The sequence below is a fragment of the Stutzerimonas sp. Brlt_14 genome (assembly GCF_051948915.1).
GTDB lineage: Bacteria > Pseudomonadota > Gammaproteobacteria > Pseudomonadales > Pseudomonadaceae > Stutzerimonas > Stutzerimonas stutzeri.
This window is the reverse complement of record NZ_JAYJLM010000001.1, coordinates 730333-786060: the sequence shown is the minus strand read 5'-3', so window position 1 is coordinate 786060 and position 55728 is coordinate 730333. Positions and strand designations below refer to the sequence as shown.

The following is a 55728-nucleotide window of genomic DNA, read 5'->3' as shown; positions in this document are numbered from 1 at the left end:
GTAGTCGGTCATGCCCTGCTGGTAGTGGGCGAACAGCACGTGACCACCGGTGGACAGATTGGACTCTTCCATCAGCTTCTGCAGGTGTTCCACGGCCTGGCGGCTGAAGGCGGTGAAGTCCTGAATGCCTTCCATGTATTGCGCCAGCCAGCCGCTGAACGGATAGGCGCCGGATTCGCCGTGGAAGAAGCCCCAGGCCTTGCCCTGCTTGGCGTTGTAGCTTTCGTTGAGGTCCGCCAGCAGGTTCTCCATGGCCTGCGATTCGCCCAGCTCCGAATCGCGGGCGTGGAGAACGGCAGGTGTGCCGTCCGGTTTTTTCTCGATCAGGTGGACGATGCAGTGACGGATGGGCATGGCGAACTCGCGGGCTGAATGCAACAGGAGCGGCAGTTTACCCGAGAGCACGGGCATGAGCGCTTGTCGGTTCTGCTCAGGGTAGCGGACACGGATCAATGTCGGGGATCGCATGCAGCGCTAGCCTGCTGACTGCATCGAGCTTTGCGGGGTATGGCATGTGAACAGTGAATTCCGGGCCTGGTTGGGCGTCGCGCGTGGGCGTTTCCTCCTTCTGACGCTGAGCTGCGTGGCGCTCGGCATCGCCCTGGCGGCAAGTGCGTCCGGCGGGGAGCTGGTGATCGGCGAAGCCGTGCTGGTGCTGCTCGGCGCCCTAGCGGCGCATGTGGCGGTCAACGCGCTCAACGAGTGGGGCGACTACCGCAGCGGGCTGGATCTGCAAACCCGTCGCACCGCGTTCAGCGGCGGCAGCGGCACGCTCGTGGTCCTGCCGCACCTGCTGCGTCGCACACTGCTGCTCGGGCTCGGCTGTCTGCTGTTCTGCGTGCTGATCGGGCTGTTCTTCCTCTTGCGCAAGCCACAGCTGCTGAGCAGCCTGGCGCCGCTCGGAGTGGTCGGCCTCCTGCTGGTGGTTGGCTACACGCCCTGGCTGACACGGCACCCCTGGCTCTGTCTGTTCGCCCCTGGGCTGGGCTTCGCCCTGATGGTCCTGGGGACGCGCATCGCCCTGGCCGGCCCGCCGAGCGCAGGCGATCTGTGGCTGACCCTGACGCCGCTGCTGTTGTGCAACAACCTGCTGCTGCTCGCCCAGTTTCCGGACGTCGAGGCGGATCGGGCGGTGGGCCGGCGTACCCTGCCGATGCGGCTTGGCTGCGACGGAGCGCTGTGGGTGGTCATCGGCCAATGGCTGCTGGCCTACGGCGCGTTGCTGCTGGCGCTCTATCAGGCCGAGATTTCCGGCGCCGGTCTGGGGCTGCTCTGTCTGCCGCTGGCTTTGCGCGCGACCTGGCTGCTGTGGCGCCGGCCGCAGCGACTGTTGCCTGCCCTGGGGCTGAACGCGGCCATCAGCGTCGCGACACCGCTGCTGATGGCGCTGGGACTGACGATCCTCTAACGCCAAACCAGGCGGCATGCGGCGGCCCGAGGCAAATCGGGCTTGCCGGAAGGGTAGCCGCCGCGAGTAGACTGGCTGCCCTCTCAACAGGGTACGTTTCTATGACTGCTGCATGGCGCAATGCTGCCTGGATACTCGCCGGTGGTTCGCTGATCCTCGCCATTTCCCTCGGGGTGCGGCACGGCTTCGGCCTGTTCCTGCCGCCGATGAGTGCTGAGTTCGGCTGGGGGCGGGAAGTGTTCGCCTTCGCCATTGCCGTGCAGAACCTGATCTGGGGGCTGGTGCAGCCGGTGACCGGTGCGCTGGCCGATCGCTTCGGCGTCGCACGTGCCGTGCTCATCGGCGGCATTCTCTATGCGGTGGGGCTGGCGCTGATGGCGGTGTCCGATTCGCCAGCGACGCTGACCCTCAGCGCCGGACTGCTGATCGGCCTGGGCCTGTCGGGTACCTCGTTTTCCGTGATTCTCGGCGCTGTCGGCCGCGCGGTGCCGCCAGAGAAGCGCAGCATGGCGATGGGTATCGCCAGTGCGGCCGGCTCCTTCGGCCAGTTCATCATGCTGCCGGGTAGCCTGGGGCTGATCGAATGGCTGGGCTGGTCCTCGGCATTGCTGGCGCTGGCCTTGCTGGTCGCCTTGATCGTGCCGCTCGCCGGCATGATGCGCAGCCCCGCTCAGGCGCCGGCGGCGGCCGGAACGCAGCAGTCGCTGGGTGAGGCGTTGCGCGAAGCGGTGGGTCATTCGGGGTTCCGCCTGCTGGCGCTGGGTTTCTTCGTCTGCGGGTTTCAGGTGGTGTTCATCGGTTTGCACCTGCCGGCCTATCTGGTCGACCAGCACCTGCCGGCGCAGGTCGGCACCACCGTGCTGGCGCTGGTCGGGCTGTTCAACGTGGTAGGCACCTACACCGCCGGCTGGCTCGGCAGCTGCTACTCCAAGCCGAAGCTGCTTGCCGGGCTGTACCTGATCCGCGGGGTGGTGATCAGCATCTTCCTGCTGATGCCGCTGAGCGTGTGGAGCGCCTATGCGTTCGGCATCGTCATGGGGCTGCTCTGGCTGTCCACGGTGCCGCTCACCAACGGCACGGTGGCTACCATGTTCGGCGTGCGCAACCTGTCCATGCTCGGTGGCATCGCCTTCCTGTTCCATCAGCTGGGCTCGTTCTTCGGCGGTTGGCTGGGCGGTTGGCTGTACGACCGTACCGGCAGCTATGACCTGGTCTGGCAGATCGCGATCGCCCTCAGCCTGATCGCCGCGGTGCTCAACTGGCCGATTCGCGAGCAGCCGGTGGATAGGTTGCGCGCGGCGCAGGCCAACTGATGCGTCGGCTGTGGCTCGGCGCGGCGGGTGCCCTGCTACTGGGCGCGCTGGCGCTGCTCGCCTGGTGGGGCTGGCAGCGTGGTGGCCTGGCGCTGCTGCAGCTGGGCCTGGGCACCTGCTGAGCCTGGCGGCCGTGCCGCCGGTTTCCTTCGTTCGATCCGTTTTCTTCTTCCGCTCCCGCAGTCTGGCGACCGCAACGGCCGCCAAACGGTACGGCAAGCAGGGAATCAATTGGCCGTTCACTGCTCAAAGACGAAGCGGCGTAGAAGAAGTTAAGAACAAATCGCCGGTTCTTAGCAGCAAGCTATCGGCATTTGTGCGTGCACGCCCACTAACACGTGACTGTCCGGGTCCCCTGATTTCAGGCACGGCTGTCGCATAACCGTCATCAACAGTTGGTAAATACCTGCCGCACGCAGTCAATGGAGCAATAACCGATGTCCACTCTCACCGAACTCGCCCAGCAAATCGCCAAGCTCTATCCGCTGAAGGACAAGCGCGTCGGCAAGCGATACCGCGTGGTGGGCGAGCTGGCCGGGATGACCGAACTGGAAGAGATCAACGGCGAGCCGCGCTACATCCGTACGCTGGCGCTCAAAGACCGCCAGGTCTGGGACATTGCCGTTTGATGCATCTACGGCGTTGAGCGTCGCCGCGGTCAGGACCGGGGCCAGCGCTCGGTGCGCCAGGCAGCCTGCTCGGCTGCATCGAGAAAAGTCCAGGTGACGAAGCGACTTTTCTTCTGCCCCTGGGCCATATCCAGCGCCTGAACCTGCAGCGCACCCAGGCGTTGCAAGCGCGCCATCAGCGGTGCCACGTTGCCACCCTTCGATACCAGCGTGCTGAACCGGTAGACCTGCTTGGCGTACGCCACGCTCTCGTCCGCCATGCGCGCGACGAATGCCGCCTCGCCACCCTCGCACCAGAGCTCTGCCGCCTGGCCGCCGAAGTTCAGCTTCGGCAGCTTGCGGCTCGGGTCCAGCTTGCCAAGATTGCGCCACTTGCGCTGACTGCCGCTGGCAGCCTCGGCCTGCGAGGCGTGGAATGGCGGATTGCACAGGGTCAACTCGAAGCGCTCGTCCGCCGCCAGGATGCCCTTGAAGAGCTGCGTCGAGGTGTCCTGCCGGCGCAACTCGATGGCCTTGTCTAGTCCGTTGGCCGCGACGATGGTGCGCGCCGAGGCCAGCGCCGTGGCGTCGATGTCGCTGCCAGTGAAGCGCCAGCCATATTCGCGATGGCCGATCAGCGGGTAGATGCAGTTGGCGCCGGTGCCGATATCGAGCACCCGGACCGCGGCGCCACGCGGGATGACGCCGGCATTATCGGCGGCCAGCAGGTCGGCCAGGCCGTGCAGGTAATCCGCCCGTCCTGGCACCGGCGGGCAGAGGTAGCCGGCAGGAATGTCCCAGTGCTGGATGCCGTAGAACTGCCGCAGCAGTGCGCGGTTGAACACCCTTACCGCATCTGGATTGGCGAAGTCGATGCTCTGCTTGCCGTAGGGATTGAGGATGACGTACTCGCCCAGCTCCGGGCAGGCGGCGATCAGCTTGGGAAAGTCGTAGCGGCCGCTGTGGCGGTTGCGTGGATGCAGCACGGCCTTCGGCTCGGCAGGGCGCGGCTGGGACGAGGTTTTGCGTGGCATCGGATCGACTGGAGGTTGGCGGCTGGGCGCGCATTGTCCCACAACCGCCTCGGCTGGCTAGTGCCGGCGCGGCACCATCAGCATCCACAGTAGCCCCCAGAGCAGCGCGCCGGCGCCAAGCCAGAAGGCGCTGTGCAGGCTGCCGCCCATGCCCATCCAGATGCTGGTCAGCCAGGGCGCGGCGAGCTGGGTCAGGCCGTACAGCGCGATCAGTGCGGCTGACAGACGTGGGCCCTGATGCGGCTGCAGCGCGCGGGCCAGGCGCTGGGTCAGCAGCACGGTGCCGAGGAAGGTGCCGCCGACCAGCACCGCACACAGCAGGATGCCGACGGCCCCCGGCAACAGCAGAGCGGCCAGCACGCCGAGCAGCTGGGTCAGATAGCTCAGGCGCAGGGCGATGTCGTCGCCCAGGCGCACACCCAGACGGTTCCACAGCCAGGGCGAGGGCAGGGTTGCCAGCGCCACCACCAGCCAGCTGCCGCCGATGAGAAAGTCGCCGGGCTCCACTTGCAGGCGCGCCACCATGGGCAGAAAGGTCATCGGCAGGATGTAGCCCATTCCGGCGCCGGCGTAGGAGAGAAACAGTGGCGTGCTGGCGCGGTCGAGCAGCTTGCCACTCGGTGTCGTCGCGGACGGGGCGGGGGCCTGCTCGGTTGGCAGGTCCAGCCGCGACAGCTGGCGCCAGCCCCACCAGGCCAGCGGCATCGACAGCAGCGCCGCCGGCCACCAGCGATCGGCGCCCAGCAGGTAACCGTCGCTCAGGCTGACCAGCAGGCTGGACAGGATCAGGCCGACGCAAACCCCGAGGTAGACCAGCCCGCTGGCCGACACGCGTTGCTGTCGTGCCAGCCACTCGAGGATCAGCGAGGGCGCCTGGACGAACACCAGGCCATTGCTGATGCCGTTGGCCAGGCGCAGCGCGGCGAGGGCATCGGCGGATTCGGCCTGGGTCTGCAGCAGGCTGCTGAGCACGTGCAGCGCCAGTGCCCAGGGCAGGCTGCGGCGGATCTGCGCGACGCGGTGCCAGCGCACCGCGAGCAGTGCGCCGATCAGGTAACCGAGGTAGTTCCAGCTGGCGATGCTGGCGCCTTCCTGCACGGTCAGCAGGCCGTCTTCCACCAGCCAGGGCAGCAGCGGGGTGTATACGAAGCGGCCAAGGCCGTGGACGACCAGCAAAAGAATGGCACCGGCCAGCAGGACCGGAAACAGCGCGACGCGTTGAGGCATGGAGTTGTTCTTTTTCGAATGAGGCCTCGAGCTTAACGGCTGTGCCGCTTGCCCGCCATGCCACATTGAGCGTCACGGCGCCCTGCGTGATGCCGTCTCAGAGCGGAAACACCAGCGGTACCAGCAGCACCGCGACGATCATCACCAGCACGGTGAAGGGCACGCCGATGCGCACGAAGTCGCCGAAACGGTACTGCCCCGGGCCGAGCACCAGGGTGTTCACCGGCGAGGAGATCGGCGTCATGAAGGCGGCCGAGGCGGCGAGCGCGACGATCATGGCGAACGGGTACGGCGAGGCACCCAGCTGTTCGGCGGTGGCCAGCGCCACCGGCGCCATCAGCACGGCGGTGGCGGTGTTGGAGATGAACAGGCCGATCAGTGCGGTGAGCAGGAACAGGCAGGCGAGCAGCGCGTGCGGCCCGGCATCGCCGAGCAGGCCGACCAGTCCCGAGGTGGCGAGGGCAATGCCGCCGGTCTTCTGCAGCGCGAGGGCGAACGGCAGCATGCCGACGATCAGCACCAGGCTCTGCCAGTGGATCGCCTTGTAGGCGCTGTCCATGTCGATGCAGCGGAACAGGCCCATGACCAGACAGCCGATCAGCGCCGCCAGCACGTTGGGCACCAGGCCGCTGACCATCAGTGCGACCATCAGCGCCAGGCCGAGCAGGGCGAATGGCGCCTGGTTGGCCGCGGGCGCCACGTCGTCCACCTCCGCCGGCAGGCTTAGCACCAGGAAGTCGCGGCTCAGACCCTGCAGGCGGTGGATGTGCTTCCAGCTGCCGGCAACCAGCAGGGTGTCGGCCGGCTTTAGCTTCTCGTCCACCAGCAGACCCTGCAGCGCCTCTCGATTGCGCCGCAGCCCGACGACGTTGAGCTTGTGCCGGCTGCGAAAACCCAGCTGCTGGATGGTCTTGCCCGGCAGGCGCGAATCCGGTGGCAGCGCCACTTCCGCCAGGCCCAGCTCGCGGGCGTGGTCGGCATAGTAGGAGGTGCTCAGCTGCAGCGGCTCGAGACCGAGTTCGCGGTAGGCACCGAGCAGGCCGATGGCCGGGCTGGCCAGGTCCACCAGCAAGACATCGCCGACGAACAGTTCGGTATTGCCGGTGGCGATCAGCAGCAGGTTGCGCAAGCGTTCGTGGCGCTCTACCGCGATCACGTTGATGCCGTACTCGCTGCGCAGCCGCAGGGCGTCCAGTGCCTGATTGGCCAGGATCGAGCCGGGCAGCACGCGCAGGCGTCGCTCGCGCTCGTCGAGCCGGTAATCTCGCGCGAGATCGGCCAGGGTGTGTCGCGGTTCCACGGCCGGGCCGTGCTTGTCGGAGCCGAGCCAGCGACGTGCCAGCAGCATGTAGCCAATCCCGAGCAGCAGGATCGCCAGGCCGATGGGCGTGAAGTCGAAGAAGGCGAAACCCTCGAGCCCGGCGCGGCGCAGTTCGCTGTTGATCACCAGGTTCGGCGGCGTCGCCACCAGGGTCAGCATGCCGCTGATGAGGCCGGCAAAGGCCAGCGGCATCAGCAGGCGCCGCGGCGAGACCTTCATGCGGTTGGCGATACCCAGCACCACGGGAATGAAGATGGCCACCACACCGGTGGAACTCATCACCGAGCCGAGCCCGGCGACCGCCAGCATCAGCAGCACCAGCAGGCGCGTTTCGCTGCTGCCCGCGGCGCGCATCAGCCAGTCGCCCAGGCGGTAGGCGACGCCGGTGCGTACCAGGCCGTCGCCGATGACGAACAGTGCGGCGATCAGCACCACGCTCGGATCGCTGAAGCCGGCCAATGCCTCCTGCACGCTGAGCACGCCGGTCAGGGGCAGGGCGACCATGGCCAGCAGCGCGACCACGTCCATGCGCGGCCTGTTCAGCACGAACAGGCCGACGCAGCCGGCCAGCAGGGCGAGGACCAGAAGCAGATCGCCGTTCATGGCAATCAGGGGTAATCGAGGATGGCTTTGATCTGCGGCAGCTGGCGTTCGATCCAGCTCCTGTCTATGGCGCCCCAGTCGCGGATCAGGTAGCGCCCGGCGTTATGCCGTTCGCCGTCGTCCTGGACGAAGACGCAGTCGATATCCAGGTCGGCGAGGGCGGCCAGGGTGTCCTGGGCGGTACGGCGCGGCATACCGGTGGCTTCCATCAACGCCGGGACGCTGCAGGCGGTGCCGCTGTCGATCAGCCAGGCGACGTAGAGTCGGCGGTAGAAGCTGGTTTTGGTCTTGCTGACGGTCATGGAAGGTCCCTGGCCAGGTCGTCTGTGGGGACAGCGACCTGGCCGGGCTCGCTACGTTCAGCGCAGGGCGAGCATGCCGATGTAGGTCGCGGCGCCCGCAGTGTAACCGAGGAAGGCCAGCAGGCTGACGCGCTTGATGTACCAGGTGAAGCTGATCTTCTCCATGCCCATCGCGGCGACACCTGCGGCCGAGCCGATGATCAGCGTGCTGCCGCCGGTGCCGGCGCAGTAGGCCAGCATTTCCCAGAAGTTGCCGTCGACGACGAACTGCGACATCCAGCCGAGTTCTTCTGCAGCGGTAGCCGCCAACATCTTCTCGCTCACCAGCGGGTACATCTTCATCGCACCGGCCACCAGCGGCACGTTATCGACCACGGCCGAGAGCAGGCCGATGGCGTAGTTGATCGCATAGATATGGCCCAGCGACTCGCGCAGCGCGGTGGCAACCTGGGTCAGATGGCCCGCGGTGGCCAGGCTGGAAACCGCCAGCAGGATGCCGAGGAAGAACAGCACGCTGGGGGTGTCGACCTTGCGCAGCACGCCGACCACCGAGAGCGGGTGCTTGTCCTCGGCATTCTTGTTGCGGTGAATGAATTCGGTGGTCACCCAGAGCACGCCGAGGCCGAAGAGAATGCCCATGTACGGCGGCAGGTGGGTCACGGTCTTGAAGATCGGCACGAACAGCAGGGCGGCGAGGCCGAGACCCAGCACCAGGTTGCGCTCGAAAACGGTGGTGGTCGGCGGGTGCTTCTCGGCCAGGTGGGCACGCGGCCGCGGCCGTGGAGCTTCGCCGCGCAGGGTGAAGCTGAGGATGATCAGCGGCACCAGCAGGCAGACCAGGCTCGGCAGGAACAGGTTGACGATCACGCCCGAGGCGGTGATCTGGTTGCCGATCCAGAGCATGGTGGTGGTCACGTCACCGATGGGCGACCAGGCACCGCCAGAGTTTGCGGCGATCACCACGACGCCGACGAAAAGCCAGCGCTCCGGGCGACCGCGGATCAGCTTGCGCAGCAGCGAGACCATGACGATGGTGGTGGTCAGGTTGTCCAGTGCCGCGGAGAGGAAGAAGGTGAGGAAGCCGACGATCCACAGCAGGTGCACGCGCTTGCGGGTCTGGATGCGGTCGGTGATGGCCTTGAAGCCCTCGTGGGAGTCGATCAGCTCGACGATGGTCATCGCCCCGAGCAGGAAGAACAGGATCTCCGACACTTCACCGAGGTGGTGGCGCAGCGCCTCGACCACCACGGCCGACGAATCCGCCGGATCGTGGCTGCCGTGTTGCAGCAGCGGGAGGATATGGTCGGCACCCAGTACCAGAATGGTCCAGGTGAGCACCGCGGTGAGAATCGCCGCAGCGGCCTTGTCGATCTTCAGGGGATGCTCGAAGGCTATGCATAGATAGCCTATGACGAACACGACAGCCATGAGTGCATACATCGGAGGGACTCCATCTTGAGGAACCTTGCCGGGCATGCGGACGTGGCGACGCAGCCTCGGCGGCTGGCAGGGGCACGATTGGCTGTCGAAGGTGAAACAAGTCGAGGCGGTGGTCTGCCCAGGGGAACGGTGCGCGTTCGGCGCCGTGCAGCGGCGCTTCGCAGCGGGTGCTCATTTCACATCGTCGAGCGGTTCGTTTTGGCTATAACGGCCTGCCAGTATGTAAAGGGGTGTTTCATGTGCGACATAGTGTATCAGCGATGCCGGTAATAACTTGTCATCAATCAAGATGACCGCCATAAGCAAAAAGGCCAGCACCTTTCGGGCTGGCCTTTCTGTTTTGCCGGGCTCGCGTCAGAGCGTGGCGATGCGGTCGCGCTGTTCCTGCAACTTGGCCTTGGCCTGTTCGGCCTCGGCCAGTTTGGCGCGCTCCTTGTCGATCACCTCGGCCGGCGCCTTGTCGACGAAGCCGGCGTTGGACAGCTTGCCGCCGACGCGCTTGACCTCGCCATCCAGGCGCGCGATTTCCTTGTCCAGGCGTGCCAGTTCGGCGTCCTTGTCGATCAGGCCGGCCATCGGCACCAGCACCTGCATGTCGCCCACCAGGGCGATCGCCGAGAGCGGCGCTTCTTCGCCGTCGCCGAGCAGGCGTACGCTTTCCAGCTTGGCCAGTTTCTTCAGCAACGGCTCGTTGTCGGCCAGACGGCGCTGGTCCTCGGCCGAGGCGTTGCCCAGCACGACGTCGATACGCTTGGCCATGGAGATGTTCATCTCGCCGCGGATCTGGCGAATGCCGAGCATGAAGGCCTTGACCCACTCGATATCGCCTTCGGCGGCTTCATCGATGCGCTCCGGGTTGAATTCCGGCCAGGGCTGCAGCATCAGCGTCGGCCCGGACTTGCCGGCCAGCGGCGCGACGCGCTGCCAGATTTCCTCGGTGATGAACGGCATGAACGGGTGGGCCAGGCGCAGTGCGGTTTCCAGCACGCGTACCAGGGTGCGCCGGGTGCCGCGCTGGCGTTCGACGCTGGCGGTCTCGTCCCACAGCAGCGGTTTGACCAGCTCCAGATACCAGGCGCAGTACTCGTCCCAGATGAACTCGTAGAGAGCCTGGGCGGCCAGGTCGAAACGGAAGGCCTCGAGCTGGCGGGTCACTTCGGCTTCGGTGCGCTGCAGCGCGGAGATGATCCAGCGATCTACCGAGGAAAGCTCGACCGGCTCACCATTGACGCCGGTGTCCTTGCCCTCGGTGTTTTCGAAGACGAAGTTGGCGGCGTTCCAGATCTTGTTGCAGAAGTTGCGGTAACCCTCGACACGGCCCATGTCGAACTTGATATCGCGGCCCGTCGACGCGAGGGAACAGAAGGTGAAGCGCAGGGCGTCGGTGCCGTAGCTGGCGATGCCTTCGGGGAATTCGGCGCGGGTCTGCTTGGCGATCTTCTCGGCCAGCTTGGGTTGCATCATCCCGCTGGTGCGCTTGGTCAGCAGTTCATCGAGGGTGATGCCATCGACGATGTCCAGCGGATCGAGCACGTTGCCCTTGGACTTGGACATTTTCTGCCCCTGGCCATCGCGGACCAGACCGTGCACGTAAACGGTCTTGAACGGAATCTGCCCGGTCAGGTGGGTGGACAGCATGATCATCCGGGCGACCCAGAAGAAGATGATGTCGAAGCCGGTGACCAGCACGTCGGTGGGGTGGAAGGTCTTGAGGAACTCGGTCTGCTGCGGCCAGCCGAGGGTGGAGAAGGTCCACAGGCCGGAGCTGAACCAGGTGTCCAGCACATCCTCATCCTGACGCAGCTCGACGTTGTTGCAGAGGTTGTACTTGCTGCGTACCTCCACTTCGTCGCGGCCAACATAGACGTTGCCGGCTTCGTCGTACCAGGCCGGGATGCGATGGCCCCACCAGAGCTGGCGGCTGATGCACCAGTCCTGGATGTCGCGCATCCAGCTGAAATACATGTTCTCGTACTGCTTGGGCACGAACTGGATCTCGCCGCTTTCCACGGCTGCGATGGCCTTCTCGGCCAGCGGCTTGGTGGAAACGTACCACTGGTCGGTCAGCCAGGGCTCGATGATGGTGCCCGAGCGATCGCCGCGCGGGACCTTCAGCGCGTGGTCGTCGATCTTTTCCAGCAGGCTCATGGCCTCGAACTCGGCGACGATGGCCTTGCGCGCATCGAAACGTTCCATGTGGGCATAGCCGTCCGGCAGGCTGCCGTCGATCTTGTCGTTCACCGTGCCGTCGATGTTGAACACCTGGGCGCGGGCCAGCACGCAGGCGTTCTGGTCGAAGATGTTGATCAGCGGCAGCTGGTGGCGCTTGCCGACTTCGTAGTCGTTGAAGTCGTGAGCGGGGGTGATTTTCACGCAGCCGGTACCGAACTCGAGATCGACGTAGTCATCGGCCACGATGGGGATCAGGCGGTTGACCAGCGGCAGCATGACGTGGCGGCCGATCAGGTTCTTGTAGCGCTCGTCCTCGGGATGCACTGCCACGGCGGCGTCGCCGAGCATGGTTTCCGGGCGGGTGGTGGCGACCACCAGGTAATCCAGGCCATCGGCGGTCTTGCAACCATCGGCCAGCGGATAACGCAGGTGCCAGAGGTGACCCTTCTCGTCGTGGTTTTCCACTTCCAGATCGGAAATGGCGGTGTGCAGCTTGGTATCCCAGTTGACCAGACGCTTGCCGCGATAGATCAGGCCGTCTTCATGCAGGCGTACGAAGGCTTCCTTGACCGCCTCGGAAAGGCCGTCGTCCATGGTGAAGCGCTCCCGCGACCAGTCCACCGAGCTGCCCAGGCGACGGATCTGCCGGGTGATGTTGCCGCCGGATTCTTCCTTCCATTGCCAGACCTTCTCGAGAAACTTCTCGCGCCCCAGGTCATGACGGCTGGTGCCCTGCGCGGCCAGCTGCCGCTCGACCACCATCTGCGTGGCGATACCGGCATGGTCGGTGCCTGGCTGCCACAGGGTGTTGCGGCCTTGCATGCGGCGCCAGCGGATCAGCGCATCCATGATTGCGTTGTTGAAGCCATGGCCCATGTGCAGGCTGCCGGTGACGTTCGGCGGCGGAATCATGATGGTGTAGGGCTCGCCGGAGCCTTGTGGGGCGAAGTAATTGTTCGATTCCCAGGTCTGGTACCAGGAAGTCTCGATGGCGTGCGGCTGGTAGGTCTTGTCCATGCGGCGGGACCCTTAAAACGGCTGGTCGGAAAAACGGGCAAGTATAAAGGCAAACGGCCGCGAGATTTCGCGGCCGTGCGGATTAACTACGCATTCACCGGTCAGCTGCGAGGCGGGGGTGTGCGCACCAGCCGGTCGATCCGGCTTTCCAGGCGGCGCTTGAGCTCGGCTTCGATCTGGGGCACGAAGTCGTCGATCACTTCCTGCAGGATCAGGTTGGCCGCGGTGCGCAACTCGTGATCGATATGCCGCTCGGCCAGCGAGCGGAAGGCGCTGCGCACGCTGGTTTCCCGTGGCTCGTCGTCGCTGGGGGTGGCCGCTGCGATGGCCGGCCCGGGTTCGACGATATCGGACAGCAGCGGAATGCTGTCCGGATCCACGGGGGCGCCTGTTGCGGCAGAGTCAGGGAAATCGTCGCCGAGCAGCGCGCGAATGGATTCGAGATCGCTCAGCAGTTCGGCGGGTTTGTTCGGGGCTTTCGGTGTCATCTGCGTGGTTCCGGGCTGGTGCATCCCGGCTGTTTGCCAGGGGGTATCCCTTGCTGTCTAAAGATTGGAGCGGTTAGAGCTCGACCCTTTGTGGATCATAGCCCTGGCGCCGATACAGGCGAAAATTCTCCCGGCAGGCGGTCAGCAGCTGCGGCTCCTGGTTGACGATCTCGATGACACGGCTGAAACGGTCGATGTGCGCCGAGAGTGTCGGTGCCAGGTTGATCAGCAGGCCCTGGGCGGTCGGTGGTTCCTGTTCGAGCCCGATGACCACTGGCGCCTGCACCTCCTCGGCGTACTGCTCGTGCGGGATGAAACGTTCCGCGCGAAAGCTCCAGAGCAGCTCGTCGAGCCGGGTCGACTGGTCCTCGTCGCTGCAGCGGACGAATACCTGCAGGCCATGTTGCCAGCCTTTGGCTGCCAACTGGCAGGCCGCGCGCAGCCGCCCGAGCGGGTTGTCGTCCGGCAGCACGTAGAACTCGATGCGTGTCATGGACGTGCGCCCGCCGGGCCGGCGAGCGCGGGGCCGTGCCGGCCGCTGTCACGCGCGGTGATCGGGCTCATCCGTTGATCCGGTCCAGCAGATACTGGGTCAGCAGGGGCACGGGACGGCCAGTCGCGCCTTTTTCCTTGCCGCCACTGGTCCAGGCGGTGCCGGCGATGTCCAGGTGGGCCCAGGGGTACTTCTTGGTGAAGCGCGAGAGGAAGCAGGCGGCAGTGATGGTGCCGGCCTTGGGTCCGCCGATATTGGCGATGTCGGCGAAGGGGCTGTCCAGCTGCTCCTGATACTCGTCGAACAGCGGCAATTGCCAGGCGCGGTCGGCGGCGCTCTCGCCGGCCTGCAGCAGCTGCTGGATGAGCTCGTCGTTGTTGCCGAGCAGGCCCGAGGTGTTGCTGCCCAGCGCGACGATGCAGGCGCCGGTCAGGGTGGCCACGTCGACCACGGCTCGCGGCTCGAAGCGCTCGGCGTAGGTCAGGGTGTCGCACAGCACCAGTCGGCCTTCGGCGTCGGTGTTGAGGATCTCAACGGTCTGGCCGCTCATGGTGGTGACGATGTCACCCGGGCGAGTCGCGCCGCCGCTGGGCATGTTCTCGGCGCAGGCCAGCAGGCAGACCAGGTTGATCGGCAACTGCAGTTCGAGCACGGCCTTGAGCGTACCGAGCACGCTGGCGGCGCCGCCCATGTCGTACTTCATTTCGTCCATGCCCAGGCCCGGCTTGAGGCTGATGCCGCCGGTGTCGAAGGTAATGCCCTTGCCGACCAGTGCGTAGGGCTTGTCGCCCTTCTTGCCGCCGTTGTACTGCAGAACGATGATGCAGCCCGGCTGGTCGCTGCCCTGGGATACCGCGAGGAACGCGCCGGCGCCGAGCTCGCGCAGTTTCTTTTCGTCCAGCACATCGAGCTTGACGCCCTTGTAGGCCTTGCTCAGCTGCCGGGCCTGATCGGCGAGGAAGGTCGGGTGGCAGACGTTCGGCGGCAGGTTGCCCAGGTCGCGGGTGAAGGCCATGCCGGTGGCGATCGCCGAGGCCTCGCGGGCGGCACGCTCGACGCCGGCCTGTTCGGCCTTGTCGCAGAGCAGGATGATCTTCTGCAGTGCACGCGGTTCGGCCTTCTTGCTCTTGAATTGGTCGAACACGTACTGGCCGTCGGCAACGATCTCCACCAGCAGGCGTGTGCGGGCATAGCTGTCGCGCCCCTTGACCTGCACGTCCTGCATGGCGAAAGCAGCATCGCCACCACCCAGATTCTTGATGACCGCCAGCGCTGCATTGACCACTTTGCGCCATTGGCGGCTGTCGAGTTCATCCGCTTTGCCGGTGCCGACTAGCAGTACCCGCTCGGCCTTGAGGCCCGGCAGGCCGTGCAGCAGCAGCGTCTGTCCCGGCTTGCCCTGGATGTCGCCCCGCTTGAGCGCAGTGCTGAGCGCGCCAGCGCTGGCGCTGTCCACGCTCTGTGCGACGCTGCCGAGCTGGCAGTTCTCGCCGAGCGGCAGGATCAGGGTGGCGGTCTTCTGGGTGGAGGCTTTGGCGCTTTTGACAACAAATTCCATGACGTGGTGTCCCCAAGACAAAGAGTCGGGTTTGCAGGATAATGCCGGGCTTATTTTCCGGTGGTTCGCCTGTTCGGTCGTTACTTGACGACTGCGCTAGGCTAGAAACGTTGCAATCGCCTGAGCTTGTCAGTGATCGCGACGACGCGACTTGCGCGCCATTACCAATTTCCAACGGTCTGCTGCGGCGGGCCGGCAACTGGCGGCTAGTTTGAGCGTTGCCGCCAGAGCCTGACAACCCTGGAGTGTCTGGTTTGATCGTCTTTCGTTACCTGTCCCGAGAGCTGCTGATCACCATGAGCGCGGTCAGTGCCGTGCTGCTGGTGATCATCATGAGCGGCCGCTTCATCAAGTATCTGGCCCAGGCTGCGCAGGGGGTGCTCGATCCGGGCGTGCTGCTGCTGATCATGGGCTTCCGCCTGCCGGGCTTCCTGCAACTGATTCTGCCGCTGGGGCTGTTCCTCGGCATCCTGCTGGCCTACGGGCGCCTCTATCTGGAAAGCGAAATGACCGTGCTCTCGGCCACGGGCATGAGTCAGCGACGCCTGCTGGCCTACAGCCTGGCACCGGCAGCCCTGGTCGCTGCGCTGGTCGGCTGGCTGAGCCTGGGCCTGGCGCCGCAAGGCATCGCCGAGGTGGATCGGATACTCAATCAGCAGGATTCGCTGACCGAGTTCGACACCCTGGTGCCAGGGCGTTTCCAGACCCTGCGCGGCGGTTCGCGTGTCACCTATACCCGTGAGCTCTCGGCCGACCGCAGTGAGCTGGGCGGCGTGTTCATTTCCGAGACCAACGTTTCGCGTCAGACCGGCAAGGAGAGCGGGCTGTCCGTACTCGTCGCCGAGAGCGGTCGGCAGGAGATTCAGCCGGACGGCAGCCGATACCTGATTCTGGAAAACGGTTATCGCTATGACGGCAACCCGGGGCAGGCGGATTACCGTGCGATTCAGTACGACACCTACGGTGTGCTGCTGCCCAAGCCGGAAGTGAGCATGGAGCTGAGCGAGCGCGAGGCGATGCCGACCCGCGAGCTGCTGGGTAGCGATAACCTTCGGCACCGCACCGAGCTGCACTGGCGGCTGTCGCTGCCGCTGCTGGTATTCGTCGTCACCGTGCTCGCCGTGCCGCTGGCCAAGGTCAATCCGCGGCAGGGGCGCTTCCTCAAGCTGCTGCCGGCCATCCTTCTGTACATGACCTATCTCGCGCTGCTGATCGCCGTGCGTGGTGCGCTGGACAAGGGGCGCCTGCCCATGGCGCTGGGTCTGTGGTGGGTGCACGGGCTGTTTCTGGCGATCGGCCTGCTGATGCTGTTCTGGGAGCCCATCAGGCTGCGAATGAAGAAGCGTCGCGCGCAGCTGGAGGTGGCTCGTGGTTAAGCTCGATCGCTACATCGGTATCCACGTCTTTCTCGCCATCCTCACGGTGCTCGGCATCATCGTCGGTCTGGCGCTGCTGTTCGCGTTCATCGACGAGCTGGGCGACGTCCAGGGCAACTACGGTCTGGGCGACGCCCTGCAATACGTCCTGCTGACCTCGCCGCGCCGGTTGTACGACATGCTGCCGATGGCGGCTCTGATCGGCTGCCTGATCGGTCTCGGCACGCTGGCCAGCAGCAGCGAGCTGACCATCATGCGCGCGGCCGGGGTTTCCCTGGGGCGCATCGTACTGTCAGTGATGAAGCCGATGCTCGTCCTGCTCGTCGCGGGAATTCTGATTGGCGAGTATGTTGCGCCGCTGACCGAAGACATCGCCCAGGCCAGGCGCTCCCTGGCGCAGGGGGCGGGTGAGGCGCAGAGCAGCAAGCGCGGCTTGTGGCATCGTCAGGAAAACGAGTTCGTGCACGTCAACGCGGTACAGCCCGGCGGTGTGCTGGTGGGAGTCACGCGTTACCGCTTCGACGAGGAACGTCGCCTGCTGTCCTCCAGCTTCGCGCGTCGCGCCAGCTATCAGGGCGATCACTGGCGGCTCGAGAACATTGCCACCACCCATTTTCGTGGCGATCACACCGAAGTCGCGCGCGCGCCCGAGGAGCGTTGGGACGTCCAGCTGACACCGCAGCTGCTCGGCACCGTGGTGATGGAGCCGGAGGCGCTGTCGATCACCGGCTTGTGGCGATACATTCACTATCTGGGCGAGCAGGGGCTGAACAACAGCCGCTACTGGCTGGCGTTCTGGACCAAGGTCCTGCAGCCGGCGGTCACCGTGGCGCTGGTGCTCCTGGCGATTTCCTTCATCTTCGGGCCGCTGCGTTCGGTGACGCTGGGGCAGCGGATCTTCACCGGCGTGGTCGTCGGCTTCGTGTTCCGGATCATTCAGGATCTGCTGGGGCCGGCGAGTCAGGTGTTCGGTTTCTCGCCGCTGCTGGCGGTGGTGTTGCCGGCCTGTGTCTGTGCGCTGATCGGCGCCTGGTTGCTGAGGCGCGCCGGCTGAGGTATCGCCGTCGCGCATGGCGACGGCGACCGGTAGAGAGGCGCGCGGCCGGCCAGGTCTGGTGGCTCGGGCGCTGCGATTACTTCTTGTGGATGTTTTTCGGCAGCTGCACCGCCTGGCTCTCGGAATAGATGTCGTGCCAGGTGCGCTTCTGCTTGTCGATCAGCATCCACCAATAGCCCATTCCCAGGCACAGCAGCGAAACGATCGCGATCAGAAAGCGCAGCAGCGCCTGCCACAGATCGATGGCGCGGCCGTCGCTGTTCTGGATGCGGATGCCCCAGACCTGCATGCCCAGCGTCTGACCGTTGTGGGTCCAGAACTTGGCGAAGAAGCCGAACAGGCTGAACAGCAGCAGCGTCGAGAGCAGTGGGTCGATATCCAGGCGGCCGGCGTCGGCGAGCACCTTCAGTTGTTCGCTGCCATATAGCAGGCGCAGCAGCACCTGTTGATAGAACAGCGTCACCACCATCATCAGGGCGATGCAGAGCAGACTGTCGTAGAACATTGCTGCCAGTCGGCGCATCAGACCGGCAGCGGGGAATTGGCCCTGCGGGCTCAGCAGATGTCGGCGCATTGCTTGTCTCGATCAAGGGGAAGGCGGGGCATTCTACGGAATTGCGCGCATAAAAAAGCCCCTGATGTTGCCATCAGGGGCTTTTCGGAGAGAAGGCTTAGCCCAGGATCTGAACCTGGTCGGCCTGCATGCCCTTTTGGCCTTGCACGGCGATGAAGCTGACTTTCTGGCCTTCTTTCAGGCTCTTGAAGCCGTTGCCTTCGATCGCGCGGAAGTGCACGAACAGATCCGGACCGCTCTCAGGAGTGATGAAACCAAAACCTTTCTCGTCGTTAAACCACTTGACGGTACCGTTCTGACGATTCGACATGTCTTTGTATCCTTGAAACTCAAAAGTAGAATTGCCCCCGCAAAGCAGGAAGCTGGAACTGGTTGCAAGGAGTAAGAGAGTCGAGCGGAGTAGCGGATCTGAAGATCTACTGCACCAGGTCACGATTCAACAGCGACCCATGCAAACACAGTGGGCACACTCTACGATAACTCGCCGGGGAATGCCAACCCCTCGGAGCCATAGAATTTGCCTGTCCAGGCGGCGCCATTTCAGCGCTTTTGAAGGGTGGTTCGACATGCTTCTCCGCTACGGCGGATCGTCAAAGCCACGGCTGACTGTGTTGTTTTTCAGTCAGCGAGAAGGCGGTAAAGCTGGCGCTTCTGCCTGTGTCGCATATCGATACGGAGCTCGCTGCGCACAGGCTTGGTACTGTGATGGTGCCCCGAGAGAGACTCGAACTCTCACGTTGTTACCAACGGCGGATTTTGAATCCGCTGCGTCTACCGATTCCGCCATCGAGGCACAGTGGCGGCGCAGTATAGGGATGCGGGGCTGAGTGGTCAATCGTTTGGCGTGGCCAGCTCGACGTCTTTCGGATAACATTTGCGCCCTTTCCGCGCCCCGAAACCGCCCATGCAAGTCGCCGATTTCTACTTCGAGCTCCCCGACGCCCTGATCGCCCGTCATCCACTTGCCGAGCGCAGAGCGAGCCGGCTGTTGGTGCTCGACGGTCAGTCCGGGCAGATGTCGCACCGCAACTTTGCCGATCTGCTGGACTACGTGCGACCCGGTGATCTGATGGTCTTCAACAATACGCGGGTCATCCCGGCGCGGCTGTTTGGCCAGAAGGCTACCGGCGGCAAGCTGGAGATTCTGGTCGAGCGCGTGACCGGCAATCGCAGCGTGCTGGCGCATGTGCGCTCGAGCAAGTCCCCCAAACCCGGCTCTCAGATCCTGCTCGACGGTGGTGGCGCAGCTGAAATGGTCGCGCGGCACGATGCCCTGTTCGAACTCGTCTTCGACGAGGACGTGTTGCCGCTGCTCGAGCGCATCGGTCACATGCCTTTGCCTCCTTATATAGACAGGCCGGACGATGCCGCCGATCGCGAGCGCTACCAGACCGTCTACGCGCAGCGAGCCGGCGCCGTGGCGGCTCCGACCGCCGGGCTGCATTTCGATGAGGCCCTGCTGGATGCACTCCGCAATGCCGGGGTCCAGACCGCCTATGTCACCCTGCATGTCGGTGCCGGCACCTTCCAGCCGGTGCGCGTGGAGCGCATAGAAGAACACCATATGCATCGTGAGTGGCTGGAAGTGACGCAGGAGGTGGTCGATGCGGTGGCGGCCTGCCGCGCGCGCGGAGGTCGGGTGATCGCAGTGGGTACCACCAGTGTCCGCTCGCTGGAAACGGCTGCACGCGACGGCGAGCTCAAGCCGTTCAGTGGCGACACCGATATCTTCATCTATCCGGGCAAGACCTTTCATGTGGTCGATGCGCTGGTGACCAATTTCCATCTGCCCGAGTCGACGCTGCTGATGCTGGTTTCTGCCTTTGCCGGCTACCCGGAAACCATGGCGGCGTATGCCGAGGCTGTGGCTCAGCGCTACCGCTTCTTCAGCTATGGCGACGCCATGTTCATTACCCGCAACCCCGCCGCGCGCGGTCCCGAGGAAACCCGATGAGCCGTACCTGCCACATGTCTTTCGAGCTACTCGCCACCGATGGCAAGGCACGTCGGGGGCGTCTGACCTTTCCTCGCGGAACCGTGGAAACGCCGGCCTTCATGCCGGTAGGCACCTACGGTACCGTCAAGGGCATGCTGCCGCGGGACATCGAAGCGATCGGTGCGCAGATCATCCTGGGCAACACCTTTCACCTCTGGCTGCGACCCGGCACCGAGGTGATCAAGCGCCACGGCGACCTGCACGACTTCATGCAGTGGCAGGGGCCGATCCTTACCGATTCCGGTGGTTTTCAGGTGTTCAGTCTGGGGGCGATGCGCAAGATTAAGGAGGAGGGCGTCTACTTCGCGTCGCCGGTCGATGGCGCCAAGGTGTTCATGGGGCCGGAAGAGTCCATGCAGGTCCAGCGTGACCTGGGCTCGGATATCGTGATGATCTTCGATGAGTGCACGCCCTATCCGGCTGACGAGGACGTCGCGCGCCGCTCGATGGAACTGTCGCTGCGCTGGGCCAAGCGCTCCAAGGTCGCTCATGGCGACAACCCGTCGGCACTGTTCGGCATCGTTCAGGGCGGCATGCACGAGTCGCTGCGCATGCGCTCGCTGGACGGGTTGTGCGAGATCGGCTTCGACGGCTTGGCGATTGGCGGGCTTTCCGTGGGCGAGCCGAAAGAGGAGATGATTCGCGTGCTGGACTTCCTGCCGCCGCAGATGCCAGCCGATAAGCCGCGCTATCTGATGGGCGTGGGCAAGCCGGAAGATCTGGTCGAGGGGGTGCGGCGCGGCGTGGACATGTTCGACTGCGTGATGCCGACGCGTAACGCGCGCAACGGCCATTTGTTCACCGACACCGGCGTCATCAAGATTCGCAACGCGGTGCACAAGCACGACGATTCGCCACTCGATCCGAGCTGCGATTGTTACACCTGCAAACACTTCTCCCGCGCCTATCTGCATCACCTGGATAAATGCGGCGAAATGCTGGGTAGCATGTTGAATACCATCCACAACCTGCGGCATTACCAGCGGGTGATGGCTGGTTTACGCGACGCCATTCAACAGGGTACATTGGCGGCCTTTGTCGACGCCTTTTATGCCAAGCGCGGTCTGCCAACGCCGCCGCTTGCGTGACGTGCCAGAGCAAAACAATCCTTTCTGCAACAGGAGTGCTACATGAGCTTTCTGATTCCCGCCGCCTATGCCCAGGAGGCTGCCGCTGGTCCTGCCGGCACTGGCTTCGAGTGGGTGTTTCTGGTCGGTTTTCTGGTCATCTTCTATCTGATGATCTGGCGCCCCCAGGCCAAGCGGGCCAAGGAACACAAGAACCTGATCGCCGGCCTGCAGAAGGGCGACGAAGTGGTCACCTCCGGCGGCATCGCCGGCAAGGTCACCAAGGTCGCTGACGATTTCGTGGTGATCGAGGTTTCCGACAACGTTGAGCTGAAGTTCCAGAAAGTGGCTATCGCCGCCACGCTGCCCAAGGGCACGCTGAAAGCGATCTGAGCTGACTTCATTCAACACCGACGGGGCGCGCAAGGCGCCCCGCGTTCATTAAACGGGCTGCGTCATGCTCAATAGATTCCCTCTCTGGAAATACCTGCTGATTCTGGCAGTGCTCGCGGTTGCTTTTGTTTATTCGGCGCCCAACCTCTATCCGGACGATCCGGCGATCCAGGTCACCGGTGCCAGCGCGGCACAGGAGATCGGTATGGCCGATCTCGAGCGCATAAGCCAGGCGCTCGAGGAAGGCGGCATTGCGGTGAAGTCCGCTTCGCTCGACGAACAGGGCCGTGGTGGTCTCGTGCGTCTGGAGCGTCAGGATGATCAACTGCCGGCCAAAGATATCGTTCGGCGCACGCTGGGTGATGCCTATGTCGTTGCGCTCAACCTTGCACCGACCACTCCAGACTGGCTGCGCAGTCTCGGTGCCAGCCCCATGAAGCTCGGTCTCGACCTCTCCGGCGGCGTGCACTTCCTGCTGGAAGTCGATATGGAGAAGGCCATCGAGACGCGGCTGAATGTCTCCGAAGGCGAGGTCAAAAGCCTGCTGCGCAAGGAGCGCGTGCGCTATCGCAGCCTGCCGAATCTGAAGGATGCCGTGCAGCTGGGCTTCGCCGATCAGGAAACCCTCAGCGCCGCTCAGTCGCTGATTCGCAAGAACTTCACCGATTTCGAGCTGACCACCAGCGAGCGCAACGGCCAATTCGTGCTGCGTCTGACGCTGACCGAGGCCAAGTTGGCTGAGATCCGCGAATATTCGATCAAGCAGAACCTGACCACCGTGCGCAACCGCGTCAACGAGCTGGGCGTCGCCGAGCCGCTGGTGCAGCGCCAGGGGGCCAACCGCATCGTGGTCGAACTGCCGGGCGTACAGGACACTGCCGAAGCCAAGCGCATTCTCGGCAAGACGGCCAATCTGGAGTTCCGCCTTGCGGCCGAGTCCGATGCGCCGCGCGCCTCGACCGAAACCTTCGAGTTCCGCGAGGAAGGTCGTCCGCCCGTGCAGCTCGAGCGTACCCTGATCATCACCGGTGATCAGGTGACCGATGCGCAAGCCAGTTACGACGAAAACGGCCGTCCGCAGGTGAACATTCGCCTCGACGGACATGGCGGCGATCTGATGAACCGCGCTACCCGCAGCAATGTCGGGCGCAGCATGGCGGTGATCTTCATCGAGCAGCGGCCGCTGACTCGCTACGTGCGGCAGATGGTCGATGGCGTCGAGCAGGAAGTGCGGGTCGAAACCTTCCAGGAAGAAAAGAAGATCATCAGTCTGGCGACCATCCAGTCGCCGCTCGGCAGTCAGTTCCGCATTACCGGCCTCAATGGTCAGGGCGAATCGTCGGAACTTGCTCTGCTGCTGCGCGCTGGTGGTCTGGCGGCGCCGATGTACTTCGCCGAGGAGCGCACCATCGGTCCGAGCCTGGGCGCCGAGAACATCAAGCTGGGCGTGCAGGCCGCGATGTGGGGCTTCCTCTTCGTCGCCATCTTCATGGTGCTGATCTACAAGTTCTTCGGCGTGCTTGCCACCATTGCGCTGCTGTTCAATATGGTCGCGCTGACGGCATTGATGTCGATGCTCAACGCCACGCTGACCCTGCCAGGTATCGCCGGTATCGTGCTGACCATGGGTATGGCGGTGGACGCCAACGTGCTCATCTTCTCGCGTATTCGTGAGGAGATTGCCAATGGCATGTCGATCCAGCGGGCCATCCACGAGGGCTTCGACAGGGCCTTCTCGGCGATCCTCGACGGCAACCTCACCACCTTGCTGGTGGGCGGCATCCTGTTCGCCATGGGTACCGGCCCGATCAAGGGTTTCGCGGTGACCCTGTCGATCGGCATCCTGACGTCGATGTTCACCGCAATCATCGTGACGCGCGGCATGGTCAACCTGATCTACGGTGGCCGCGATCTCAAGAAGCTGTGGATTTAAGGGGCTAGCACGATGAAACGCGTTATCAATTTCATGGGCGTCCGCCATGTGGCCTTCGCCCTTACCGTGCTGCTCACGGTCGCCTCGCTGGGAAGCCTGGTGGTCAAGGGCCTGAATTTCGGCCTGGATTTCACCGGCGGCACGCTGATCGAGTTGGGCTACGAGCGTCCAGTCGAGCTCGAGCAGGTTCGTGGTCAGCTGGTCCAGGCCGGCTTCACCGATGCCGTGGTGCAGAGCTTTGGCGCGACTACCGACGTACTGGTGCGCATGCCGGGCGACGATCCTCAGTTGGGTGAACGCATCGCCAGCGCCTTGCGCAACGCCGATGGCGGCAACGCGGTCAGCGTCAAGCGCGTGGAGTTCGTCGGGCCGGCGGTCGGTGAAGAGCTGCGCGATCAGGGTGGTCTCGGCATGCTGCTGGCGCTGGGCGGCATCCTGGTGTACGTGGCGTTCCGCTTCCAGTGGAAGTTTGGCTTCGGCGCCGTGCTGTCGCTGTTCCACGACGTGATCGTGGTCCTGGGCGTGTTCTCCTTCTTCCAGATCTCCTTCGACCTGACGGTGCTGGCGGCTGTGCTGGCGGTGATCGGCTACTCGTTGAACGACACCATTGTCATCTTCGACCGGATCCGCGAGAACTTCCGCATGCTGCGCAAGGCTGAGCTGCTGGAGAACATCAACATCTCCACCACCCAGACGCTGCTGCGCACCATGGCCACTTCGGTCTCCACGCTGCTGGCAGTTGGGGCGCTGATGGTCTTCGGTGGCGAGAATCTGTGGGGGTTCTCGCTGGCGCTGCTGATCGGCGTCGGCGTTGGTACCTACTCGTCGGTCTACGTTGCCGGCACGCTGCTGGTCTGGCTCAAACTCACGCGTGACGATCTGATTCCGCCGGTGGTGGAAGAAGAGGCCGACGAGCGCCCCTGATCCTCTTTCGAACTTCCGCAGCCTTGCGAGGTCCAAGGCTGCGGAACGGGCGCAGCCCGAAGGAAGAGGATGTCACAGTGAACAAGTCCATGTTGGTCGGTACGGCACTTGGAGTGGTCGTTGCCACGGCTGGTGGAGCTTTCGCTACTTATAGCCTGGTCGATCGCGGTCCGAAGTTCGCCGAGGTGCTGGCGGTCGAACCTATCAAGGAAACCATCCGAACGCCGCGTGAAGTCTGCAAGGACGTCACAGTGACCCGGCAGAAGCCTGTGCAGGACGAGCACCAGATCGCAGGTACCGCAGTGGGCGCCGTCGTCGGTGGTCTGCTGGGTAACCAGGTCGGTGGCGGCAATGGCAAGAAGATCGCCACGGTCGCCGGTGCGGTCGGCGGTGGTTATGCCGGCAATCAGGTGCAGGGGCGCATGCAAGCCAACAGCACCTACACCACCACCGAGACCCGCTGCAGCACGGTCACCGACACGCACGACAAGATCGTCGGCTATGACGTCAAGTACGATCTGGCTGGCAAGGTCGGGCGCGTACGGATGGATCGTGATCCGGGCAGCCAGATTCCGGTACAGGATGGGCAGCTGATGGTGTCTCAGCAGTGAACTGAACAAGCTGCATAAAAAAACGCCCCTGTTGGGGCGTTTTTCTTTTGCCTCACGCTCAGCGCTTGAGCGACGGCGTAAGGTGGGGCTGGATGGTCGTCAGCACAGCCTTGAAGCACTTGGTATTGCCGGCCACGATCTGTCCCTTCTCGAGGAATTCATGGCCGCCGCTGAAGTCGCTCACCAGGCCGCCAGCCTCTTGGATCAGAAGTGCGCCGGCCGCCATGTCCCACTCGGAAAGGCCGAACTCCCAGAACGCATCGAAGCGGCCCGCGGCTACGTAGGCCAGATCGAGGCTCGCCGCTCCGGCGCGTCGCAGGCCGGAGGTCTGGCCGACCAGGCTGCGGAACATGTTCAGGTAGCTGTCCAGGTTGTCCAGTTGGCCGTCCTTGAACGGAAAGCCCGTGCCGAGAAGGGCGCCGTCCAGGCTCTTGCGCGAGCTGACGCGCAGGCGCCGGCCATTCAGGGCTGCGCCACGGCCGCGGCTTGCGGTGAATTCTTCCTGACGGACCGGATCCAGGACGACGGCATGCTCGAGACGGCCGCGGTATTTGCAGGCGATGCTCACGGCGTAGTGCGGAATGCCGCGCACGAAGTTGGTCGTGCCATCCAGCGGGTCGATGATCCACAGGTAATCGGCGCCGTCACCGCTGCCTTCGAGCAGTCCACCTTCCTCGCCAAGGATGCCGTGATTCGGGTAGGCCTTGCGCAGCGCTGCAACGATGCTCTGCTCGGCCGCCTTGTCGATCTCGGTGACGTAATCCTTTGCTTCTTTCTCGTTGACCGAGATTGCATCCAGGCGATCGGTGGAACGGACAATCAGTTCGCCGGCGCTGCGGGCGGCGCGCAGCGCGATATTCAGCATGGGCTGCATGGATCAATTACCTGGTCGTTAAAGAAAGCGCGAAATTCTATCAGGAAAGCTCGGGCGCATGTAGCGTCACCGGCCTCGCTGCAGGCTTTGGTCGATGGCGGACGGCGAGCGGCTTCCTGTAAGCTTTCCGCTGGTTTTCTTGCTGAGACTCATCGTGTCGTTGCAGAACATTCGAGTGGTGCTGGTCAATACCAGCCACGCCGGCAACATCGGCGGCGCGGCGCGGGCCATGAAGAACATGGGCCTGTCGCGTCTGGTGCTGGTTGATCCGGAAGACTTTCCGAGCCCGGACGCGGTCGCCCGGGCGTCCGGCGCGACCGATATTCTCGATTCGGCCCAGGTCGTCGCCACGCTGGAAGAGGCGCTGGTCGGCTGCAGTCTGGTGCTTGGCACCAGTGCCCGGGATCGGCGCATACCCTGGCCGCTCCTGGACCCGCGCGAGTGCGCCGCGGTATCGGTGGAGCAGGCTGCCGCCGGTAGCGACGTGGCGCTGGTGTTCGGTCGTGAATACGCCGGCCTGACCAATGAAGAGCTGCAGCGCTGCCAATACCATGTCCATATCCCGTCCGATCCCCAGTTCAGCTCGCTGAACCTCGCTGCAGCCGTCCAGGTGCTCACATACGAGGTGCGCATGGCCTGGCTGGCGGCCGAGGGGCGGCCGACGAAGGTCGAAAAGCTGGAGACCACGGCAATGCTCGACGCGCAGCCGGTCACGGTGGACGAGCTGGAAAACTATTTCGGCCACCTTGAGCAGACGCTAGTGGATATCGGTTTTCTCGACCCGGCCAAGCCGCGCCATCTGATGCCGCGCCTGCGCAGGCTGTACGGGCGCAGCGGAATCAGCAAGCTGGAGATGAACATCCTGCGGGGCATCCTCACCGAGACGCAAAAGGCGGCCCGCGGCGAACCTCACAAGCGGAGAAGTGATTGATGTTCGAACGCATGCGCGAAGACATCCAAAGCGTATTCCATCGCGATCCGGCAGCCCGCAACGCGTTCGAGGTGCTGACCTGTTACCCGGGGCTGCACGCCATCTGGATCCATCGACTTTCCCATTGGCTGTGGACCCATGAGTGGAAATGGCTGGCGCGCATGTCGTCGAATCTCGGGCGTTGGCTGACCGGGGTGGAGATTCACCCGGGTGCACGGATCGGGCGTCGTTTCTTCATCGACCACGGGATGGGTATCGTCATTGGTGAGACCGCCGAGATCGGCGATGACGTGACGCTCTACCACGGCGTGACATTGGGTGGGACCAGCTGGAACAAGGGCAAGCGCCATCCGACGCTCGAGGATGGCGTGATCGTCGGTGCGGGCGCGAAGATTCTCGGCCCGTTCACGGTCGGTGCAGGTGCAAAGATCGGCTCCAACGCGGTGGTCACGCGGGAAGTGCCGCCGGGTGCGACGGCCGTGGGTATTCCCGGGCGTGTCATCGTCAAATCCAGCGATGAGCAGGAGGCGAAGCGCAAGGCGATTGCCGAAAAGATCGGTTTCGACGCCTATGGCGTCAGCGAGGACATGCCGGACCCGGTGGCGCGGGCGATCGGGCAGTTGCTCGATCACGTGCAGGCCGTCGAGGAGCGACTGGAGGGAATGTGTGGCGCGCTCAAGGCGCTCGGTAGCGACTACTGCGCCAAGGAACTACCCGAGTTGCGCGAAGAGGATTTCGTCGAAGTGAAGCCTGATGCCGGAGAAGCGCGCGGCTGAAGTGCGGGTCTTGGCAGTAGCTGGTATCATGCGTTCAGCTTTGCCATCCGCCTGTACGATCAGGGTGTCTCGCTAAAGACCTACTAATTTAATAGGTCTTATAGTTGACTCAAATACTCGGGAATTGCATAATTGCGCCAAACCGTAATGCTTGGTGCAGACCGATGCGATTGACCACCAAAGGCCGTTATGCCGTTACCGCCATGCTTGATCTTGCGCTGCATGCGCAGCATGGGCCGGTTTCCCTGGCTGACATTTCCGAGCGCCAGGGAATTTCGCTTTCCTATCTCGAGCAACTGTTTGCCAAGCTTCGCCGTGGGAGTCTCGTCACCAGTGTGCGCGGGCCTGGCGGAGGTTATCAGCTGTCTCGCGACATGGCCGGTATCCAGGTTGCTCAGGTTATCGACGCGGTCAACGAATCGGTCGATGCCACCCGTTGCCAGGGGCTCGGGGGTTGTCACTCCGGCGATACCTGCCTGACCCATCATCTGTGGTGCGACCTCAGTCAGCAGATCCATGAATTCCTCAGCGGCATCAGTTTGGCCGATCTGGTCAATCGTCAGGACGTACAGCAGGTCGCGCTGCGCCAGGACATGCGCAAGGCCAGCGGCACTTCGCCGCAGATAGACAAGATAGAAACGTCCGCCATCGATTGAGCAGGGCGACCGCCTGATAGGAGATATCTGAATGAAATTGCCGATTTACCTGGACTACTCCGCAACCACGCCGGTCGACCCGCGTGTCGCCGAAAAGATGATCGAATGCCTGACCAACGAAGGCAATTTCGGTAACCCGGCGTCGCGCTCGCATGCCTTTGGCTGGAAAGCGGAAGAAGCGGTGGAAAATGCGCGTCGCCAGGTGGCCGAGCTGGTCAATGCCGACCCGCGTGAGATCGTCTGGACCTCGGGTGCCACCGAGTCGGACAACCTGGCGATCAAGGGTGTCGCCCACTTCTACGCGTCCAAGGGCAAGCACATCGTCACCACGAAGATCGAGCACAAGGCGGTTCTGGATACCACTCGCCAGCTCGAGCGTGAAGGGTTCGAAGTGACCTACATCGAGCCGGGCGAAGACGGCATCGTCACCCCGGCGATGGTCGAGGCGGCGCTGCGCGAGGACACCATCCTCGTGTCGGTGATGCACGTGAACAATGAGATCGGCACCATCAACGACATCACCGCGATTGGCGAGCTGACCCGGGTGCGCGGCATCCTGTTCCATGTCGATGCCGCCCAGTCCACCGGCAAGGTGGAGATCGACCTTGAGAAGATGAAGGTCGACCTGATGTCCTTTTCCGCGCACAAGACCTACGGGCCGAAGGGCGTCGGTGCCCTCTATGTCCGTCGTAAGCCGCGCGTTCGTCTCGAGGCGCAGATGCACGGTGGTGGTCACGAGCGTGGCATGCGCTCCGGCACCCTGGCTACGCATCAGCTGGTAGGGATGGGCGAGGCCTTCCGTATCGCCAAGCAAGAGATGGCGCAGGAAAACGAGCGTATTCGTGCACTGCGTGACCGCTTCTACAAGCAGGTCGAGCATCTCGAAGAGCTGTATGTGAACGGCAGCATGACGGCGCGTGTGCCGCACAACCTCAACCTCAGCTTCAACTACGTCGAGGGTGAGTCGCTGATCATGGCGCTCAAGGATCTGGCCGTATCGTCCGGCTCCGCCTGTACGTCTGCTTCGCTGGAGCCTTCGTATGTATTGCGCGCTCTCGGGCGCAACGACGAGCTGGCGCACAGCTCCATCCGTTTCACCTTCGGTCGCTTCACCACTGAAGAAGAAATCGATTACGCAGCGCAGAAGGTATGCGAGGCCGTCACCAAGCTGCGCGAGCTTTCGCCCCTGTGGGACATGTTCAAAGACGGCGTCGACATCTCCAAGGTCGAGTGGCAAGCCCACTGACCGGCGTCAAGCGCCGCACAGCCTGATCTAAGAGGATTGCACCATGGCATACAGCGACAAGGTCATCGACCACTACGAAAATCCGCGCAACGTCGGCAAGTTCGACGCCGAAGATCCGAACATCGGCACCGGCATGGTCGGCGCGCCGGCCTGCGGCGACGTCATGCGCCTGCAGATCAAGGTCAACGAGCAGGGTGTCATCGAAGACGCCAAGTTCAAGACCTATGGCTGCGGCTCCGCGATCGCCTCCAGCTCCCTTGCCACCGAATGGATGAAGGGCAAGACGCTGGAAGAGGCGGAAACCATCAAGAACACCCAGCTGGCTGAAGAGCTCGCGCTGCCGCCGGTGAAAATTCACTGCTCCGTTCTCGCCGAGGATGCGATCAAGGCCGCGGTGCGTGATTACCGGGAAAAGAAAGGTCTGCTCTGACAGGAGATTGTGATGGCTATCACCATGACGCCCGCTGCAGCTCAGCATGTTCGTCGCTCGCTGGAAGGGCGCGGCAAGGGTGTGGGTGTGCGGCTTGGGGTTCGCACCACGGGCTGCTCGGGGCTGGCTTACGTCCTCGAGTTCGTCGACGAGACCGCAGCGGAAGATTCGGTGTTCGAAAGCCACGGGGTGAAGGTGATCATCGATCCGAAGAGCCTCGTCTACCTTGATGGCACCGAGCTCGACTTCGTTCGCGAAGGCCTCAACGAGGGCTTCAAGTTCAACAACCCGAACGTTCGTGGCGAATGCGGCTGCGGCGAGAGCTTCAATATCTGAGGACGCCGTGGGTACTCCCTGTCACTTTGCACTGTTCGATCTGAAGCCTGACTTCGAGCTGGACCTTGCGCAACTCGCCGATCGCTATCGCGAGCTTGCGCGCCAGGTTCATCCGGATCGCTTCGCCGATGCTGGCGAAAGCGAGCAGCGCCAGGCGCTGGAGCGTTCGGCCAATCTGAACGAGGCCTATCAGACCCTGAAGAGCCCGAGCCGGCGCGCGCGCTATCTGCTGGCGTTGGAGGGGCACGATGTGCCGTTGGAGGCGACCGTTCAGGATCCTGCCTTCCTGATGCAGCAGATGCATTGGCGCGAAGAGCTCGAAGAGCTTCACGAGCAGGCCGATCTTGATGGTGTTGCGGCATTCAAGTCGCGGCTCAAGCAGGCTCAGCAAGGTCTCAACGACGACTTCGGTCAGATCTGGCAAGACCCCGCGCGCCGTGTGGATGCCGAAAGACTGGTTCGCCGCATGCAGTTTCTCGACAAGTTGACCCAGGAAGTGCGCCAGCTCGAAGAGCGCCTCGACGATTAACCCGCGCGACGCTCGCGTTGCGCCCGATACCAGACAGACATGGCCTTACTTCAGATTGCCGAGCCCGGACAAAGCCCTCAGCCCCATCAGCGGCGCCTGGCTGTCGGAATAGACCTGGGCACTACCAACTCCCTCGTTGCCGCGTTGCGCAGTGGCGTCACCGCCCCGCTGGCCGATGCCGATGGGCAGGTGATTCTACCGTCCGTTGTGCGTTATCACGCCGATCGTGTGGAGGTCGGTGCGTGTGCCAAGCGTGCAGCAGCTGCTGATCCGTTCAATACCATCAGCTCGGTCAAGCGGTTGATGGGGCGAGGGCTTGCGGACGTCAAGCAGTTGGGCGAACAGTTGCCCTATCGTTTCCGTCAGGCCGAATCGCAGATGCCCTTCATCGAGACTGTCCAGGGGGCCAAGAGCCCGGTGGAAATCTCGGCGGAGATCCTGCGGGCGCTGCGCGAGCGCGCCGAGGCGACGCTGGGTGGCGAGCTGGTCGGGGCGGTGATCACCGTGCCGGCCTACTTCGATGATGCCCAGCGTCAGGCGACCAAGGATGCGGCGCGGCTTGCCGGCCTCAATGTGCTGCGCCTGCTCAATGAGCCGACCGCAGCGGCGGTCGCCTACGGTCTGGACCGTCAGGCCGAGGGTGTCGTCGCGATCTACGATCTCGGCGGCGGAACCTTCGATATCTCCATTCTGCGTCTGACCAAGGGTGTGTTCGAGGTGCTGGCCACAGGCGGCGATACCGCCTTGGGCGGTGACGATTTCGATCACGCCGTGGCTGACTGGATTCTCCAGCAGGCCGGGGTTTCCGAGGATCTGGCGCCCGGCGAGCAGCGCGAGCTGTTGAAGATCGCCTGCGATGCCAAGGAGCGCCTCAGCGTGGACGAGACGGTTCAGGTCGCCTATGCCGGCTGGGCGGGCGAGCTCCACCGTGAGACGTTCGATGCTCTCATCGAGCCGCTGATTGCCCGAAGCCTCAGGTCGTGCCGGCGCGCGGTGCGTGATTCCGGTGTCGAGCTGGACGAGATCACGGCAGTGGTCATGGTCGGCGGCTCGACCCGCGTGCCAAAAGTGCGTTCGTCCGTGGGCCAGCTGTTCGGTCGGGAGCCGCTGACCGATATCGATCCGGACGAAGTGGTGGCGATCGGTGCCGCGATCCAGGCCGAGACCCTGGCGGGCAACAATCGGGACGGCGAAGAGCTGCTCCTGCTCGACGTGATCCCGCTGTCGCTGGGTCTGGAGACCATGGGCGGGCTGATGGAGAAGATCATCCCGCGCAATACCACGATTCCGGTTGCACGTGCGCAGGACTTCACCACTTACAAGGATGGCCAGTCGGCCATGATGATCCATGTGCTGCAAGGTGAGCGCGAGCTGATCTCCGACTGCCGTTCGCTGGCGCGCTTCGAGCTGCGTGGCATCCCGCCGATGGTTGCGGGCGCGGCGAAGATTCGCGTGACCTTCCAGGTCGATGCCGACGGACTGCTCAGCGTTTCGGCGCGTGAGCTGGCCTCCGGCGTCGAGGCCAGCATTCAGGTCAAGCCGTCCTATGGCCTGACCGATGGCGAGATCGCCAGGATGCTCGAGGACTCGTTCCGCAAGGCGGATCAGGATCGCGACGCCCGCGCCCTGCGCGAGCAGCTGGTCGATGCCCAGCGCTTGCTGGAGGCTGTCGAAGCAGCGCTGATTGCCGACGGGGAACGTCTGCTTTCCACCGAGGAGCGTGCCGCCATCGAGGCTCAGATGGCCGAGTTGCGTGCGTTGCTCGACAGTCAGGACGTGTCCGCCATCGAGCGCCAGACCAAACGCCTGAGCCAGATCACCGACGCCTTCGCTGCGCGTCGTCTGGATTCCACCGTCAAGGCCGCCTTGGCCGGGCGGCGGCTTAACGATATCGAGGATTGACCCAGATGCCGCAGATCATTTTCCTGCCTAATGCCGATCATTGCCCCGAAGGTGCCGTGATCGAGGCGAAAACCGGCGAGACGGTGCTGGACGCCGCGCTGCGCAACGGCATCGATATCGAGCATGCCTGCGAGAAGTCCTGCGCATGCACCACCTGTCACGTGGTGGTTCGCGAGGGCTTCCAGTCGCTCGAGGCCTCCGATGAGCTGGAGGACGACATGCTCGACAAGGCCTGGGGGCTGGAGCCCAACTCGCGGCTGTCCTGTCAGGCGGTAGTGGCCGATACCGATCTCGTCGTGGAGATTCCGAAGTACACCATCAACCAGGTGTCGGAAGGGCATTGAGGGCAAGGACATGCAACTGAAATGGACTGATGTGCAGGACATCGCCATCGAACTCGCCGAGCGCAAGGCCGAGGTCGATCCGCGCTATGTGAATTTCGTCGATCTGCATCGCTGGGTACTCGAACTGCCTGACTTCGCTGACGAGCCTGGTCGTGGCGGCGAAAAGGTGCTCGAAGCCATCCAGGCCGCCTGGATCGAAGAGGCAGAGTAACGCCTCCCGGGGCGTTCGCATCCAGCGTGCCGTTACCGTTCGGCGATCGGGCCGCGCGTCCGCGGCAAGGCCCTCTACCCTTATGTTTTTAATGCCAACCCGCGTATAATCCGCGGGTTTACTCGTTCGCTTTAACCCATCAGTTTTGGAGTCCTACATGGCCCTGCAACGCACCTTTTCCATCATCAAGCCTGACGCTGTCGCCAAGAACGTGATCGGCGAGATCACCACCCGTTTCGAGAAGGCCGGCCTGCGTGTCGTCGCTTCCAAGATGGTTCAGCTGTCCGAGCGCGAAGCTGCCGGTTTCTACGCCGAGCACAGCGAGCGCGGCTTCTTCAAGGATCTGGTTGCCTTCATGACTTCCGGTCCGGTCATCGTTCAGGTTCTGGAAGGCGAGAACGCCGTCGCCAAGAACCGCGAGCTGATGGGCGCCACCAACCCGAAGGAAGCGGCTCCGGGCACCATCCGTGCCGACTTCGCGGTCTCCATCGACGAGAACGCCGTTCACGGTTCCGACTCGGAAGCCTCGGCCGCCCGTGAAATCGCCTACTTCTTTGCTGCCACCGAAGTGTGCGCACGCATTCGCTGAGTGAGCGAAGGTGAGTCCAATGATTGCCACGACCGGTAAGGTGAATCTGCTGGGTCTGACCCAGCCGCAACTGGAAAGCTTCTTCGAGTCCATCGGGGAGAAGCGTTTTCGCGCCGGTCAGGTGATGAAATGGATTCACCACTTCGGCGTCGATGATTTCGATGCCATGAGCAATCTCGGCAAGGCCCTGCGCGAAAAGCTCAAGGCCTGCGCCGAGATTCGCGGCCCGGAGATCGTCAGTGAAGACATCTCCAGCGACGGCACCCGCAAATGGGTGGTTCGGGTCGCATCGGGCAGCTGTGTGGAAACGGTGTACATCCCCCAGGGCGGCCGTGGAACGCTTTGCGTTTCCTCGCAGGCCGGCTGTGCGCTGGATTGCAGCTTCTGTTCCACCGGCAAACAGGGTTTCAACAGCAATCTCACGGCGGCCGAGGTGATCGGTCAGGTGTGGATTGCCAACAAGTCTTTCGGCACCGTCCCGGCGAAGATCGATCGCGCCATCACCAACGTGGTGATGATGGGGATGGGCGAGCCGTTGCTGAATTTCGACAACGTCGTCGCTGCCATGCAGATCATGATGGACGACCTCGGTTATGGCATTTCCAAGCGCAAGGTGACCCTGTCGACCTCCGGCGTCGTGCCGATGATCGACGAGCTGGCCAAGGTCATCGACGTGTCCCTGGCGCTGTCGCTGCATGCGCCCAACGACGCGCTGCGCGATCAGTTGGTGCCGATCAACAAGAAGTACCCCCTGGAGGTGCTGTTGGCGGCCTGCAAACGCTATGTGTCGCGCCTGGGCGAGAAGCGCGTGCTGACCATCGAATACACGTTGCTCAAGGGTGTCAACGATCAGCCCGAGCATGCCGAGCAGATGATCGCTCTGCTGGCGGACATTCCTTGCAAGATCAATCTGATTCCGTTCAATCCGTTCCCTCATTCCGGATATGAGCGGCCGAGCAACAATGCGATCCGCCGTTTTCAGGACATCCTGCATAAAGGCGGGCACAATGTGACGGTGCGTACCACCCGCGGCGAGGACATCGACGCGGCTTGCGGTCAGCTTGTCGGTCAGGTTCTGGACCGGACGCGTCGAAGCGAGCGATACATCGCTGTACGCGAGCTGCAGAGCGAGCCGGGTGCGGCGCAAACTGCTTCGAACCGATCCTGAGGGGGATGCTGATGATTCTGCGCGCTGCGCTGCTGCTTGTACTGACCGGCCTGTTGGCCGGTTGCGTGTCTTCTGGCACCGTCGATCCACTGAAGACCGACGAAGGTCGGCAGCAGGCACGGGATGCCTATATTCAGTTGGGTATCGGTTATCTGCAGCAAGGCGCGGCCGCCCGTGCGAAGACGCCGCTGCGCAAGGCGCTCGAAATCGACCCACGCAGCGCCGACGCGCATGCGGCGCTGGCACTGGTATTCCAGACCGAAATGGAAAACGACCTGGCCGACAAGCACTACCGTGAAGCGTTGTCCAGCCGCAAGGACGCGCGCATCCTCAACAACTACGGCAGCTTCCTTTTCGAGCAGAAACGCTATCCGGAAGCGATGGAGCGTTTCAGCCAGGCCGCCGAAGACAACATGTATCCCGAGCGGGCCCGCGTCTTCCAGAACCTCGGCATGACCGCCCTGCAACTGGGCAAGCGCGAGGAAGCCGAAAGCTACTTCAGCCGATCGCTGCGTCTGGATGGCCGCCAGCCCCGAGCGCTGCTCGAACTTGCGATGATGGCCTACGAAGACAAGCAGTACGTCCCAGCCAAGCGTTACTACGACAGCTTCAGCCAGATGTCCGATCAGACTGCACGGAGTCTGCTGCTCGGCATTCGCCTGGCCAACATCCATCAGGACCGCGACACGGCTGCCAGCCTGGCGCTGCAGTTGAGGCGGTTGTATCCCGGTACGGATGAGTACAAGCAATATCTTTCGGAGCAACGATGACCGCGCCGCACCAAGAACAGGCTGCACCGATGGGCAACAACCCCGGGGAAACGCTGCGCAAGGCTCGTGAAGACAAGGGCCTGACGCTGTCTGCGGTTGCACAGCAGCTCAATCTCACCGAGCGCGCGCTCGCCCGCATCGAGGCAGGCGACTTCAGCCAGCTGCCGGGCCATACCTTTGCCCGCGGTTACGTTCGGGCCTATGCCAAGCTGTTGGGTCTGGATCAGACCCGCCTGGTCCAGGAGTTCGACCAGCACACCGGCACCAACGCATCGGGCAGCAGCGTCAACAGTCTCGGTCGTATTGAGGAGCCCAGCCGTCTGTCGCGCAGTTTCATGCGTTTCTTCGGCTTCGCCTTGCTGCTGGCTCTGGCGGCAGCGGCTTGGTTCTGGTGGCAGGAACATACGGCGCGGGAAGCCAGCACAACGCCAGTCTCGGCACTTGAGCGGATCGAAGTCGAAAGCGCCGACGGCACCACCGAGATTCATCTGCTCGATCGGGCCGACGAAGTGGCCGAGGCGCCGGTCGACGTAGCGGATGGACAGCCACCTGTCGTCGATTCGGATGCGAGCGAGGCGGCCGTAACGCCAGAAAGCACACCGGAAGCTACAGGCTCGAACGCGACGACGGCTCCGCCCCAGCAGTCGCAGCCGTTGCCGCTTCCAGAGACCGGTGATAGCGCGCAAGGTCCCGTGCAGGCGTCAGCAGCCTCGGCTCCGAGCGCAGCCACTGACACACCGGCACCTGTCGCCGCGCCGGGTGAGGCTCAGCTGGAGTTGCGCTTTACCGCCGATTGCTGGACCCGTGTGACGGATGCCGATGGTCGCGTGCTGTTCAGTGCCCTGGCCAAGGCCGGTACCAGCAGGACAGTCACAGGCAAGGCGCCGCTGGACGTCCATCTGGGGTACGCTCGCGGTGCACAACTCAGTTACAACGGCGAAGCGGTGAATCTCGCCACCCACATGCGCGGCGAGACGGCGCGCCTCAAGCTCGGACAGTAAGCTCACCATGCATTCCGAATCTCCTATCAAACGTCGCCAGTCCCGCAAGATCTGGGTAGGCGGCGTTGCGGTCGGTGGCGATGCGCCGATTTCCGTACAGAGCATGACCAACACCGAAACCTGCGACGTCGAGGCGACGGTCGGGCAGATCCAACGCCTGGCCAATGCCGGCGCTGACATCGTCAGGGTCTCGGTGCCGTCGATGGAGGCTGCGGAGGCCTTCGGCCGGATCAAGCAGCGCGTACAGTTGCCGTTGGTCGCCGATATCCATTTCGATTACCAGATCGCTCTGCGGGTAGCCGAGCTCGGCGTCGACTGCCTGCGCATCAACCCGGGCAACATCGGCCGCGAGGATCGCGTTCGCGCAGTGGTTGACGCTGCGCGTGACAAGGGCATCCCGATTCGTATCGGTGTCAACGCCGGTTCGCTGGAGAAGGACCTGCAGAAGAAGTACGGCGAGCCGACGCCACAGGCGCTGGTGGAGTCCGCACTGCGTCATGTGGACCATCTCGATCGCCTGGACTTTCAGGACTTCAAGGTCAGCGTCAAGGCGTCCGATGTGTTCATGGCCGTGGAGGCCTATCGGCTGCTGGCCGGGCAGATCGAGCAGCCGCTGCACCTGGGCATTACCGAGGCGGGCGGGCTGCGTTCCGGCACGGTGAAGTCCGCAGTGGGTCTGGGCATGCTGCTCGCCGAAGGTATCGGCGACACCATTCGTGTGTCGCTGGCGGCCGATCCCGTCGAGGAGATCAAGGTCGGCTTCGATATCCTCAAGTCTCTGCGTTTGCGCTCGCGCGGCATCAACTTCATCGCCTGCCCGAGCTGTTCGCGGCAGAACTTCGATGTGGTCAAGACCATGAACGAGCTGGAGACCCGCGTCGAGGACCTGCTGGTGCCGATGGACGTCGCGGTGATCGGCTGCGTGGTCAACGGTCCGGGCGAAGCCAAGGAGGCCCACATCGGCCTGACCGGTGGCACTCCGAACAACCTGGTCTACATCGATGGCAAGCCGGCGCAGAAACTGAACAACGAAAACCTCGTCGATGAGCTGGAGCAGCTCATCCGGCGCAAGGCCGCCGAGAAGCTTGCGTCCGACGCGGCGGTCATCGCGCGCAGCTGATCTTTAAGGAATCCCATTGAGCAAGTCCCTGCAAGCCATTCGTGGCATGAATGACATCCTGCCTGCGCAGACGCCGACCTGGCGTTATCTGGAAAGCACCTTTGCGCAGCTGCTGGACAGCTACGGATACAGCGAGATCCGTCTGCCGATCCTGGAGTTCACCGACCTGTTCGCCCGCGGTATCGGCGAGGGCACCGATGTGGTCGACAAGGAGATGTATACCTTCCTCGATCGCAACGAAGAGTCGCTGACCCTGCGTCCCGAAGGTACCGCCGGCTGCGTGCGCGCCGTGCTCGAGCATGGCATGACGGGTGGCGGGCAGGTGCAGAAGCTCTGGTACACCGGGCCGATGTTCCGCTACGAGAAGCCGCAGAAAGGTCGCTACCGGCAGTTCCACCAGATCGGCGTGGAAGTGTTCAACCAGCCGGGACCGGATATCGATGCCGAGCTGATCGTACTGACCGCGCGCCTGTGGAAGCAGCTCGGCCTCGCCGATGCGGTGGCGCTGCAGCTCAACAGCCTGGGCTCCAGCGAGGCTCGGGCGCGCTACCGCGATGCTCTGGTGGCCTACCTGCAACAGCGTTTCGAGCAGCTCGACGAGGACAGTCAGCGTCGCCTGACCACCAATCCGCTGCGCATCCTCGACAGCAAGAACGCCCAGACGCAGGCGTTGCTGACCGATGCACCGACCCTGCACGACTATCTGGACGAGGAGTCGCGGGCGCATTTCGAAGGGCTCAAGGCCCGTCTGGATGCGGTCGGCATCGCCTACGAGATCAATCCCAAACTGGTCCGTGGACTGGATTACTACGGCCGCACCGTGTTCGAGTGGGTTACCGACAAGCTCGGCGCGCAGGGCACGGTCTGTGCCGGTGGGCGTTATGACGGTCTGGTCAGCCAGTTCGGCGGCAAGCCGACGCCGGGTGTCGGCTTCGCCATGGGCGTCGAGCGTCTGGTGCTGCTGCTGGAAACGCTCGGCCTGGTGCCGGAGACGTTGAACCCGGCACCGCATGCCTACATCTGTGCATTCGGCGAGGCCGCCGAGCTGGCGGCACTGGCGCTGGCCGAACGTCTGCGTGATGCGCTGCCGGGGCTGCGCCTGCTGGTCAACGCTGGCGGCGGCAGCTTCAAGAGTCAGTTCAAGAAGGCCGACAAGAGCGGAGCGCGCTATGCGCTGATTCTGGGTGACGACGAACTGGCAGGGCGCGTGGTAGGTTGCAAGCCGCTGCGCGATGACAGCGAGCAACAAAGCATTGCCTGGGATGCTCTGCCCGAGCGTCTGGCTGCCTGCCTCGAGCAGGTCTGAGACTTAGCGAATAAAAGGAGTGACAGCGTGACCTCGGGTACTGAAGAAGAACAACTGGCGCAGATCAAAGACTGGTGGCAGCGCAACGGCAAGCCGCTTGTGCTGGGTGCCGTGATCGCCCTGGTGTTGGTGTTCGGCTGGCAGTTCTGGCAGAAGCACCAGATCAATCAGGCGCAGAGCGCCTCGGTGGTTTATCAGCAACTGCTCGGCGCCGCCCTGGAATCCGGCGAGGCTGATGCCGCCGAAGTGTCGCGGCTGGGCAATCTGCTGAAGAAGGACTTTGCCGGTACGCACTATGCGCAGTACGGCAGCCTGTTCGTGGCCAAGGTGGCGGTGGAATCCGGCCGCCTGGACGAGGCCGCCAGCGAGCTGCGCGCCATCGTCGACAAGCCTGCGGACAAGACGCTGGACGAGCTGGCGCGCCAGCGTCTGGCACGTGTGCTGGCTGCGCAGGACAAGGCCGACGAGGCGATCAAGCTGCTCGATGGCAAGGTGGATGCCGCCTTCGTGGCCAGCCGTGAGGAACTGCGCGGCGATCTGCTGGTGCAGCTCGGCCGTAACGACGAGGCGCACGCCGCTTACAGCAAGGCCAAGGAGTCGCTGTCCCAGGATGCGGCCATTGGCGGTCTGCAAATGAAACTGGATGATCTGGCCCGAGGGGAGGCGTAACCGATGCGCTGGAAGACTGCAGCATTGCTGACCCTGGCCGTACTGGCCGCAGGTTGCAGCAGCAATAGTTCCAAAGAGCCAGAGCCGGCGGAGCTGACCAAGTTCGATGCGGAGATCTCGCTGAAGAAGGAGTGGAGTCGTTCTATCGGCGAAGGGCAGGGCAAGACCTACAACCTGCTGACCCCGGTGGTCTATGGCGACCAGATCTATGCCGCAGACGTCGAAGGTCTGGTGGTGTCCATGGATCGGTTGACTGGCAAGGTCAACTGGAAGAAGAAGCTCGACAAGCCGATTTCCGGTGCGGTGGGTGCCGGCTACGGCCTGGTGCTGATCGGCACCCTGCGCGGTGAAGTACTGGCGCTGGATGTCAGCACCGGTGAAGAGCGCTGGCGCAGCCAGGTCAGCAGCGAAGTGCTGGCCGCCCCCGCCGTGAACGGCGATATCGTGCTGGTGCAGACCCAGGATGACCGGCTGATCGCTCTGGAGATCGACACCGGCGCACAACGCTGGAGCTACGAAAGCTCGCCGGCGGTGCTGACGTTGCGGGGAACCGGTGCACCGCTGCTGACCAATCAGCTGGCCATCGCCGGTCTGTCCAGTGGCAAGGTGATCGCGCTGGATACCCGTCGCGGCTTGCCGGTATGGGAGCAGCGGGTCGCCATCCCGCAGGGCCGGTCCGAACTGGAGCGGGTTGTGGACATCGACGGTGGACTGCTGCTCTCCGGTGGCACCCTCTACGTGGCGACCTACCAGGGGCGCGCCGCGGCGCTGGAACTGGAGACCGGCCGCGTGCTCTGGCAGCGTGACGCGTCGAGCTACTCCGGTGTGGCGCTGGGCTACGGCAGTGTCTACCTGAGCCTGGCCGACGGTACCGTCGAGGGCATCGACGAGCGCTCCACCACTGCGCTGTGGCGCAACGAGTCGCTGGCGCGTCGTCAGCTGTCGGCTCCTGCCGTGTTGTCCAGCTACGTGGTGGTCGGTGATGTCGAGGGCTACCTGCACTTCCTGAGTCAGGTAGATGGCCGCTTCGTCGCCCGTGAGCGGGTCGACAGCTCCGGCGTCCGGGCTCGCCCGGTGGTCGAGGGCGACTGGCTGTATGCTTTCGGCAATGACGGCAAGCTGGTCGCACTGACGATTCGTCAGGCCGACTGACCGCCTGCTGGACCCGCGGCTCCGCCTGGCGGAGCCATGAATATTCGGCCGCTGCCCTGCAGCGGCCTTCGTGTTTTCTGAAATATCGCAGTGGAGAGCCGCATGGTTCCCGTAATCGCCCTGGTGGGTCGCCCGAATGTCGGCAAATCCACCCTGTTCAATCGCCTGACCAAGAGCCGCGATGCCATCGTCGCCGAGTACGCCGGGCTGACCCGCGATCGCCAGTACGGCGAGGCCAAGTGGCAGGGGCGCACCTACATCGTGATCGACACCGGCGGTATTTCCGGTGACGAGGAAGGCATCGATGCGAAGATGGCCGAGCAGTCGCTGCAGGCCATCGAGGAAGCCGATGCCGTCCTGTTCATGGTCGACTCCCGCGCCGGGCTGACCGCGGCGGACCAGATGATCGGCGAACACCTGCGCAAGCGGAACAAGCGTTGCTTCCTGGTGGCCAACAAGGTCGACAGCGTCGATCCGGATATTGCCCGTGCGGAATTCAGTCCGCTGGGCCTGGGTGATGCGCTGCCGATCGCTGCCGCCCACGGTCGTGGCATCAGCCACATGCTCGAGCAGGCGCTGGGCATTTTCCCCAAGGACAACGCCGACGAGAACGCGGAAGGCGAGGAGGGCGGGGAGCTCGCGGAAGGCGAGGAAGTGGTAGCCGAAGGCCAGGAGCCCAAGCGCATTCCGGGCCCGAGCGAGAAGGAAGGCATCAAGATCGCCATCATCGGGCGGCCCAACGTCGGCAAGTCGACGCTGGTCAACCGCATGCTCGGTGAAGAGCGGGTCATCGTCTACGATCAGGCCGGCACCACGCGCGACAGCATCTACATCCCCTTCGAGCGCGACGAGGAAAAGTACACCCTGATCGACACCGCCGGCGTACGTCGTCGCGGCAAGATCTTCGAGGCGGTGGAAAAGTTCTCGGTGGTCAAGACGCTGCAGGCGATCCAGGACGCCAACGTGGTGATCTTCGTCATGGATGCCCGCGAAGGTGTCGTCGAGCACGATCTCAACCTGCTGGGCTTCGTGCTGGAGACCGGCCGTGCGCTGGTCATCGCGCTGAACAAGTGGGACGGCATGGAGCAGGGCGAGAAGGACTACGTGAAGACGGAGCTGGAGCGCCGGCTGTTCTTCGTCGACTACGCCGATATCCATTTCATCTCAGCCAAGCATGGCACTGGCGTCGGGCACCTCTACAAGTCGGTGCAGGCCGCGTTCAAGTCGGCGATCACCCGCTGGCCGACCAGCCGCCTGACGCAGATCCTCGAGGACGCCGTGCGCGAGCACCAGCCGCCGATGGTCAACAGCCGGCGCATCAAGTTGCGCTATGCGCACCTGGGTGGCGCCAACCCGCCGCTGATCGTCATCCACGGCAACCAGGTCGATGCGGTGCCCAAGTCCTACACGCGCTACCTGGAGAACACCTATCGGCGTGTACTGAAGCTGGTCGGTACGCCGATCCGCATCGAGTACAAGGGCGGCGACAATCCCTACGAGGGCAAGAAGAACACGCTCACCGACCGCCAGGTCAACAAGAAGCGGCGTCTCATGTCCCACCACAAGAAGGCCGAGAAGAAGCGCCGCGACAAAAAGCGCTGATCGCGCATTTCTGCAAGCTTGGGAACTGGGCGGGTGTTTCCTCCCGTTCCCGCTGTCGGCCCCACGTGTGGGCTCGGTGATGCCTCAGCTGTCGCCGTCGAACGACTGGTCCATGTCCAGGGCCGGTCGTGCGTGGCGCGGTTTGCCGACCTGGCGGGCTGGGTTGCCGACCACGGTGGTATGCGGCGCAACGGGGTGCAGCACGATGCTGCCGGCACCCACCTTGGCCCCCTCGCCAATCTCGATGTTGCCGAGAATCTTCGCGCCCGCGCCGATCATCACGCCGCTGCGAACCTTCGGATGACGGTCGCCACCTTCCTTGCCGGTCCCGCCCAGGGTCACGCCCTGCAGAATCGACACATCGTCGCCGACCACGGCCGTCTCGCCGATGACGATTCCGGTGCCATGGTCGAGCATGATGCCGCTGCCGATACGGCTGGCCGGATTGATGTCGATGCCGAGGCGTTCGTTGCAGCGTGCCTGGATGTACATCGCCAGCAAGCGCTCGCCGCGACCGTGCAGCTGATGCCCGATGCGGTACGCCTGCAATGCCAGAAAGCCTTTGGAGAACAGGAAGACCTCCAGTGCACTGTCGAATGCGGGGTCGCGGCTGACGATCGCCTGCAGGTCGCAGCAGGCCGTCTCGGCCAGCACAGGCAGCTGGTGGTGCAGCCCGGCGAAGCGATCGGTCAGGGTGTGGCTCTGTTCGATGCTGTCGGCCAGGGCATGGCCGATGCGGTGGGCGAGCGCGCCACCGAAGTCCGGCTGATCGAGGATGGTCTGGCGGACGATCGTGGCCAGGGTCGGCTCGGTGTCCAGGGCACGTTGCGCCTGTGCGCGCAGCTCGTTCCACAGGTCGCTGACGGAAAGGTTCGACATGGCAGTTCCTTGAGGGTCGATGACGGGTTGGCCATTGCCTGAACTGTAGCAGCCTGAACAGGCCGTCGGCCGGCGCGTCTCGTATCGGGTCGCGCTCATCGGCTATCCTGTCGGTCTTCGCTGCCGACTCTCAAACGGCAGGCCTGTCGGACGATCGTCATGCTCACCAGTAAATTGCCCAATGTCGGCACGACCATCTTCACCACCATGTCGCAGCTCGCTGCCGACACCGGTGCCTTGAATCTCTCCCAGGGCTTTCCCGACTTCGATGGCCCCGAGGCGTTGCGCGAAGCCCTTACGCGCCACGTCATGGCGGGCCACAACCAGTACGCCCCGATGGCCGGCCTGCCGGCGCTGCGCGAGCAGGTGGCGGCCAAGGTGGCCGGCCTGTACGGACGGCAGGTGGACGTCGCCAGCGAAATCACCATCACCCCTGGCGCCACCCAGGCGATCTTCTGCGCGATCCAGGCAGTGGTCCGCCCAGGCGACGAGGTGATCGTGTTCGATCCCTGCTACGACAGTTACGAGCCGTCCGTGCAACTGGCCGGGGGCACCTGTATCCACCAGCAGCTGAGCCTGCCGGACTTCCGGATCGACTGGCAGCGCCTGGCCGACGCCATAACCCCGCGCACGCGGATGATCGTGCTCAACACCCCGCACAATCCCAGCGGTGCGCTGATCGATGGCAGCGATCTGGAACGGCTGGCGGCACTGATCCGCGAGCGCGACATCTACCTGCTCAGCGACGAGGTTTACGAGCACCTGGTATTCGACGGCCGGGAGCACGCCAGCGTGCTGCGCCACGAGGAGCTGTATCAGCGTGCCTTCGTCATCAGCTCGTTCGGCAAGACCTATCACGTCACCGGCTGGAAGACCGGTTACGTGGTGGCGCCGGCGTCGCTCAGCAGCGAACTGCGCAAGGTGCATCAGTACGTCAGCTTTACCGGCGTCACGCCACTGCAATGGGCACTGGCTGACTTCATGGCGGCGCATCCGGAGCACATCTCCGAGCTGCCAGCGTTCTATCAGGCCAAGCGCGATCTGTTTTGCGACCTGCTGGCTGGCTCCCGCTTCCGCTTCACCCGCGCCGCTGGCACCTACTTCCAGCTGGCCGATTACTCGGCGATCCGCCCCGACCTCGACGACGTCGCCATGGCCGAATGGCTGACCCGCGAGCACGGTGTGGCGAGCATCCCGATCTCGTTGTTCTACCAGGATGCGCCGGCCGATCTCAGGCTGGTGCGCTTCTGCTTTGCCAAACGAGAGGAGACGCTGCGTCAGGCGGCGGAACGACTATGCGCGATCTGAACAACCTGCCCGATCTCGAACTGGCCCTGATCCAGACCACCCTGGTCTGGCAGGATGCCGATGCCAACCGCGAGCGTTTCGCCGGGCTGCTCGACCAGGCCCGCGGTGCCGATCTGATTGTCCTGCCGGAGATGTTCACCACCGGTTTTTCCATGGACTCGGCAGCCCTGGCCGAGCCGGAAGAGGGCGCGACCTATGCCTGGCTGCGCGGCCAGGCGGCGCGGCTGGATGCGGTCGTCACCGGCAGCGTGATCATCGAGGCCGCCGACGGCAGCCATCGCAACCGCCTGCTCTGGGCGCGTCCCGATGGTGAGGTGCTGCATTACGACAAGCGCCACCTTTTCCGCATGGCCGGTGAGCACAAGCACTACACGCCAGGCCTGCAACAGGCCTTGTTCGAGGTGAACGGCTGGCGGGTGCGTCCGCTGATCTGCTACGACCTGCGCTTCCCGGTGTGGAGTCGCGACCCGCACGGCACCGATCTGCTGCTCTACACGGCCAACTGGCCGGCGGCGCGCCGCGATGCCTGGAACCGCCTGCTGCCGGCGCGTGCCATCGAAAACCTCTGCTACGTGGCGGCGGTCAATCGGGTCGGCGAGGACGGCAAGGGCTACCCCTATAGCGGTGACAGCCAGGTGCTCGATTTCAAGGGCGATACGCTGCTCGATGCCGGTGATCGCGATGGCGTGTTCCGCTGTTCCCTGCGCGCCCGTGACCTGGCGGCATTCCGCGAGCGCTTCCCGGCGTACCACGATGGTGACGAGTTCGAGCTGAAGCTCTAGGGCTCGACGCCCGAGGTTGCGCTCACTGCAGCCGGGCTGCGCACCAGCAGAAGCGGCAGGCCGAAGGCAAGGACCAGCAGCCCCAGCAGCGCGCCCGGTCCCGCGTAGAGCGTGCTGGAGACGAACAGGCCCAGGCAGCTGCTGGCGAACAGCAGCGGTAGCCAGGGGTACCAGGGCACGCGGAATGGCCGTGGCGCCGAGGGCTCCAGCCGGCGCAGTCGCAGCAGCGACAGCGCCGTCATGCACATGAAGAACCAGAATACCGGCGCGGTGTAGGCGACCATCGCCTGCACGCCGCTCTGGCTCAGCGCGCCGAACAGGATCAGCAGCAGGGTGATCGCCGCCTGTACCAGCAATGCCCGCACGGGCGTCGAGCCACGCTCGTTCCACGCCGCGAGCCGATGCAGTCGCGGCACGTCCCGGCCCAATGCGTAATACACCCGTGCTCCGGTGAGGATCGTCGCGTTGAGCGTGCTGAGCGCGGTAAAGCAGATCAGCAGGCTCAGCCCCTGGGCCGCCCAGCTACCGGCGACGATCTCCATCAGATCGGCACCGATCGCGTCCGACTGGCTGAGCGCCTGCAGACCGAATATCTGCAGCAGTGCCAGGTTGGTCAGCAAATAGAGGGTGGTCACCAGCAGCGTGCCGAGCAGCAGTACTCGGCCCATGTTGCGCGCCGGGTTGCGCAGCTCGCCCGACAGGTAGGCGGTTTCGTTCCAGCCTCCGTAGGTCAGCAGCACGAAGACCATGCCCATACCCAGCATGCCGAGGCCTCCGTCGCGCGGCTCGATCGCGGCCGGCGAGCTGGGGCTGCTGGAAAGCAGGCCGGCCAGCATCACGCCGATGACGGCGACTAGGGTGAGGCTGCTCAGGGCGATCTGGACGCGTTTGGACTCGCGCGTGCCGCACACGTTGAGCGTGGTCAGCAATGCCACCGAGAGCAGGGCGTGCAGCGTGCCGCCGTGGTCGCCCAGGGGCATCAGCCGTTGCGCGTAGTCGCCGTAGATGAAGGCCACCGCGGCGATGGCGCCGGTCTGGATCACGGTACCGCGGGCCCAGGCGAACATCAGGCCGAAACGGCGACCCCAGGCCAGCCGCAGGTAGTGGTACTCGCCGCCCTCGTCGGGGAAGCTCGCGCCCAGCTCCGCGTAGCACAGCGCGCCGACCAGCATCAGCGCGCCTCCGGCCAGCCAGAGGGCGATATACAGCGTCCCGCTGTCGGCATGCTGGGCGACCAGGGGCGGGAAGCCGAAGATGCCGACGCCCACCACGACGCCGACCAGCACGGCTACGCCATCGATCACCGAGAGGTCGCCGCTGTGCCGCGAGCGCATCTGGCTACTCATGTTCAGCTACGCCGCGCGCTCCAGCCGGAGGCGACTCCTTCACCTTGCAGCGGGTTGATACGGTCGCCTTCCACCTTGCCCACGTAGTCCATGCCGCCCACGTTGAAGTGGAACACGTCGCCTTCGAGGCTACCGGTCACGCTGTTGTGCAGCCCCCCGGAGCGCGCGACGCCGAGCACCTGCTGGAACTGCTGCTGCAGCTCGAGGGTGAAGCGGCCGTCCGTTGTTTCGACTTCCCAGCGCCCGTCGACCTTGGCCGGTACCACCCACAGGTAGACGTAGCTGCCGCCGACGTAGTCGGTGCGATCGGCCGGCCAATCATTCATGTCGAACGCATGCGATACCACCCGGGTGCCAGGCTTGAGCGTATCGAGGATGACCGGGCGCAAGCGCATGTTGATCCGCGGCAGCAGATACATGGTCACTACGGTAGCGTCGGCAATGTCCTTCTTGAACAGGTCGCCCTGCTCGAAGCTGACCTTGTCGGCAACCCCCGCCGCCTCGGCATTGGCCTTGGCCTCGCGGATGCGTTCCGGGTCGAGGTCGATGCCCAGCGCCGAGTCGGCGCCGCGATCACGGACCGCGGCGATGGCGATGCGGCCATCGCCGGAGCCGAGGTCGATGACGGTATCGCCGGCCTTCACATCGGCCATCGCCAGCATCCGCGCCACGACGCGATCGGGCGTCGGCACGTAGGGAACGTCAAGCTCCGGCGCAATCTGCGCGTGAGCGGGAAGCAGTGCGGTCAGCAGCAAGGCCAGGACTGCAAGCGACGCCGGACGGCGGGCGATGGCGAGCGACATGGGTGATCCCCTTGGTTCGGCCCGTTGGGCTTGGGTGGACGTTAATGTCCGGACCCACGGCTGCTCGCAAGGTTCTCGTCGCCGGCTGATGGAATACTCGGCGAGGCCCGCTCGCTGCCTCCCAGGCCGCGTGGCATGGGCGTTGCCCTCGAACCGCCGGCTTGTAACGCGATGTGAAGGATATGCCTGCCTGTTCCGGCTCCCTCCCGGGTCACCTGTGGCGTAGCCGCCACAGCAGCCAACCATAGATCAGCAGATTGGTCAGCACCACCACGGCGGCCAGCACGTATTGCACCGGCGTACTCAGCCAGTCGGGGTAGATCAGCGGCAGCAGGTAATGCTCGATGAAGCCCGCCTCGTAGCCTTCGTTGCCGGCCAGCCGCCGCAGAAGGTTTTCCCAATAGGTCAGCGGGCAGGCGCCGCCGCTCAGTTCGATATAGATGCCCCAGGCTACGGCCGGAAGATGTAGTAGCAAAAAACCGCGTCTCCAGGCCACCAGCAGACCGCCGAACAGCACGAAAAGGATGAAGCTCAGGTGCAACAGCAGTACGGCGTCGGCACCGATCCGATAGAGCATGGCGTCAGCCCGCCGCGCCAGTACGCTGCAGATGCTCGATCTGCCGGTCCTGCCTGCCGGCCAGCAGGCTGACCGACAGTAGCGCACCGAGCAGCGCCATGAGCATGTCGGACTGGGTATCCCAGGGATCGCCCTGGGTGCCGAGGAAGTCCACGGCGCCCTGTCCCGCCAGCAGCGCCACCCACCACTCGATCAGCTCATAGAAGGCGCTGAATGCCAGCGCGACGCAGACCGCGAGAAAGCCCAGCATCTTCCCCGGCACGACGAAGCGCAGGCGCAACAGGATTTCCCTGGCGAGCAGGGCCGGCGTCACGCCCTGGATAAAATGCCCGAGCTTGTCGTAGGGGTTGCGGCTGAGGTTGAACCATTCCTGCACCCAGAACCCCGGCGGTACCCTGGCATAGGTATAGGTGCCGCCGAGAATCAGGATCAGTGCGTGAATGGCGATCACGACGTAGAGCAGGCGGGTCAGCGGAAACGACCGATGACTGAGCAGCAGCACCGGCGCGGCGATCAGTACCGGTACGACCTCCAGCAGCCAGGTGGCGCGATCGTATGGCGCGATGGCCGAGGCGATCAGCGCCAGCAGCACGAGAGTGCCGAGCGTCAGGTGAAGCGTTCTGTCCTGCATCGAAGTTGCCAGCATGGCCCAACCAGCCGGCAGCATGCAGCGGCGCCGGGCGGCGTGCAACCGACGCCGGTTAACCCTGGCCGTCGGTGCGTTTCGCTGAATGGGACAGCGCACGGTTGCAGCGCTGCAGATCGACTGTGCCGACGAAGTCGTTGGCGTTGCCCTGCACGCAGGCGATGCGCTGATTGCGCCAGCGCTCCCACTCGCTGACCGGGTACTGACGGTTCCAGATGTCGTACAGGCGCTGGTCCTGCTTCGACAGACGCAGTTTGTAGCGCTCGCTCATGTACAGATACGTGCGGGCAATGGCGCCGCGGCTGTATTCGGGCGGCATCGCCGTACGCTGCTTGAAGTTGACCACGAAGGGGCAGGCGCCGTACTGGCTGGGCTTTTCGCTGAGCATGCCGAAGCCGAAGTTGCTGCGGTCGCCGTTCACCTCGCCGACCACCGGGACCAGGTTGTGCAGGTCGGCCTCCGCCCGACTGAACACCGGGTCGTTGGCCGTGCAGTGCTTGCGTCCGCCCTGTTGCCAGCATTGCCGCTGATGGCCGATCACCCAGGCCGGCACGATGTGCTCCCATTCGACCCGCTCGGCCCGCTTGGGCTGTTTGCGCGGAACGTAGCCGCAGCTGGCGAGATCGATGCGGTTGCCCTTGAACTGGCAGCCGCAGTAGAAGTCCACCGGGCGGTCGGCATAGATGGTCCAGGCCACCTTCTTGGCCTCGCGGAAGGTGCGAGGCGCGTCGGCGCAGGCGCTGGAGGAAAACAGCAGGACGAGCAGTAGAAAGCTGAAGCGGCGCATGGAAATCTCGACGACTGAACGAGTTCCGCATCCATGCGAAGGGCCGGCATTCTACCGTTACGGCTATGAAAAGCCATATAAAACAATAACTTGTGTGATGTCACCTGGCCTTCATCTGGCCCAGGCGATTGATCCGCAGCGAGGCGAGGATGATTGTCCCGCCCACCGCGAGCAGCACGAGGTTGGTGCTGGTGCCCCAGATCAGCAGGTTGAGCAGCAGGCCTACCGGCACGGACATGTTGTTCATCACCGCCAGCGTGCCGGCATCCACCAGCGTGGCGCCCTTGTTCCAGCAGAACTGGCCCAGGGCGGTGGCCAGCACCCCCATCCAGATCAGTACCGACCATTGTGTCGTCGTGGTCGGCAGCTTCTGCGCATCGCCGAACAGCAGCCACGCGGGTAGCACGATTACCAGCGCGCCAAGAAAGAAGTAGCCGAAGCGACGATGCAGCGGTACGTCGGAGGGGTAACGCTGCGCCAGATGCTTGTAGGCCACTTGGCCGGCAGCAAAGGTGAAGTTGGCCAGCTGCATGAGCAGGAAGCCGCCGAGAAAATCGCCGGAAACGCCGTCGTAACGGATAAGTCCGGCGCCGAACACTGCGACGGCCGCGGCGACCAGTGCCCAGGGGTTGAAGCGGCGGTTGAGCGCGTCATCGATCAGCGTCACGTGCAGCGGCGTGAGCACGGTGAAGAGCAGCACCTCGGCCACCGTCAGCACGTTGAAGCTCAGGTACAGGCACAGGTAGGTGACGCCGAACTGCAGCGCACCGACCAGGGTCACGCCGACGATGAAGCCGGGCGCGACACCGCGCCAGCGGGTAAATGGCAGGAACACCAGCCCGGCGAGAACTACCCGCGTTAGCACGGCGAAATAGCTGTCTACCTGGCCGGCCAGGTAAACGCCGATCAGGTTGAAGGAAAAGGCCCAGAGCAGGGTGACGAAGATCAGATAGCGCATGCCGCCTCCACGACGAAGGCGGGCGACCTTAGCGGCTGCGCATGAAAGAGGGAAGGGCTGGCGCGCCTGCGGGCTCGCCAGCCGAACGATCAGGCCGCCTTCAGGGTGGCCATGTCGATGACGAAACGGTACTTCACGTCGCTCTTGAGCATGCGCTCGTAGGCTTCGTTGATGTCCTGCATGCGGATCATCTCGATGTCCGAGACGATGCCGTGCTCGGCGCAGAAGTCGAGCATCTCCTGGGTCTCGGCGATGCCGCCAATCAACGAGCCGGCGATGCGGCGGCGCTTGAAGATCAGGCCGAACACGCTGGGCGACGGATGCGGCGCGGCTGGTGCTCCGACCAGCGTCATGGTGGCGTCGCGCTTGAGCAGGTTCACGAACGCATCGAGGTTATGCGGCGCGGCAACGGTGTTGAGGATGAAGTCGAAACTGTTGACGTGCGCCGCCATCTCCTCCTTGTTCTTCGATACCACCACTTCGGCGGCGCCGAGGCGCAGGGCATCTTCCCGCTTGTCCGGCGAGGTGGTGAACAGCACGACCTTCGCGCCCATGGCATTGGCGATCTTCACCGCCATATGGCCGAGTCCGCCAAGGCCGACCACGCCGACCTTCTGTCCCGGGCCGACCTTCCATTGGCGCAGCGGCGAGTAGGTGGTGATGCCGGCACAGAGCAGCGGCGCGACCGCGGCCAGGTTGTCGGTGTGGCTGATGCGTAGCACGTACTTCTCGTCCACCACGATGTTGTCCGAGTAGCCGCCGAGGGTGTTTTCGCCGCCGCCGAACGCCGGACCGTTGTAGGTGCCGACGAAACCGTTCTCGCAATACTGCTCCAGCCCTTCGCCACAGGACGAGCACGTGCGGCAGCTGTCGACCAGGCAGCCGACGCCGGCGACGTCGCCGACCTTGAATGCGCTCACGGCTGAACCGACTGCCGTCACACGGCCGACGATCTCGTGGCCGGGCACGGATGGGTAGAGCGTGTTGTTCCACTCGTTGCGTGCGGTATGCAGGTCCGAATGGCAGACACCGCAGTAGAGGATGTCGATCTTCACGTCATTCGGGCCCACCTCGCGGCGCGAAAACGAATAGGGTGCGAGCGGGCTGTTCGGGTCGAGGGCGGCGTAACCGAGGGTCTGGCTCATGACGGCTCCTTTGATGATCGGGGTTGCACAGCGCAAGCCTAATGGCGAGCGCATCGGCATCGTTTGCACAATCCTGCCGATGGCTTACGTGTTTCTGCTGATTGCCGAGGCTCGCGCTGCCGACTGAACTGGGAGAGCGTCGGGTGGGGACAGTTCAGCCGCATGTTGCTGCGGTGATGAGCTGCCATAAGAAAACGGGCGCCATCGAGGATGGCGCCCGTCGTCACGTCAGAACTGAGCGATCAGCCTCAGGCGGCTGCCTCCTGCGCTTCACGCAGCGCGCGGTTCATGGCGCTGAACAGGGCGCGAATGCTGGCGGTGGTGATGTTCTCGTCGATGCCGATACCGTGCAATGGCCGCTCACCATCCAGACGCACCTCGATATAGGCAGCGGCCTTGGCGTTGCTGCCAGCGCCGATGGCGTGTTCATGGTAGTCCATGATCTCCAGCTTGACCGGCAACGCGGCCACCAGTGCTTCCAGCGGACCCTTGCCGATGCCGCGCCAATGGACGACCTCGCCATCGGCAGCCACTTCCACATCCACCGCGCTGGTGCCGTTCTCTTCCTGCAGACGATGCCCCTTGAGCGTATAGGGCGCGGTTGCCTGCAGATACTCGGCTTCCAGCAGCGCATAGATCTGCTTGGCGCTCATTTCCAGGCCCAGCCGATCGGTCTCCTTCTGCACCACCTGGCTGAACTCGATCTGCATGCGCCGCGGCAGGCTGATGCCGTATTCCTGTTCGAGGAGGAAGGTGATGCCACCTTTGCCGGACTGGCTGTTGACGCGAATCACGGCCTCGTAACTGCGACCGATGTCGGCCGGGTCGATCGGCAGATAGGGCACTTCCCAGAGGCCGTTCGGGTCCTGCTGGCTGAAGCCCTTGCGGATCGCATCCTGGTGCGAGCCGGAGAACGCGGTGTGCACCAGGTCGCCGACATAGGGATGGCGCGGATGCACCGGCAGCTGGTTGCATTCCTCCACCACCTTGCGCACGGCATCGATGTCCGAGAAGTCCAGCTGCGGGTCGACGCCCTGGGTGTACATGTTCAGCGCCACGGTGACCAGGTCGACGTTGCCGGTACGCTCGCCGTTGCCGAACAGGCAGCCTTCGACGCGATCGGCGCCGGCCATCAGGCCCAGCTCGGTCGCCGCCACACCGGTGCCGCGGTCGTTGTGGGTGTGCAGGCTTACCAGCACGCTGTCGCGACGGTCAATGTGCCGGCAGAACCACTCGATCTGGTCGGCATAGACATTCGGCGTGGCGGCTTCGACGGTGGCCGGCAGGTTGAGGATCAGCTTTTGTTCCGGCGTTGGCTGGAAGACCTCGATCACCGCGTTGCACACCTCGACGGCGAACTCCGGCTCGGTGGAACTGAAGATTTCCGGCGAATACTCGAAGCGCCAGTTGGTCTCCGGGTTCTGCTCGGCCAGGCGCTTGATGATCCTGCCTGCGTTCACGGCGATCTGGATCACGCCGGCCTTGTCCTGATTGAAGACGATGCGGCGGAAGCTCGGCGCGGTGGCGTTGTAGTAATGGACGATGGCCTGCTTGGCGCCTTTCAGCGACTCGAAGGTGCGGGTGATCAGATCCTCTCGCGCCTGGGTCAGTACCTGGATGGTGACGTCGTCGGGAATATGGCCGCCCTCGATCAGCTCGCGAACGAAGTCGAAATCGGTCTGCGAAGCGGAGGGGAAGCCCACCTCGATTTCCTTGAGGCCGACCTGCACCAATGTCTTGAAGAAACGCATCTTCTTCGCGGCATCCATCGGTTCGATCAGCGACTGGTTGCCGTCGCGCAGATCGGAGCTCAGCCAGATCGGCGCCTGGGTGATGGCCTTCGACGGCCAGGTGCGATCGGGGATGTCGATGGCCGGGAAGGCACGGTATTTATTCGATGGATTCTTGAGCATGGTCATGGCGTTTCCCCAGGTGAAGCTCGAGCTAAGCAAGTTGTCTGCCCGGTGCGGACACCGGTTTATGGTGCAAAGCTATTGCTTCGTACGCACGCATTGCAATACATCGAAGAAAATTGGTGATTTGTTTCGATTATTTGGCTTGTTGAGCGTTTTATTTCTCTTGAAGGGGAAATCTTCGTGTTCAATTGCTCGCTCGGCTTGCGGCCTCATGTCGCAGCGGTCGAGGCGCGGCGGACGTGCGATCATCCGGTCAACCCCGCAGGATCGGTTCGGGCGACTAAGGACATGGCGGTGACACGCAAACGGCTATCGACAATGAGCATCTGGCTTGGCCTGTTCGCCATGCTGATGATTCATGCCGGCCCGCTGTTCTCCGCCATCCAGGCCGCCCAAGCGGGCGTGCAACACCATCACCACGCCGAACACCAACCGTCCGCCCATGACCTTGGGCAGCGGCATCACGCCCAGGGGCATCATGGTCAGCCGCGCACGGGTGAGCCGGCCTGGCTGACCGCGCTGGAACTGTGCGGCTACTGCGAACTGCTGACGGTCAACCCGCCGCTCAGTCTGGCCCTGCAGTTGGTGCTGCCGCGCCACGAAGCCGACCATCTCCAGCCCCTTCCCGAACAACCGCTGCCGCCAGCGCTGCGACGCAGCAGTGGTCATCCACGCGCACCCCCGCTTCTGCACAGCTGACGTCATCGACCGCCCTTGGCGGTTCAATCACCTGCAGAAGTGGAAGTTCTATGTCCAGCATTACTCATGGCTGTACGGCGCGTGCGCGCCTGTCCGAGCGTTTTTCGATTCAACCGTCGCGGCGGCGGTGGCAGTTCGCCCACGCCGCCTTGCTGGGAATGCTCGCCAGCGGCGCCCTGGCCGCCGAGCATGATCATGCCGCCCACGGCGAGCCGGGCGACAGCGTCGAACTGGCGCCCATGGTCATCACCGGAGTTGCCCAGCAATCGCCATTGACGGTCGTCACCGACCCGAAGATCCCCCGCCAGCCGATGCCGGCCAGCGATGGTGCCGACTACCTGAAGACCATTCCCGGTTTCTCCGCGGTGCGTAACGGCGGGGTGAACGGCGATCCGGTGTTCCGCGGCATGTTCGGCTCGCGTCTGAAACTGCTCTCCAATGGCGGTGAAATGCTCGGCGCCTGCCCCAACCGCATGGATTCGCCGAGTTCCTATATCAGCCCGGATACCTTCGACAAGCTGACCGTCATCAAGGGCCCGCAGACCGTACTCTGGGGCCCTGGTGCCTCGGCGGCGACGGTGCTGTTCGAGCGCGAGCCGGAGCAGTTCAGCGAGCCCGACTACCGCATCAACGGCAGCCTGCTGACCGCCTCCAACGGCCGCTTCGACCGCAACCTGGACGCCGCTGCTGGCAACAGTCAGGGCTATGCACGGCTGATGGCCAACAGTTCCCAGGCCGACGACTACGCCGATGGCAACGGCGACACCGTGCCGTCGCGTTATGACAAGTGGAACACCGATGTCGCCCTGGGCTGGACGCCCGACGAAGACACGCTCGTCGAGTTCACCGCCGGCCGCGGCGACGGCTTCGCCCGTTATGCCGGGCGCGGCATGGACGGCAGCCAGTTCCAGCGCGAGAGCCTTGGCCTGCGTTTCGAGAAGACCAACATTGGCGAGACCTTCTATGGCCTGGAGGCACAGGTCTACTACAACTACGCCGATCACATCATGGACAACTACAGCCTGCGCAGCCCGGGTGGGATGATGCCGAACCCAACGCTGTCGCGGGTTGATCGGCGTACCCTCGGCGGGCGACTGGTCGGCACCTGGCAGTGGACCGATGTCGAACTCAAGGCCGGCGTCGACGCGCAGCGCAGCGAGCATCGGAAACTTATGAATCCATCGCTTGCTGTGAATCTACCGGTCGCTGCCGCGGGAAGCGACGCGCTGCCCTGGATACCAGACGCGATGTTGCATAGCTACGGCGTGTTTGGCGAGCTGAGCTGGCAGCTCAGCGAGCGCGAGAAGCTGATCAGCGGCCTGCGCCTGGACCTGCACGAAGCTGAAGATCAGCGC

General features: G+C 64.0%; 58 protein-coding genes and 1 tRNA gene (2 of these 59 cut by a window edge). 36 read left to right on the top strand and 23 right to left on the bottom strand.

Annotation, left to right across the window (positions count from 1 at the left end; translation table 11 throughout):
- Positions 1–354, bottom strand: partial view of a nucleoid-associated protein YejK gene (gene yejK / locus VF716_RS03835; protein ID WP_041755929.1) — the start only. The gene continues 654 nt to the left of window position 1, outside the view; the window shows 354 of its 1008 coding nt (coding positions 1–354); its start codon is at positions 352–354; its stop codon lies off the left edge, out of view.
- 160 nt (positions 355–514) lie between these two features.
- Between yejK and VF716_RS03830 the strand changes: the two genes are divergently transcribed.
- From VF716_RS03830 to VF716_RS03815, 4 genes are all read left to right on the top strand, one after another.
- Complete coding sequence (locus VF716_RS03830; protein ID WP_125865625.1) at positions 515–1408, top strand: prenyltransferase; 894 nt, start codon at positions 515–517, stop codon at positions 1406–1408.
- A gap of 101 nt (positions 1409–1509) precedes the next feature.
- On the top strand, positions 1510–2721 hold the full coding sequence (locus VF716_RS03825) for an MFS transporter (RefSeq protein ID WP_013983668.1): 1212 nt from the start codon (positions 1510–1512) through the stop codon (positions 2719–2721).
- Entirely contained in the window at positions 2721–2843 is a 123-nt protein-coding gene (locus tag VF716_RS03820; protein ID WP_013983667.1) for a hypothetical protein, read from the top strand. Before VF716_RS03825 ends, VF716_RS03820 begins: the two co-directional genes overlap by 1 nt.
- 315 nt (positions 2844–3158) lie before the next feature.
- On the top strand, positions 3159–3350 hold the full coding sequence (locus VF716_RS03815; protein ID WP_011914160.1) for a hypothetical protein: 192 nt from the start codon (positions 3159–3161) through the stop codon (positions 3348–3350).
- Positions 3351–3379: 29 nt separating this feature from the next.
- On the opposite strand, the gene rlmF is transcribed toward VF716_RS03815, so the two are convergent.
- The 9 genes from rlmF to VF716_RS03770 all read right to left on the bottom strand — a co-directional run bounded on the left by rlmF (position 3380) and on the right by VF716_RS03770 (position 14984).
- A complete protein-coding gene (gene rlmF, locus VF716_RS03810) occupies positions 3380–4363 on the bottom strand; it encodes a 23S rRNA (adenine(1618)-N(6))-methyltransferase RlmF (protein WP_125842809.1) in 984 nt (327 codons plus the stop codon).
- A 57-nt stretch (positions 4364–4420) separates the two neighbouring features.
- Positions 4421–5590, bottom strand: a complete 1170-nt coding sequence (locus tag VF716_RS03805; RefSeq protein ID WP_264885106.1) for a YbfB/YjiJ family MFS transporter — start codon at positions 5588–5590, stop codon at positions 4421–4423.
- 97 nt (positions 5591–5687) lie between these two features.
- Complete coding sequence (locus VF716_RS03800; protein WP_095461001.1) at positions 5688–7514, bottom strand: SLC13 family permease; 1827 nt, start codon at positions 7512–7514, stop codon at positions 5688–5690.
- A 5-nt stretch (positions 7515–7519) separates the two neighbouring features.
- Positions 7520–7816: a winged helix-turn-helix domain-containing protein gene (locus VF716_RS03795; protein WP_095461000.1), complete on the bottom strand. Its 297-nt coding sequence runs from the start codon at positions 7814–7816 to the stop codon at positions 7520–7522.
- Between the two features lie 57 nt (positions 7817–7873).
- The gene (nhaD, locus tag VF716_RS03790; protein WP_011914155.1) at positions 7874–9256 is read right to left on the bottom strand and encodes a sodium:proton antiporter NhaD; all 1383 of its coding nucleotides are present in this window, start codon (positions 9254–9256) and stop codon (positions 7874–7876) included.
- A gap of 354 nt (positions 9257–9610) precedes the next feature.
- On the bottom strand, positions 9611–12445 hold the full coding sequence (locus tag VF716_RS03785) for a valine--tRNA ligase (RefSeq protein ID WP_151320812.1): 2835 nt from the start codon (positions 12443–12445) through the stop codon (positions 9611–9613).
- A gap of 101 nt (positions 12446–12546) precedes the next feature.
- Complete coding sequence (locus VF716_RS03780; protein WP_014597408.1) at positions 12547–12933, bottom strand: hypothetical protein; 387 nt, start codon at positions 12931–12933, stop codon at positions 12547–12549.
- A gap of 73 nt (positions 12934–13006) precedes the next feature.
- Positions 13007–13426, bottom strand: coding sequence for a DNA polymerase III subunit chi (locus VF716_RS03775; protein ID WP_011914152.1), 420 nt, complete (start codon positions 13424–13426; stop codon positions 13007–13009).
- 67 nt (positions 13427–13493) lie between these two features.
- Positions 13494–14984, bottom strand: coding sequence for a leucyl aminopeptidase (locus VF716_RS03770; protein WP_014597407.1), 1491 nt, complete (start codon positions 14982–14984; stop codon positions 13494–13496).
- A gap of 254 nt (positions 14985–15238) precedes the next feature.
- On the opposite strand from VF716_RS03770, the gene lptF reads away from it, so the two are divergent.
- Together lptF and lptG are read left to right on the top strand one after the other, a co-directional pair.
- Positions 15239–16360 (top strand): LPS export ABC transporter permease LptF, encoded by a 1122-nt coding sequence (lptF, locus tag VF716_RS03765; protein WP_013983659.1) that lies wholly within the window; start codon positions 15239–15241, stop codon positions 16358–16360.
- A complete protein-coding gene (gene lptG, locus VF716_RS03760; protein WP_013983658.1) occupies positions 16353–17414 on the top strand; it encodes an LPS export ABC transporter permease LptG in 1062 nt (353 codons plus the stop codon). The genes lptF and lptG overlap by 8 nt, the downstream gene beginning before the upstream one ends.
- 79 nt (positions 17415–17493) lie before the next feature.
- On the opposite strand, the gene VF716_RS03755 is transcribed toward lptG, so the two are convergent.
- The 3 genes from VF716_RS03755 to VF716_RS03745 form a co-directional block, all read right to left on the bottom strand.
- Positions 17494–17991 (bottom strand): RDD family protein, encoded by a 498-nt coding sequence (locus tag VF716_RS03755; RefSeq protein WP_014597406.1) that lies wholly within the window; start codon positions 17989–17991, stop codon positions 17494–17496.
- Between the two features lie 97 nt (positions 17992–18088).
- Positions 18089–18301 (bottom strand): cold-shock protein, encoded by a 213-nt coding sequence (locus VF716_RS03750; RefSeq protein WP_003246255.1) that lies wholly within the window; start codon positions 18299–18301, stop codon positions 18089–18091.
- Positions 18302–18697: 396 nt separating this feature from the next.
- Positions 18698–18784, bottom strand: a tRNA-Leu gene (locus VF716_RS03745).
- Positions 18785–18895: 111 nt separating this feature from the next.
- Here VF716_RS03745 and queA point away from each other — a divergent pair.
- The 6 genes from queA (at position 18896) to VF716_RS03715 (ending at position 24915) form a co-directional block, all read left to right on the top strand.
- Positions 18896–19945, top strand: a complete 1050-nt coding sequence (gene queA, locus VF716_RS03740; protein WP_014597405.1) for a tRNA preQ1(34) S-adenosylmethionine ribosyltransferase-isomerase QueA — start codon at positions 18896–18898, stop codon at positions 19943–19945.
- Between the two features lie 14 nt (positions 19946–19959).
- Positions 19960–21075, top strand: a complete 1116-nt coding sequence (tgt, locus tag VF716_RS03735) for a tRNA guanosine(34) transglycosylase Tgt (protein ID WP_020307028.1) — start codon at positions 19960–19962, stop codon at positions 21073–21075.
- A gap of 42 nt (positions 21076–21117) precedes the next feature.
- Positions 21118–21447: a preprotein translocase subunit YajC gene (gene yajC / locus VF716_RS03730; protein ID WP_014597404.1), complete on the top strand. Its 330-nt coding sequence runs from the start codon at positions 21118–21120 to the stop codon at positions 21445–21447.
- A gap of 64 nt (positions 21448–21511) precedes the next feature.
- Positions 21512–23380 carry a protein translocase subunit SecD gene (gene secD / locus VF716_RS03725; protein WP_013983653.1) on the top strand — a complete coding sequence of 623 codons (1869 nt, stop codon included), beginning with the start codon at positions 21512–21514 and terminating at the stop codon, positions 23378–23380.
- Between the two features lie 12 nt (positions 23381–23392).
- Positions 23393–24304: a protein translocase subunit SecF gene (secF, locus tag VF716_RS03720; protein WP_011914143.1), complete on the top strand. Its 912-nt coding sequence runs from the start codon at positions 23393–23395 to the stop codon at positions 24302–24304.
- Between the two features lie 77 nt (positions 24305–24381).
- On the top strand, positions 24382–24915 hold the full coding sequence (locus tag VF716_RS03715; protein ID WP_440551822.1) for a glycine zipper 2TM domain-containing protein: 534 nt from the start codon (positions 24382–24384) through the stop codon (positions 24913–24915).
- 58 nt (positions 24916–24973) lie between these two features.
- Here the strand turns inward: VF716_RS03715 and suhB are convergent, their stop codons facing one another.
- A complete protein-coding gene (gene suhB / locus VF716_RS03710) occupies positions 24974–25789 on the bottom strand; it encodes a type III secretion system regulator SuhB (protein ID WP_011914141.1) in 816 nt (271 codons plus the stop codon).
- 94 nt (positions 25790–25883) lie between these two features.
- On the opposite strand from suhB, the gene trmJ reads away from it, so the two are divergent.
- From trmJ to der, 19 genes are all read left to right on the top strand, one after another.
- The gene (trmJ, locus tag VF716_RS03705) at positions 25884–26720 is read left to right on the top strand and encodes a tRNA (cytosine(32)/uridine(32)-2'-O)-methyltransferase TrmJ (protein ID WP_011914140.1); all 837 of its coding nucleotides are present in this window, start codon (positions 25884–25886) and stop codon (positions 26718–26720) included.
- The gene (gene cysE, locus VF716_RS03700) at positions 26720–27496 is read left to right on the top strand and encodes a serine O-acetyltransferase (protein WP_011914139.1); all 777 of its coding nucleotides are present in this window, start codon (positions 26720–26722) and stop codon (positions 27494–27496) included. The genes trmJ and cysE (VF716_RS03700) overlap by 1 nt, the downstream gene beginning before the upstream one ends.
- Positions 27497–27660: 164 nt before the next feature.
- Entirely contained in the window at positions 27661–28152 is a 492-nt protein-coding gene (gene iscR, locus VF716_RS03695) for a Fe-S cluster assembly transcriptional regulator IscR (protein ID WP_013983650.1), read from the top strand.
- Between the two features lie 31 nt (positions 28153–28183).
- Positions 28184–29398 (top strand): IscS subfamily cysteine desulfurase, encoded by a 1215-nt coding sequence (locus VF716_RS03690; RefSeq protein ID WP_125460430.1) that lies wholly within the window; start codon positions 28184–28186, stop codon positions 29396–29398.
- 43 nt (positions 29399–29441) lie between these two features.
- A complete protein-coding gene (iscU, locus tag VF716_RS03685; RefSeq protein ID WP_011914136.1) occupies positions 29442–29828 on the top strand; it encodes a Fe-S cluster assembly scaffold IscU in 387 nt (128 codons plus the stop codon).
- A gap of 12 nt (positions 29829–29840) precedes the next feature.
- Entirely contained in the window at positions 29841–30164 is a 324-nt protein-coding gene (gene iscA, locus VF716_RS03680; RefSeq protein WP_013983648.1) for an iron-sulfur cluster assembly protein IscA, read from the top strand.
- Positions 30165–30171: 7 nt separating this feature from the next.
- Positions 30172–30693: a co-chaperone HscB gene (hscB, locus tag VF716_RS03675; RefSeq protein ID WP_014597401.1), complete on the top strand. Its 522-nt coding sequence runs from the start codon at positions 30172–30174 to the stop codon at positions 30691–30693.
- Between the two features lie 39 nt (positions 30694–30732).
- Positions 30733–32595 (top strand): Fe-S protein assembly chaperone HscA, encoded by a 1863-nt coding sequence (gene hscA / locus VF716_RS03670; protein WP_017246447.1) that lies wholly within the window; start codon positions 30733–30735, stop codon positions 32593–32595.
- Between the two features lie 5 nt (positions 32596–32600).
- Positions 32601–32939, top strand: coding sequence for an ISC system 2Fe-2S type ferredoxin (gene fdx / locus VF716_RS03665; protein ID WP_013983645.1), 339 nt, complete (start codon positions 32601–32603; stop codon positions 32937–32939).
- A gap of 10 nt (positions 32940–32949) precedes the next feature.
- Positions 32950–33150 (top strand): Fe-S cluster assembly protein IscX, encoded by a 201-nt coding sequence (gene iscX, locus VF716_RS03660; protein ID WP_108242175.1) that lies wholly within the window; start codon positions 32950–32952, stop codon positions 33148–33150.
- A gap of 157 nt (positions 33151–33307) precedes the next feature.
- Positions 33308–33739 carry a nucleoside-diphosphate kinase gene (gene ndk, locus VF716_RS03655; protein WP_011914130.1) on the top strand — a complete coding sequence of 144 codons (432 nt, stop codon included), beginning with the start codon at positions 33308–33310 and terminating at the stop codon, positions 33737–33739.
- A 19-nt stretch (positions 33740–33758) separates the two neighbouring features.
- A complete protein-coding gene (gene rlmN, locus VF716_RS03650) occupies positions 33759–34907 on the top strand; it encodes a 23S rRNA (adenine(2503)-C(2))-methyltransferase RlmN (protein ID WP_020307021.1) in 1149 nt (382 codons plus the stop codon).
- A gap of 11 nt (positions 34908–34918) precedes the next feature.
- On the top strand, positions 34919–35677 hold the full coding sequence (pilW, locus tag VF716_RS03645; RefSeq protein ID WP_011914128.1) for a type IV pilus biogenesis/stability protein PilW: 759 nt from the start codon (positions 34919–34921) through the stop codon (positions 35675–35677).
- Complete coding sequence (locus tag VF716_RS03640) at positions 35674–36678, top strand: RodZ domain-containing protein (protein ID WP_440551812.1); 1005 nt, start codon at positions 35674–35676, stop codon at positions 36676–36678. The genes pilW and VF716_RS03640 overlap by 4 nt, the downstream gene beginning before the upstream one ends.
- A gap of 7 nt (positions 36679–36685) precedes the next feature.
- On the top strand, positions 36686–37798 hold the full coding sequence (gene ispG / locus VF716_RS03635; RefSeq protein ID WP_013983641.1) for a flavodoxin-dependent (E)-4-hydroxy-3-methylbut-2-enyl-diphosphate synthase: 1113 nt from the start codon (positions 36686–36688) through the stop codon (positions 37796–37798).
- A gap of 16 nt (positions 37799–37814) precedes the next feature.
- Positions 37815–39104, top strand: a complete 1290-nt coding sequence (gene hisS, locus VF716_RS03630) for a histidine--tRNA ligase (RefSeq protein WP_125842798.1) — start codon at positions 37815–37817, stop codon at positions 39102–39104.
- A 27-nt stretch (positions 39105–39131) separates the two neighbouring features.
- A complete protein-coding gene (locus tag VF716_RS03625; RefSeq protein WP_011914124.1) occupies positions 39132–39773 on the top strand; it encodes a YfgM family protein in 642 nt (213 codons plus the stop codon).
- A gap of 3 nt (positions 39774–39776) precedes the next feature.
- Complete coding sequence (gene bamB, locus VF716_RS03620) at positions 39777–40925, top strand: outer membrane protein assembly factor BamB (RefSeq protein WP_019406735.1); 1149 nt, start codon at positions 39777–39779, stop codon at positions 40923–40925.
- A gap of 102 nt (positions 40926–41027) precedes the next feature.
- Positions 41028–42527, top strand: a complete 1500-nt coding sequence (gene der, locus VF716_RS03615; protein WP_011914122.1) for a ribosome biogenesis GTPase Der — start codon at positions 41028–41030, stop codon at positions 42525–42527.
- Between the two features lie 84 nt (positions 42528–42611).
- Here the strand turns inward: der and cysE (VF716_RS03610) are convergent, their stop codons facing one another.
- Positions 42612–43406, bottom strand: a complete 795-nt coding sequence (gene cysE / locus VF716_RS03610) for a serine O-acetyltransferase (protein ID WP_013983638.1) — start codon at positions 43404–43406, stop codon at positions 42612–42614.
- A gap of 159 nt (positions 43407–43565) precedes the next feature.
- Between cysE (VF716_RS03610) and VF716_RS03605 the strand changes: the two genes are divergently transcribed.
- Both VF716_RS03605 and VF716_RS03600 read left to right on the top strand, forming a co-directional pair.
- On the top strand, positions 43566–44714 hold the full coding sequence (locus tag VF716_RS03605) for a pyridoxal phosphate-dependent aminotransferase (protein WP_019406734.1): 1149 nt from the start codon (positions 43566–43568) through the stop codon (positions 44712–44714).
- Positions 44702–45496, top strand: a complete 795-nt coding sequence (locus tag VF716_RS03600; RefSeq protein WP_014597390.1) for an amidohydrolase — start codon at positions 44702–44704, stop codon at positions 45494–45496. Before VF716_RS03605 ends, VF716_RS03600 begins: the two co-directional genes overlap by 13 nt.
- Here the strand turns inward: VF716_RS03600 and VF716_RS03595 are convergent.
- The 7 genes from VF716_RS03595 to VF716_RS03565 form a co-directional block, all read right to left on the bottom strand.
- On the bottom strand, positions 45493–46830 hold the full coding sequence (locus VF716_RS03595; protein WP_440551895.1) for an APC family permease: 1338 nt from the start codon (positions 46828–46830) through the stop codon (positions 45493–45495). The genes VF716_RS03600 and VF716_RS03595 overlap by 4 nt on opposite strands.
- Before the next feature lie 14 nt (positions 46831–46844).
- A complete protein-coding gene (locus VF716_RS03590; RefSeq protein WP_048329682.1) occupies positions 46845–47645 on the bottom strand; it encodes a 50S ribosomal protein L11 methyltransferase in 801 nt (266 codons plus the stop codon).
- A gap of 211 nt (positions 47646–47856) precedes the next feature.
- Positions 47857–48222 carry a DUF2784 domain-containing protein gene (locus VF716_RS03585; RefSeq protein WP_011914116.1) on the bottom strand — a complete coding sequence of 122 codons (366 nt, stop codon included), beginning with the start codon at positions 48220–48222 and terminating at the stop codon, positions 47857–47859.
- 4 nt (positions 48223–48226) lie between these two features.
- Entirely contained in the window at positions 48227–48889 is a 663-nt protein-coding gene (locus VF716_RS03580; protein ID WP_126526208.1) for a DUF2238 domain-containing protein, read from the bottom strand.
- Between the two features lie 34 nt (positions 48890–48923).
- Positions 48924–49655, bottom strand: coding sequence for an endonuclease (locus tag VF716_RS03575; RefSeq protein ID WP_045158936.1), 732 nt, complete (start codon positions 49653–49655; stop codon positions 48924–48926).
- A 100-nt stretch (positions 49656–49755) separates the two neighbouring features.
- Entirely contained in the window at positions 49756–50613 is an 858-nt protein-coding gene (locus tag VF716_RS03570; protein WP_049325158.1) for a carboxylate/amino acid/amine transporter, read from the bottom strand.
- An 89-nt stretch (positions 50614–50702) separates the two neighbouring features.
- Positions 50703–51758 (bottom strand): NAD(P)-dependent alcohol dehydrogenase, encoded by a 1056-nt coding sequence (locus tag VF716_RS03565; RefSeq protein WP_011914112.1) that lies wholly within the window; start codon positions 51756–51758, stop codon positions 50703–50705.
- Here VF716_RS03565 and VF716_RS03560 point away from each other — a divergent pair.
- A complete protein-coding gene (locus tag VF716_RS03560; protein ID WP_256365378.1) occupies positions 51757–51885 on the top strand; it encodes a hypothetical protein in 129 nt (42 codons plus the stop codon). The genes VF716_RS03565 and VF716_RS03560 overlap by 2 nt on opposite strands.
- Positions 51886–52006: 121 nt before the next feature.
- On the opposite strand, the gene leuA is transcribed toward VF716_RS03560, so the two are convergent.
- Positions 52007–53677: a 2-isopropylmalate synthase gene (gene leuA, locus VF716_RS03555; protein ID WP_048329678.1), complete on the bottom strand. Its 1671-nt coding sequence runs from the start codon at positions 53675–53677 to the stop codon at positions 52007–52009.
- Between the two features lie 315 nt (positions 53678–53992).
- On the opposite strand from leuA, the gene VF716_RS03550 reads away from it, so the two are divergent.
- Positions 53993–54373 carry a DUF2946 domain-containing protein gene (locus VF716_RS03550; protein ID WP_014597383.1) on the top strand — a complete coding sequence of 127 codons (381 nt, stop codon included), beginning with the start codon at positions 53993–53995 and terminating at the stop codon, positions 54371–54373.
- Positions 54374–54423: 50 nt separating this feature from the next.
- A protein-coding gene (locus VF716_RS03545) for a TonB-dependent copper receptor (RefSeq protein ID WP_049339502.1) crosses the window boundary here: on the top strand, positions 54424–55728 show its 5' portion. 879 nt of this gene lie beyond the right edge of the window; the window shows 1305 of its 2184 coding nt (coding positions 1–1305); the start codon lies at positions 54424–54426; the stop codon falls past the right edge of the window.

What these genes read in the sequence shown, in the direction of transcription:
- VF716_RS03825 (WP_013983668.1), top strand. Translation starts at nt 1,510, where the DNA reads ATGACTGCTGCATGGCGCAATGCTGCCTGGATACTCGCCGGTGGTTCG.
- VF716_RS03820 (WP_013983667.1), top strand. Translation starts at nt 2,721, where the DNA reads ATGCGTCGGCTGTGGCTCGGCGCGGCGGGTGCCCTGCTACTGGGCGCG.
- VF716_RS03815 (WP_011914160.1), top strand. Translation starts at nt 3,159, where the DNA reads ATGTCCACTCTCACCGAACTCGCCCAGCAAATCGCCAAGCTCTATCCG.
- rlmF (WP_125842809.1), bottom strand. Translation starts at nt 4,363, where the DNA reads ATGCCACGCAAAACCTCGTCCCAGCCGCGCCCTGCCGAGCCGAAGGCC.
- VF716_RS03805 (WP_264885106.1), bottom strand. Translation starts at nt 5,590, where the DNA reads ATGCCTCAACGCGTCGCGCTGTTTCCGGTCCTGCTGGCCGGTGCCATT.
- VF716_RS03800 (WP_095461001.1), bottom strand. Translation starts at nt 7,514, where the DNA reads ATGAACGGCGATCTGCTTCTGGTCCTCGCCCTGCTGGCCGGCTGCGTC.
- VF716_RS03795 (WP_095461000.1), bottom strand. Translation starts at nt 7,816, where the DNA reads ATGACCGTCAGCAAGACCAAAACCAGCTTCTACCGCCGACTCTACGTC.
- nhaD (WP_011914155.1), bottom strand. Translation starts at nt 9,256, where the DNA reads ATGTATGCACTCATGGCTGTCGTGTTCGTCATAGGCTATCTATGCATA.
- VF716_RS03785 (WP_151320812.1), bottom strand. Translation starts at nt 12,445, where the DNA reads ATGGACAAGACCTACCAGCCGCACGCCATCGAGACTTCCTGGTACCAG.
- VF716_RS03780 (WP_014597408.1), bottom strand. Translation starts at nt 12,933, where the DNA reads ATGACACCGAAAGCCCCGAACAAACCCGCCGAACTGCTGAGCGATCTC.
- VF716_RS03775 (WP_011914152.1), bottom strand. Translation starts at nt 13,426, where the DNA reads ATGACACGCATCGAGTTCTACGTGCTGCCGGACGACAACCCGCTCGGG.
- VF716_RS03770 (WP_014597407.1), bottom strand. Translation starts at nt 14,984, where the DNA reads ATGGAATTTGTTGTCAAAAGCGCCAAAGCCTCCACCCAGAAGACCGCC.
- VF716_RS03755 (WP_014597406.1), bottom strand. Translation starts at nt 17,991, where the DNA reads ATGCGCCGACATCTGCTGAGCCCGCAGGGCCAATTCCCCGCTGCCGGT.
- VF716_RS03750 (WP_003246255.1), bottom strand. Translation starts at nt 18,301, where the DNA reads ATGTCGAATCGTCAGAACGGTACCGTCAAGTGGTTTAACGACGAGAAA.
- queA (WP_014597405.1), top strand. Translation starts at nt 18,896, where the DNA reads ATGCAAGTCGCCGATTTCTACTTCGAGCTCCCCGACGCCCTGATCGCC.
- tgt (WP_020307028.1), top strand. Translation starts at nt 19,960, where the DNA reads ATGTCTTTCGAGCTACTCGCCACCGATGGCAAGGCACGTCGGGGGCGT.
- yajC (WP_014597404.1), top strand. Translation starts at nt 21,118, where the DNA reads ATGAGCTTTCTGATTCCCGCCGCCTATGCCCAGGAGGCTGCCGCTGGT.
- secD (WP_013983653.1), top strand. Translation starts at nt 21,512, where the DNA reads ATGCTCAATAGATTCCCTCTCTGGAAATACCTGCTGATTCTGGCAGTG.
- secF (WP_011914143.1), top strand. Translation starts at nt 23,393, where the DNA reads ATGAAACGCGTTATCAATTTCATGGGCGTCCGCCATGTGGCCTTCGCC.
- suhB (WP_011914141.1), bottom strand. Translation starts at nt 25,789, where the DNA reads ATGCAGCCCATGCTGAATATCGCGCTGCGCGCCGCCCGCAGCGCCGGC.
- trmJ (WP_011914140.1), top strand. Translation starts at nt 25,884, where the DNA reads ATGGCGGACGGCGAGCGGCTTCCTGTAAGCTTTCCGCTGGTTTTCTTG.
- cysE (WP_011914139.1), top strand. Translation starts at nt 26,720, where the DNA reads ATGTTCGAACGCATGCGCGAAGACATCCAAAGCGTATTCCATCGCGAT.
- iscR (WP_013983650.1), top strand. Translation starts at nt 27,661, where the DNA reads ATGCGATTGACCACCAAAGGCCGTTATGCCGTTACCGCCATGCTTGAT.
- VF716_RS03690 (WP_125460430.1), top strand. Translation starts at nt 28,184, where the DNA reads ATGAAATTGCCGATTTACCTGGACTACTCCGCAACCACGCCGGTCGAC.
- iscU (WP_011914136.1), top strand. Translation starts at nt 29,442, where the DNA reads ATGGCATACAGCGACAAGGTCATCGACCACTACGAAAATCCGCGCAAC.
- iscA (WP_013983648.1), top strand. Translation starts at nt 29,841, where the DNA reads ATGGCTATCACCATGACGCCCGCTGCAGCTCAGCATGTTCGTCGCTCG.
- hscA (WP_017246447.1), top strand. Translation starts at nt 30,733, where the DNA reads ATGGCCTTACTTCAGATTGCCGAGCCCGGACAAAGCCCTCAGCCCCAT.
- fdx (WP_013983645.1), top strand. Translation starts at nt 32,601, where the DNA reads ATGCCGCAGATCATTTTCCTGCCTAATGCCGATCATTGCCCCGAAGGT.
- iscX (WP_108242175.1), top strand. Translation starts at nt 32,950, where the DNA reads ATGCAACTGAAATGGACTGATGTGCAGGACATCGCCATCGAACTCGCC.
- ndk (WP_011914130.1), top strand. Translation starts at nt 33,308, where the DNA reads ATGGCCCTGCAACGCACCTTTTCCATCATCAAGCCTGACGCTGTCGCC.
- rlmN (WP_020307021.1), top strand. Translation starts at nt 33,759, where the DNA reads ATGATTGCCACGACCGGTAAGGTGAATCTGCTGGGTCTGACCCAGCCG.
- pilW (WP_011914128.1), top strand. Translation starts at nt 34,919, where the DNA reads ATGATTCTGCGCGCTGCGCTGCTGCTTGTACTGACCGGCCTGTTGGCC.
- VF716_RS03640 (WP_440551812.1), top strand. Translation starts at nt 35,674, where the DNA reads ATGACCGCGCCGCACCAAGAACAGGCTGCACCGATGGGCAACAACCCC.
- ispG (WP_013983641.1), top strand. Translation starts at nt 36,686, where the DNA reads ATGCATTCCGAATCTCCTATCAAACGTCGCCAGTCCCGCAAGATCTGG.
- bamB (WP_019406735.1), top strand. Translation starts at nt 39,777, where the DNA reads ATGCGCTGGAAGACTGCAGCATTGCTGACCCTGGCCGTACTGGCCGCA.
- der (WP_011914122.1), top strand. Translation starts at nt 41,028, where the DNA reads ATGGTTCCCGTAATCGCCCTGGTGGGTCGCCCGAATGTCGGCAAATCC.
- cysE (WP_013983638.1), bottom strand. Translation starts at nt 43,406, where the DNA reads ATGTCGAACCTTTCCGTCAGCGACCTGTGGAACGAGCTGCGCGCACAG.
- VF716_RS03605 (WP_019406734.1), top strand. Translation starts at nt 43,566, where the DNA reads ATGCTCACCAGTAAATTGCCCAATGTCGGCACGACCATCTTCACCACC.
- VF716_RS03600 (WP_014597390.1), top strand. Translation starts at nt 44,702, where the DNA reads ATGCGCGATCTGAACAACCTGCCCGATCTCGAACTGGCCCTGATCCAG.
- VF716_RS03595 (WP_440551895.1), bottom strand. Translation starts at nt 46,830, where the DNA reads ATGCGCTCGCGGCACAGCGGCGACCTCTCGGTGATCGATGGCGTAGCC.
- VF716_RS03590 (WP_048329682.1), bottom strand. Translation starts at nt 47,645, where the DNA reads ATGTCGCTCGCCATCGCCCGCCGTCCGGCGTCGCTTGCAGTCCTGGCC.
- VF716_RS03585 (WP_011914116.1), bottom strand. Translation starts at nt 48,222, where the DNA reads ATGCTCTATCGGATCGGTGCCGACGCCGTACTGCTGTTGCACCTGAGC.
- VF716_RS03580 (WP_126526208.1), bottom strand. Translation starts at nt 48,889, where the DNA reads ATGCTGCCGGCTGGTTGGGCCATGCTGGCAACTTCGATGCAGGACAGA.
- VF716_RS03575 (WP_045158936.1), bottom strand. Translation starts at nt 49,655, where the DNA reads ATGCGCCGCTTCAGCTTTCTACTGCTCGTCCTGCTGTTTTCCTCCAGC.
- VF716_RS03570 (WP_049325158.1), bottom strand. Translation starts at nt 50,613, where the DNA reads ATGCGCTATCTGATCTTCGTCACCCTGCTCTGGGCCTTTTCCTTCAAC.
- VF716_RS03560 (WP_256365378.1), top strand. Translation starts at nt 51,757, where the DNA reads ATGACGGCTCCTTTGATGATCGGGGTTGCACAGCGCAAGCCTAATGGC.
- VF716_RS03565 (WP_011914112.1), bottom strand. Translation starts at nt 51,758, where the DNA reads ATGAGCCAGACCCTCGGTTACGCCGCCCTCGACCCGAACAGCCCGCTC.
- leuA (WP_048329678.1), bottom strand. Translation starts at nt 53,677, where the DNA reads ATGACCATGCTCAAGAATCCATCGAATAAATACCGTGCCTTCCCGGCC.
- VF716_RS03550 (WP_014597383.1), top strand. Translation starts at nt 53,993, where the DNA reads ATGAGCATCTGGCTTGGCCTGTTCGCCATGCTGATGATTCATGCCGGC.